The sequence below is a fragment of the Paucilactobacillus kaifaensis genome (assembly GCF_005405145.1).
Lineage (GTDB): Bacteria > Bacillota > Bacilli > Lactobacillales > Lactobacillaceae > Paucilactobacillus > Paucilactobacillus kaifaensis.
In genome coordinates, this window is sequence record NZ_BJDM01000001.1 from 173,015 (window position 1) to 230,685 (window position 57,671).

A 57,671-nucleotide genomic window follows, 5' to 3' on the forward strand; every position below is an offset into this window, starting at 1 on the left:
TCACACTCTCATAGTTTAAAAAGTGTATCTCGGTTTAGAACAATATTATAAAAAAATCCGCAGTTAATATCAAAAAGACCCAACTACACCACGATTGTGGGTAATTGGGTCATATTTACTCAATCATACTAGTTCAAATTAGTCCTCTGCAACGAATGGTAGCAGACCCATAATTCGAGCACGTTTGATTGCGATTGTTAAGCGACGTTGGTTTTTAGCACTTGTTCCGCTAACACGACGTGGTAAAATCTTACCGCGTTCAGAAACAAACCGCTTCAATAAGTCAGTATCTTTATAATCGATGTATTCAATATGGTTTGCGGCAATAAAGTCAACCTTGCGGCGACGATGTCCGCCTCTTCTTTGTTGAGCCATTGAATTTCCCTCCTCTGGCAGTTACTTTAGAACGGTAAATCATCATCGGAAATGTCAATTGGTTCGCCGTTATTCGCAAATGGGTCATTGGCATTATTATTTGCATTACCACTAGCCGCATTGGCATTATTATCAGCATTTCCAAATGGATTATCATTTACTGATGATGATTGAGGAGCATTGGCTGGTTGATTATTGTCAAAGCTTGGTGCGCCATTGTTATGACTTTGACTCTGAGCTTTCGTTTCCAGCAATGAGAAGTTTTCAACTACCACTTCCGTTACATAGACACGTTGACCCTGTTGATTTTCGTAATTTCTGGTTTGAATCCGACCATCAACCCCAACCAAAGAACCCTTATGAGTGAAGTTAGCAAAATTTTCAGCAGCTTTACGCCAAATGACGCAACTGATAAAATCAGCTTCTCGTTCACCCTGTTGATTAGTGAACTGTCGATTAACAGCAACAGTAAATGTTGCTACAGCAGCTCCGCTAGTTGTGTATCGCAACTCAGGATCTCTAGTTAAGCGTCCAACAAGTATTGTACGATTAATCATAGACTAATGCTCCTTTCAATATTTATGATTATTAAGCTTCGCGCTTAACAATCATGTGACGTAAGATATCGTCACTAAACTTAGCTAAACGATCAAATTCATTTAGCGCTACATCATCGTTTGCTGTGACATTAATGATATGGTAAGTACCTTCATTGTAGTCACCAATTTCGTAAGCAAATCGACGAGTAGACCAGTCTTTTGAATCAACGATTGTAGCACCATTGTCTGATACGATCTTGTCGAAACGTTCAACAAGCGCTGTCTTAGCAGCTTCGTCGATATCAGGACGAATAATGTACGTAATTTCATAACGTGTTGGTTCCATGAACTGTTACACCTCCTTATGGACTTTGGCCCTTTTCCATTTAAAAAGAGCAAGGAAAGCAGACGTTTTCACGTGTACTCACAAGCAAAAATTATAACACGATAGCACTGATAAAACAAGGACACAAAATAAAAATCCTAAATTGCGATACATATAATACATACGCTCGCCATTAGGATTTTCATTTATTTATTCATGTGTTTCATTTTGATCTGTACTTACTTGTGCTGTATCAGAATTATCATCAGAAGCTGATTTTTCATCTTCTGAATCCTCTTCCTTATCAACCTTAGTCATTGTAGCAACATGCGTTTCATCATCCATTTTAATTAAATGAACACCCAATGTTGCTCGTCCAGTTTGCGAAACAGTTTCAATTCCGAAGCGAATAATCACACCTTTATCGGTTACCAACATGATGTCCTCATCGCCAGTAACAGTAGCCAAGCCAACTAATGGACCATTCTTCTCAGTCACATTAGCAGTTTTAATTCCTTTACCACCACGTCCCTTAATTGGGTATTCGGTGGCAGGCGTTTGCTTACCAAAGCCTCGTTCACTAATCACAAAGACATTGCTGTCATCGGTTAATAAATCAACACCAATAACGAAATCGTTGTCTCGTAATCTAATTCCACGAACTCCGCTAGCTGAGCGACCCATTGATCGAACATCGGCACCTTTAAAACTGACTGCATAGCCTAAATGAGTTCCAATAATCATTTTTTGAGATTCTTCAATAATTGAAACACCCATTAATTGATCATTTTCTTTTAAAGTAATAGCTTTTAAACCATTACTCCGGATGTTCTCAAATGCTGCTACCGGTGTCCGTTTAACCGTGCCGTGCAAAGTTGTGAAGAAAAGAAATTTATCGTGGTCATTTGTTTCATGTGAAACATTGATAACAGCAGAAATCTTTTCGTCTGCTTCAATTCCGAGTAAGTTAATAACCGGAATTCCCTTCGCCGAACGACCATACTCTGGTACTTCATACCCCTTCATCGAGTAAACTTTACCTGCACTCGTAAAGAATAGCAATCGATCATGGGTAGATGTTGATATTAGTTGCTCGATGAAATCATCATCATGCACACCCATTCCTTGGACACCACGACCACCACGATGTTGCGCTTTAAACTCATCAACAGCGAGTCGTTTAATGTAGCCGTTATGGGTTAATGACACAATCACATTTTCTTCTTCAATCAGATCTTCATCTTCTAAGTTGGTAACATCGCCGACTTGAAGTTCCGTGCGACGTTTGTCACCAAATTTCGATTGAATTTCCAATAATTCATCATAGATAATCTGATGAATTCTTTCTGTATGCTGCAAAATATCTTTGAAATCAGCAATCGATTCCATCAATTTTTGATACTCATCTTCAACCTTTTCGCGTTCCAAACCAGTTAATCGAACTAATCGCATATCTAAAATAGCCTGAGCCTGACGGTCAGATAGACTATAGTTTTCCATCAACTGGCTCTTAGCAATTTCACTAGTTTGTGAACTGCGAATTGTATTAATGATCGCATCGATATGATCAAGTGCAATTCGTAATCCTTCTAAAATATGAGCTCGGGCTTGCGCCTTTTTCAACTCAAATTCTGTCCGACGACGAACCACTTCTTCTTGGTGTTCCAAGTAGTACTGCAAAATCTGTTTCAAGCCCAGTACTTTAGGAGTGCCCTTAACGATAGCTAACATATTGAAACTAAATGACGTTTGAAGCAAAGTCATTTTATAAAGATTATTTAAAATAACTTCGGCACTAGCATCTCGTCGAACATCAATAACAATTCGCATTCCTTCACGGTCAGACTCATCATTAACATCTGTAATTCCTTCGATCCGCTTATCACGAGCCAAATCAGCAATTCGTTCAATTAATTTTGCTTTGTTAACCATATAAGGAATTTCGGTAGCAACAATCCGCTGTTTACCGTTTTTTTGTTCTTCAATATCAACTTTAGCTCGGACAATAATTGTCCCACGGCCGGTTTCGTATGCTTTTCGAATACCAGATTTACCCAACACGATTCCACCTGTTGGAAAATCAGGACCTGGAACTGCCTCCATTAAATCAGCAGTCGTTGCTTCTGGATTATCCATCAAAATATGAATTGCACTGATTACTTCAGCTAAATTATGCGTCGGAATGTTTGTGGCCATTCCCACTGCAATCCCAGATGCACCATTAACTAGCAAGTTAGGAAAACGAGCTGGTAATACACTTGGTTCTTTTTCAGTCCCATCATAATTTTCGGTAAAATTAACCGTATCTTTATTGATATCCCGTAACATTTCAACGGCAATCTTACTCATTCGAGCTTCTGTATACCGCATTGCGGCAGCGCCGTCACCATCAACAGAACCGAAGTTACCATGGCCATCAACTAACATATACCGATAGCTAAAATCTTGCGCCATTCGAACCATTGATTCATAAATTGCAGAATCACCATGCGGATGAAACTTCCCCATGACGTCTCCAACAATTCTGGCCGATTTTTTATACGGCTTATCAGGTGTCACACCTAATTCACTCATCCCATATAAAATTCGACGATGAACGGGTTTCAATCCATCACGAACATCTGGCAATGCTCGTGACACAATTACACTCATTGCGTAGTCTAAAAACGACGTCCGCATTTCGCCAGACAAATTGACATTAGTAATTCGACTTGGTAAATCTTGTTCAGCCACAGTTTTTCCCCCTTTTTAATTCATCGTTTCGTTTATAGGTCTAAGTTTTGGACATAAACTGCATTTTCTTCAATAAATTCGCGTCGTGGTAATACTTTATCACCCATCAACATTGAAAATACTTTATCAGCTTCAATTGCATCTTCTGATTCAACCCGCAACAATCGGCGCTTATCTGGATCCATGGTTGTTTCCCACAGTTGTTCTGCATCCATTTCACCAAGTCCTTTGTATCGTTGAATAACAGGCTTAGGAGAGGGTTGTAATGAACCCATCACTTGCTCTAGTTCTTCATCAGAGTCAATGTATCGCATATATTTACCTTGACGTACTTGATACAGTGGTGGTTGCGCGATATACACGTATCCAGCATCAACAATTGGACGCATGAATCGATAGAACAGGGTTAACAGCAATGTTCTAATATGAGCTCCATCGACGTCGGCATCTGTCATAATGATCAACTTATGATAATTAGCCTTAGAAATATCAAATTCATTCCCAAAACCAGTTCCCATTGCGGTAAATAATGACCTAATTTCTTCATTAGCCAGAATCTTATCTAAACTGGCTTTTTCGACGTTCAAAATTTTACCACGAATTGGTAAGATTGCTTGTGTAAGTCGTGAGCGACCTTGTTTGGCCGAACCACCGGCAGAATCACCCTCGACAATAAATAGTTCTGAGATTTCAGGATCTTTACTAGTATTATCAGCCAACTTACCGGGCAAATTACTAATTTCAAGCCCACTCTTTTTACGGGTCACTTCACGTGCCCGTTTAGCGGCAACTCGAGCTTTTGAAGCTAAAATTCCTTTGTCGACAATCTTGTGGGCAACGTCTGGATTTTCCATCATAAACCGATTAAACGTTTCTGAAAATAGATGGTCAGTCGCTGTTCTCGCATCTGAGTTGCCTAACTTAGTTTTAGTTTGACCTTCAAACTGTGGATCGGGATGTTTAATTGAAACGACAGCCGTTAATCCTTCACGCACGTCATCACCTGATAGTGCGTCTTCGTTTTGTTTTAGGAAGCCATTTTTACGACCATAATCGTTAATGACCCGGGTTAAAGCTGTTTTAAACCCAGTTTCATGCGTTCCACCCTCATATGTGTGGATGTTGTTAGTAAAGGTCATCAAATTACTGTGGTAATCATCGGTATACTGCAATGATACTTCTACCGTGATCCCTTTTTCTTCACCCTCAACATATACTGGTGGATCAAATAAAACATCTTTATTTTCATTCAAATATTCAACATAATGACGGATTCCACCTTCATAATGGAAAGTCTCACTAGTTGGTGTCTCTGGTCGCTTATCGGTAATTGTGATCTTAAGTCCCTTATTTAGGAAAGCCAATTCGCGAATCCGAGTTGTTAAAATTTTAATATCATACGTGGTTGTTTCTTGAAAAATATCTGGATCTGGCAAGAAATGTACGATCGTTCCATGATCCAATTCATGTTTTTCATCGATAACTTTCATTGGTGTTTTAACATGGCCACGTTCAAAGTCAATGTAATATACTTTTCCATTTCGAATAACACGGGCATCTAATTCGGTTGACAGTGCATTAACAACTGAAGCACCAACCCCATGTAACCCACCAGAAACTTTATATCCACCGCCGCCAAACTTACCACCGGCATGTAAAATCGTAAAAACAGTTTCCAGCGCTGGCTTACCTGTTTTAGCTTGAATGTCAACTGGAATCCCACGACCATTATCAGTAACTGTAATGCTGTTATCCTTTTCAACAGTAACCGTAATCTCGTCACTGAACCCTGTTAAAGCTTCGTCAATTCCATTATCGACAATTTCCCATACCAAATGGTGTAGTCCTTGAGATGCAGTCGTTCCAATATACATTCCGGGACGTTTTCTAACAGCTTCTAGTCCTTCAAGTACCTGGATTTGGCTAGCATCATATTCCCTTGCACGTTCTGCTTTAGTTTCTTTTTGATCGCTCACTATGGCTCCTCCTTTAATAATGTTCCATGGTCAATATTAAAAATAGTTGGCGTATGAATTAGTTGTTGTGCAATTCCACTTAGACTGGTCGTCGTCAGAAAAGTCTGAACCTTATCTTGAATTGCCGTTAATAAGTGCGTTTGGCGCTCATCATCTAATTCTGATAACACATCGTCCAATAAAAGAATTGGATATTCGCCGGTTTGCTCTTTCATTAAATCAATCTCAGCCAACTTAACCGATAGAGCAGTTGTTCGTTGTTGTCCTTGTGAACCATATGTTTGAACATTTTTGTTATTAATTAGAAATTTTAAATCGTCACGCTGAGGACCATACAAAGTACTCCCCTGTTCGATTTCTTTAGTTTCATTTGTTAAATATAAATCTAATAGTTGGTGATAAATGTCATCAACGCTGATATTCTCATCAAGTTTAACCTGATTAACATATTGAAATGTTAATTCTTCTTTTTTTTGTGAAACAGTCTCATGGACAGCTTGCGCCCATTTTTCTAGCTTTTTTAAAAAAGTCGCTCGCGCTACAATGATTTCTGCCCCATATGCTGCCAACTGATCTGATAGCACTTGGAGTAGTACCCGATCGTGTTGTTGCTTTGTTTGCAACTGCTTTAGATACTGATTTCGTTGCTTCAAAATTGCGCGATACTGGCCCGAATCATACAAGTATTTATTACTCATCTGACCAAATTCCAAATCCATAAAATGTCGTCGCATTGCCGGGGCACCTTTAACAATAGCTAGGTCTTCTGGCGCAAATAAGATAACGTTTAGTTGTCCCACATATTGGGATAACCGAGCCTGTTCCAAATGATTTACTTTAGCCTTTTTTCCCTTAGCGCTAAAAACTAATTCTAAGGGAACCGTGCCACCCTGTTTTTCGATTCGACCACTAAGCGATGCTTCATGGGCTTGCCAATTAATCAGTTCTCGATCATTAGCTGTGCGATGACTTCTAGTTAATGCTAGTACATAAACGGCTTCAAGCAAGTTAGTTTTTCCCTGTGCATTTTCACCAATTAAAATATTGACACCCGGGGAAAATGTCACCCTTAAATCATCATAATTACGAAAATTATGTAGCTGAAGTTCTTTTAAAATCATTTAAACTGCCTACTCATTTTGAATGACAAACGTTCCAATATCGGTAATTTGAACTCGATCACCGGCATATAATTTTCTACCACGCCGTTGATCAATCTCACCATTAATGATTACTTCGTTTTCACTTAAGAACCATTTAGCTGCACCACCAGAGGCAATAATTGATTGCTCTTTTAGTAATTGTCCTAGCGTAATAAATGGACGGTCGATTTTAACAATTTGGGGTTCCTGCACTTCATCACCTACTTTATATTTACCTATCCATTATACCGTTATAACAGGTGAAAAACAAATAAATATCGCTTATTTTAACGATTTTAGGCCATTTAATGTTTCTTGGTATCTTTTACCAAAATAAAGAAAAATCGCTAAAATTAAATTTTAACGTGGTTACTGTTAATTTATACATTTAAAAACACCCTCAAAAAAGTGAAAAAAAAGAGCGCCCTTTTTTAAATGCAAAAGGCGTTCATTATTTTGGCTCTTAATATGTTCTAACTGGCGTAATTAATTGAATAAAGTTCTCAGCATTTTCTGTTGGCACCAAGGTAAATGGACGTAATGCAGTTGTAAATGAAAGCTTGATTTCACTTTGACCAAATGAACGCAATGCATCTTTCATGTAGTCAGGGTTAAATGAAATTTCTAAATCCGCCCCAGTCATTTCACTAGTTGTGATCGCTTCTTCAACATTTCCCACATCTGGAGAATTCCCAGTAATCTTAGCCAATTTATCGGCAGAAGTAACCGATAATTTAACAACATTATTGCGACTCTCATGTGATAACAATGATGCTCGATCAATTGCGGCCAAAAAATTAGCTGCATTTAATTCAATTGCAGTATCTTCAGTTTCAGGAATTAAACGACTCGTTTCAGGGTAATTACCTTCTAGTAATCGCGAATAAAACATTGTATCACCTAAGACAAATAGAACTTGGTTTTCTGCAATTCTTAGTTCAACAGCATCTTGATTATCACTAATCATGCGAGATAATTCGGTTAAACTTTTTCCCGGAATGATAATGTCATAGTTTTGTTGTACGGGCTGTGGTAATCCGATTTTTCGTTGTGCTAATCGATGACTATCAGTAGCAACTGCCGTTAATTGACTTTCAGCTAAAACTAGGTGAATTCCAGTTAAAATTGGCCGACTTTCCTGCGTTGAAACAGCTAAAACAGTTTGACTAATAATTTCGCGTAAAACGTCTCCTGCTAATTGAACACCATCCGTGGTCTCTATTTCTGGTAAGTGCGGATAATTATTGGCATCTTGTCCATTAATTGTAAATGCAGCAGATCCTGATGTGATTTGAGTTTGAAAACCATCACTAACTTCAATCGTGACCGACTTATCTGGCAACTTTTTGATAATTTCGCTAAAAAAGCGTGCTGGTAACACAATTGAGCCAGTTTGTTCAATTGTTAAATTAAAACTTTCGTTGCTAACTGGTAAAACAGTTTGAATTGTAATATCAGCATCGCTACCGGCCAGTGTTACTTCAGCATCACTAACGTCAATCTTTAATCCTGTCAAAATAGGAATTGTTGTTTTAGATGAGATTGCTCGTAAGACATCGTTTAACTTAGCGGTGAAGGTTGCTCGATTAATCGTAAATTTCATGTTCGTTGCTCCTTGAAGGTTGAATTTGGTTTTAATTTAATTAATAAATAATAAAGTCGTAGTAGTAGGGCCTGTTAATACTGTTGATAATAACGGGCCGCCCGAGTAAGACACAAATCTACCCTGTGCATTACCTGTGGATAACTATCTAGTTATTTTTAAAGTTTTCCACAGCTATGGCTTTAGTTCCATTTTAAGGTTTTGGACATCCTCTTGCAAATTATGATCGGATTGGAGCATTTCTTCAATTTTATCAATTGAATGTAAAACGGTTGTATGATCCTTGCCACCGAACTCAGCACCAATTTTTGGTAGTGAGTTATCGGTTAGCTCGCGAGACAGGTACATCGCGATTTGGCGGGGAACAACAATTTGTTTGACTCTTTTTTTGCCCTTCAAATCTGTTTGAGAGATGTGGTAATAACCAGCAACTTTTTCCTGGATTAATGGAATTGTTAGAGCACTGGTGCCAGATAACTTCAAACCTTTAAGTGCGTCCGAAGCAAGGCTGGTAGTAATGATTGCTTTATTTAAGTGTGAATAAGCCTGTACCCGTGACAGTGCACCTTCGAGTTCACGGACGTTTGAGTCAATTTGGCCTGCGATATAGGTTAGTGTGTCATTTGGTATATCAATCTGGTCGGCCTGAGCTTTACTACGCAAAATTGCAATTCGAGTCTCTAGGTCGGGAGGGGTGATATCAACTGACAATCCCCATTTAAACCGGGAAACAAGGCGATCTTGCAGTTTAGGGATTTCATTAGGCAAACGATCAGAGGTTAATACGATCTGTTTGTTTTCCTCATATAGCGCATTAAAAGTATGGAAGAATTCTTCTTGAGTTCCCTCCTTATCAGCGAAAAATTGAATGTCATCAACTAATAACAAATCTAAGTTTCGGTATTCTTGCCGAAACTGTTCTTGGGTTCCAGTTTGAATTGCATTGATAAAATCATTGGTAAAGGCTTCGCTGGTTACATATTTAACGCGTGTTTCACTATTGGTTAGTGTCATTTTGTTACCGATCGCATGCATCAAATGGGTTTTACCCAAGCCAACACCACCATAAAAGAAGAGTGGATTGTACATTTTACCGGGTTCTTCTGAAACAACTAGGGCAGCTGCATGGGCCATTTGGTTACCCTTGCCAATCACAAATGTATCGAAAGTATAGCGAGGATTAAGCGCCGTATTAACCTTAAAAGAAGGTTTGTTTTCAGGTGTGGAGGGGGCCGTTGATTCTTGTGCTTCGATGATGAAGCGCGGTTCGATTTTTGATGATGTTGCTTCAAAGGCGTAAAGGCGGAATTTATCAGTTAATGAATCGCGCCAATAATCTTTATGAAATGGTGTTGGTAACTCAATGGTTAATTGATCATTAGCTAATGAAATTGCTTTAGCTGGTTCAATTAAATTTTCATAGGTTACGCTGGAAACATCATTCTTAAACGATTCTTTAATTGTATCCCAGAGTGTTTCTAAATCAGTCACAATAACTCCTCCTAAATAAAACTACGTAAAATAGTTTAGCATGTCGTTAAAAAGTTTTCCACAGGGTTGTTGAAATTTAATTGTAATATTGCACAACGCTGTGTGGAAATTATCCACCAATGTGTGGATAAGCTGTTACTGACGTGATTTTGCTTGGTTATCCACAATTTTTTGTGGAAATAAAAGTCGGTGATACCAAGGGCCTTATTAGTTATCCACTGTTTTATACATAGTTGTGGATAACTTCTTCGACAGGGTGTTTATTTGTGATTAATCTAGGGAAAAAGCAGTGGATAACTCAAAATTAATTTACGAAAAGAAACAACGCTGTGGATTATTTCAAAGTAATTGTGGATAACTCAAAATTTATTTATTTATTTTAGGTGTTTATTATCACTTTTAAATGTGCTAAGATTGGTGGGTATTCTTTGGAAAGATCACCTTTTCGATTAATAAAAATCAAACTAATTGTTTTAGGAGGTGCTAAAATATGAAGCGCACATTTCAACCAAAAAAGCGGCATCGCGCACGTGTTCACGGTTTCCGTAAACGCATGAGTACAAGTAACGGCCGTAGTGTATTAGCACGGAGACGTCAAAAAGGCAGAAAAGTATTATCTGCATAGGGGTCGTGACAAACTAGATTTGTCGCAATCCCTTTTTTCATATCTATAGGGCTAATTTTGGAGATTGTAACTATGAGAAAGTCATATCGGGTTAAAAAAGAAAGCGAGTTTCAGCGAGTCTTTGAGACCCACAACTCGGTGGCTAACCGTAAATTCATTGTGTATACAATGGAAAAACCAGGTCAAAAGCATTTTCGAATTGGGATTTCGGTTGGAAAAAAAATTGGAAATGCTGTTCATCGTAACTGGGTTAAACGGCGAATTCGCCAAACAGTGTTAGAGCTAAAAGAACAGATTAAGCCAAATTATGATTTTTTGGTAATTGCCAGACCGTCAGCTGATCAGATGACCATGGCGGAAACAAAACAACATTTAATGCATGTATTGAAGTTAGCTCATCTAATCGAAGATGAGCATTAAAGTGAGGAACGAAGCGTGAAAAAGCACTTAAAAAAATATTTGACCATTGCTAGTATTTTGTCTTTAGGATTGTTTTTAGCTGCCTGTTCCAATAAACCAATTAATAGCCAAAGTACTGGTTTATGGGATAAAGGCATCGTTTATAATTTCTCGCGAGCTATTATTTGGTTGGCACATACCTTTGGTGGGTATGGAATGGGAATTATTATCTTTACCATTATTGTTCGAATCGTGATTTTACCATTGATGATCTACCAAACACGGGCAATGCGTAAGACACAGGAATTACAACCTAAGTTAAAGGCACTGCAGAAAAAGTATTCATCTAAGGATATGGAAACAGTCCGCAAACTGCAAGAAGAGCAACGGAAGCTTTATTCTGATGCCGGGGTTAATCCGTTTGCGTCAATGCTACCGTTGATTGTGCAATTGCCAGTTATCTATGCTCTGTACCAAGCTATTTGGCGGACAGATGTGCTGCGGGGCGGATCATTTTTATGGTTAGAGTTAGGTCATCGCGATCCGTACTTTATTTTACCTATTTTAGCTGCCGTCTTTACCTTCTTTAGTTCATGGTTATCAATGGCGTCTCAGCCAGAAAAAAATAGTATGACCACAGCAATGACATGGATTATGCCAATTATGATTTTCTTCATGGCAATGAACATTTCATCAGCGATCTCACTATATTGGGTGGTTACGAATGCCTTTCAAGTGGGCCAAACATTTGTGATTCAAAATCCATTTAAAATTAATCGTGAGCGGGCTGAAAAAGAAGCAGCTGAAAAAGCACGTCGTAAAGCAATTGAAAAGGCGAAACGAAATGCACGTAAAAGTAGACGAAGATAAATAAAGTCTTCTTAAGTTAAATGTTCATTAAAAAATGCTAGCCTCCGATGAGAGTTTAGCATTTTTTAATTTAACTGTAGGTTAAACTGAATGATAAATGATATAATCAGCGATGAAATTATTATTGATTAAATAAATTAGTAAAAATGATGGTACTTAGTTTTAGGAGGAGCCACAATGGCTATTTTCACAGGAGAAACGGCAGCACAAGCAATTGAAAATGGATTAAAAACACTTCATTTAACTCGTAACGAAGCTAACATCACAATTGTTAAAGATGCCAAAAAGGGGTTCTTGGGAATTAACAAACAAGAAGCCGAGGTGGAAGTTAAATCGATTTTACCACAGCATACAGGTGGTGCTTTTTTGCATCCAGAGTTATCTAATGAAATTGCCAAAGAGAGTAAATTCGATAACTTAGGTGGTGTGGATGAACACCAAGAGGCAATAGATGATGACGTTGAACTTGACCTGAGCCCGGCTGAGATTAAGCAACGCCAAGCAAAGAATCAACTTAAGTTAGAACAGGCAGCACAACGTTTGGTTGATTACTTAACTGATATTTTAAATGTGATGCAAATTGAAATTGAACCTAAATTAACGATTGAACATCAATTAATTAAAATTAATCTGACAACTGAAAAACAAGGGTTATTAATTGGTCATCACGGGTTAACCATCAATTCGTTGCAAACGATGGCTGTTGTTTTTTTGAATCAACATGGTGTGCAACATACGAACGTGATTTTAGATACTGACAACTATCGTAAGCGCCGTGAGGAAGTATTGGTTGGTGTGGCCAAGCAAGCGGCGACTGAAGCCGTGGCAACCGGAAAAGCGGTTTATTTAGACCCCATGCCAGCATTAGAGCGAAAACAAGTCCACCAAGCGTTAAGTGAAAACAAGTTTGTCCGGACCTATTCGCAAGGAGATGAACCGCGTCGTAGTTTGGTAGTCGCTCCAGCTAGCGAGATGTAATGATTGACAATCTAAGCGATCCATTTTAGAATAGTCACGATTATAATAAATTAATATTGGTAAAGTAGTGAAAGTGCTTTGACCGCGACCCAAATTGTGGGCGTGGAGTGGCGCTTTTTTTATTGCTATTAATTATTAGCAGTGAAATTCAGATTGAAGGGAGTTTAACTCGTGGAACAGACAGAGTTTGATACAATTGCAGCTATTTCAACTCCAGTTGGTGAAGGTGGTATTTCGATTATTCGAATTAGTGGTGACCAGGCCTTGACAGTTGCTGCGCGTGTTTATCACGGTCGTGACTTAGCAAAAGTTGCTAGCCACACTATTAATTATGGTCGGATTATTGATCCTGAGACAGATAAAGAGGTCGATGAAGTCATGGTGTCCGTCATGTTAGCGCCAAAGACCTATACACGTGAAGATGTAATCGAGATTAACTGCCATGGTGGGCTAGTAGCGACCAATAAAATTTTGCAGCTAGTTTTGAGTAATGGTGCAAGGATGGCCGAACCAGGTGAATTTACTAAGCGAGCCTTTTTGAATGGTCGCATTGATTTATCACAAGCGGAAGCCGTGATGGATTTAATTCGTGCTAAAACGGATCGTTCCATGAAAGTAGCGTTAAACCAATTAGATGGTGACTTGTCACGTTTGATCAAAAGCTTACGGCAAGATATTTTGGATGTGTTGGCACAAGTTGAGGTTAATATCGATTATCCGGAATATGATGCTGTAGAAACGATGACTACGAAACTATTGCAGGAAAAAGCAACAGAGCTACAGCAGCAGATCAAGCAATTATTGAGTACTGCTAAGCAAGGAAAAGTATTACGAGAAGGTTTAGCGACTGCAATTATTGGTCGACCAAACGTAGGAAAGTCCAGTTTGCTTAACCGCCTGTTGCACGAAGATAAAGCTATTGTCACCAACATTGCTGGTACGACTCGTGATGTAATTGAAGAATACGTTAATGTAAATGGTGTCCCCCTCAAATTAATTGATACGGCCGGTATTCGCCAGACAACGGACCAAATTGAAAAAATTGGAGTTCAACGTAGTCGTAAAGCAATTGGAACGGCTGATTTAGTTTTATTATTATTGGACAGTAGTGAAGCTTTAACCAAAGAAGATCGTGAGTTATTGGCTGATACGGCTGATACAAAACGAATTATTATTTTGAATAAAACAGATTTACCTAAAAAATTAAGTCGGGATGAATTGACCGAGTTTGTGAACGCCGATGAAATTATCGAAACTTCAATTTTACAAAATGCTGGGATGGACGAATTAGCTAAAAAAATTAGTCATCTATTTTTCAATGAAGGTATTGAAAGTAATCAAGGTAGTGTAATGGTAACTAATGCTCGTCATATTGGTTTGCTACACCAAGCGAGTGATGCGCTCAAGGATGTTCAAACGGGAATTGCGGCAGGGATGCCTGTTGATTTAGTTCAAATTGACATGACTCGTTGTTGGGATTTACTGGGAGAGATTACCGGCGATAGCTACCAAGATGAGTTACTAGATCAACTATTTAGTCAGTTTTGTTTAGGAAAGTAAACTAGTTAACGTTAGAGGAGAATGAAAATGGATCAAGCTTTACCTTACAAAGGAAATGATTATGATGTCATCGTTGTCGGTGCTGGTCATGCGGGTAGTGAAGCGGCGCTAGCAGCTGCTAGAATGGGCAATAAAACGTTATTAGTGACTATCAGTTTGGATATGGTTGCTTTTATGCCCTGTAATCCATCAGTTGGTGGACCGGCTAAGGGAATTGTGGTTCGGGAAATTGATGCCTTAGGTGGTGAAATGGGTCGCAATATTGATAAAACTTACGTTCAAATGCGGATGCTTAATACTGGTAAGGGTCCTGCTGTCCGCGCACTAAGAGCGCAGGCAGATAAATATGCTTATCATACTGAAATGAAGCGGACGCTTGAACGTGAACCCAATCTAACACTACGGCAAGCAACAGTTGATTCACTAATTGTTGAAGATGGGGTTTGTAAAGGTGTCATTACAAACACTGGGGCTCATTATTCCGCCAAAAGTGTTGTTTTAACAGTAGGAACTGCCGCACGCGGTAAAATTATTATCGGTGAACTCCAGTATTCTTCTGGTCCTAATAACTCTAAACCGGCCATGAAGTTATCTGAAAATTTGGAACAATTAGGATTCGAATTGGAACGCTTTAAGACGGGAACACCACCTCGTGTTGATGGAACAACAATCAATTACGATGAAACAGAGGAACAACCCGGGGATGAAGAGCCCAATCATTTTAGTTTTGAAACTCCTGACAGCAATTACTTACTGTTAAAGGATCAGTTATCTTGTTGGTTGACTTACACCAATGAGACTACTCATGAATTGATTCGTGCTAATTTAGATCGGGCACCAATGTTTTCAGGTACGATTGAAGGCGTAGGCCCACGATACTGTCCATCTATTGAAGATAAGGTTGTCCGCTTTGCGGATAAGCCACGACATCAATTGTTCTTAGAGCCAGAAGGCCGAGATACGGAAGAATGGTACCTACAAGGGCTCTCAACATCATTACCAGAGGAAATCCAACAGAAGATTATTCACTCAATTAAAGGCCTCGAAAACGCCGAAATGATGCGTCCAGGATATGCAATTGAGTACGATGTCGTAGCACCATATCAATTACGACCAACCCTAGAAACTAAGCTAGTTAAAAATCTTTATACTGCGGGGCAAACAAACGGAACATCAGGCTATGAGGAAGCCGCTGGTCAGGGAATTATTGCTGGAATCAATGCAGGTTTGCGGGCGCTAGATCGGGGTCAATTTACGCTGAAACGTTCAGATGCTTACATTGGTGTCATGATTGATGATTTGGTTACCAAGGGTACCAATGAACCATATCGATTATTAACCAGCCGGGCCGAGTATCGTTTGATTTTGCGTCATGACAATGCCGATTTACGTTTAACTGAAAAAGGCCATGAGCTTGGTTTAATTAGCGACGAACGATTAGCTCGATTTGAAGCTAAAAAAGAAGCGATTGCAAACGAAGAGAACCGGCTGGCCAATGTGCGCATTAAGCCAACTGATGATGTAAACGCGTTTGTTGCAGCACGAGGAGAAAAACCCCTGCAAGATGGTATTTTAGCAATTGAATTTTTGCGACGACCACAAGTTACTTATGCAGATCTATTGAAGTTTATCCCAGCACCAGAAGTTTCCTTAGATCATCGAATTATCGAACAAATTGAGGTTCAGGTTAAGTACGAGGGGTACATTAAAAAAGCTGAACAAAAAGTGGAACGATTAAAGAAGATGGAAGCAAAAAAAATTCCTGACCAAATTGATTATGATGCCATTGATGGTTTAGCAACCGAAGCACACCAAAAGTTGAAGAAGATTCAACCGGAAACAATTGCACAGGCTTCACGAATTAGTGGTGTTAATCCAGCTGACATTGCGATTTTAAGTGTTTATATTCAACAAGGACGAATCGCTAAAATTAGTTAGAGTGTGAACAGCCGCGATTAGAAGTCTGAATGTAACAATAAAATCCCGCATATCCTTAGTTTTTTGAAGGATATGCGGGATTTTATTGTTAGTTACATGGAAACTTCTGTGGCTGTGAGCATTGTTAATCAATAAGACTAGCTCATATCGTGATTTAGATAAGATTAAAATTGAATATTACATGAAAACATCAAAGAGTGAGAAGCAACGCCTAATCTTTGATAACTAAAATATCGTCTAGCTTAGAACGTTGCGACCGGTATTGATTTAAAAGCGAATCTGATTGATACCCTAGAGCAATTCCAATAAAGATTGTTTCATCTTCAGGAATGTCCAAGGCGGCGCGTTCTAATTCTGGATATTTTACTAGTGCATAAGATGGAATTGAATCGATTTCTTTTGCCGAAGCGCTCAGCATCAGAGTAGATGCAAACATTCCTAAATCAAATTTTGACCAATCTGGTGAATTTTTCGCAATTGTTAAATAGATAACTGCAGGGGCATTGTAAAGATATTTTTGGTAATGATCGTAGTCATCATTGTGCTCTGTTGCCCAATCAGCTTTTCGTTTCGAATTGATAGCCATATTTTCACGCGGCATTTGAGCCCAATCTTTACGATGACGTGTTGGAATTTCTGAATGACTGGCAACTCCTTGATTCTCAAGATCCGCTTGTTGTTGTGCTAACTTTTTAACTGTTTTACCGGTGGCAATGTAGACCTTCCACGGTTGTGAATCAACCCACGACGGACTCTTTTGGGCCTGAGCAACAATGGCTTTGAGGTCTTTGATTGAGACGGGCTGATCAGTATATGATCTAATCGCGTGGCGGCGCATTAATGCTTCGTTAAATTCCATTTTTCAAGCCTTCTTTTGGGTTCATTTCGATAAGTATATCACTTAGCTTAAATTCGATTGCTAAAACGTGTCTAATTATTTACGTAGCGTAAAAAAGAACAACGGTCGATCACTCAAATTATGAGCAAGCAACTATTGTTCCCTATAATATCACTAATGACTAAACTCATGGTTAGACACTCTATTTTCTACCATTCATACTTAACAACAGGTTCAAAGTACTGCTGATAAATATCTTTGCAGATTCCCATCTGTTCATTGCTCAAAGCTGGTAATTCGGCTGCACCAGTATTTGATGCGATTTGTTTAGCATTACTTGCTCCAGGGATGATTGTTGATACTTCACTAAACATTAGAATCCAACGGAGTGCTGTCTGCGCTAAATTATCAGAGCCAAGTTTTTCTTTTAATTGGTTAGCTGCCTTGACGCCTGTTTCGTAATCGACGCCAGCAAAGGTCTCACCTTTGTCAAATGCTTCACCATGACGATTAAAGGTGCGGTGATCATTTTTTCCAAACTTTGTGTTTAGCGTATATTTACCAGTCAATAAACCACTAGCAAGCGGAACGCGAATAATTGTACCAATATTATGTTGCTTGGCTAATTTAAAGAATAGATCGGCTGGTTTTTGCCGAAAAATATTGAAAATAATTTCGACAGCCGAGATATCATAATCTAAAGCCTTAATCGCTTCTTCGATCCGTTCAACGCTAACACCATAATGTTTAATCTTTCCTGCAGCTTTGAGGGCATCCAAAGTATCAAAAACTTCTTTTTTATAATAGACATCAGTTGGTGGGCAGTGTAATAAAATTAAATCTAAACTTTCTGTACCTAAGTTTTTGAGTGAATGATTAACAAAGGCTTCAATGTTTTCTTTAGAATAATTGCTGACGGCGTGTGGTTCCAATCCTCGGCCACATTTGGTGGAGACATAAATATGACGATCGGGATGGGTAGCTAGAAACTTGCCAATTGCCTGTTCACTATTACCATCTTGATAAATATCAGCTGTATCAAAGAAATTAACACCAGCTTGATACGCTTCTTCCAAAGTTTGCATTGCATCTTGTTCATCAAACGGATCGCCCCATTTAGAACCTAACTGCCACGTGCCTAATGAAACTTCACTAACCTGATAATTGGTTTTGCCTAAAGTACGATATTTCATTTTATTATCTCCTTTTTTCCGGAAATCATTAATGAGCTGTTAAATAATTATTTAGCCAATTTTTACCCTCTACAAACCGGGTAACTAACATCCCAGCAGTTGTGTTACTTGATGAATTGAGCAAGGTAGCTGGAATATCAATGATTTCACTGATAATCAAAATTAATGGCAAAGCAGTCATAGGAAAACCAAAGACTGTAATAATAACAGTTTCAGCCACAAAACCACCGCCCGGAATGGCGCTCATTACTACCCCAACTAAGAAACCAACAGCGATAATTAGTAGTGCATTTTCAGGGGTTGTAATATTACGACCAAATAAAACAAACAAAAAGGTAGCTTTTAAAATTCCGCCCACAACGGATCCGTCTTTATGGGTATTAGCTCCTAGTGGAATTACAGTTTCTGCAATATCAGGTGTCACACCCATTTTTTTGGTATATTCAAGGTTAACAGGAATTGAAGCGGCAGAAGAACTGGTAGCAATTGCAGTAATTGCAGGAGCACCGATGTTTTTCCAAAAAATCCTGAATCCATTGCGACCACCGGCAACAAATGCATAGCCACTCATTACGATAAAGAAATAGAAAGCAGCAAAGCCCAAGTAAACAATCCAAGTTCGCAAGTAAGTGGTTACCATTTCAGATCCTAAATTACCAATGACGGTGGCAAAAAAGCAGCCTAATCCAATCGGGGCATAGTACATGATATATTCAACAATTTTCATTGTAACAACATTACCAGCTGCCAAAACTTTGGCAAACGGTTCAGCTGCTTTTCCTGACGTTGATGTTGCGATACCTGTAAAAATAGCCACTACGATTAACGATAGCATATTATTTTTGGATAATATTTTATTAAAATCGTCAACTGTAAAAGTTTGAACCAGTCGTTCCAATCCCGAGGTATTGCTGGCACCGTCACCTTTAACATGACCCATCATGTGTTGAATACTAGCCATATCGACACTATTGATTGGGCGAAAAATCACGACGGCTAAATAACCTAAAATCGCAGCAATTAATGCAGTACATAAAAAAACGATCAGGGTTGTGACCAAAATTTTACCTAGCCGTTTCATTTCTGTCATGTTAGCAATCGCTGAGGAGATACTAAAAAATACTAATGGGATCAAAATCATATACATTAGATTTAAAAATAGGTCTCCAAATGGTTTAACAACATTAACTTTTGTGCCCCAAATAACTCCAGCTAAGCCGCCCAAGATAAGTCCAATCAACAATAAAATAGTTCCGCGGTAGTTTTTCCAAAAGTTTGTCATCTATAGTTTGCTCCTAAATTTAAAAAACTATTTTTGTTCATTAAAAAAGTCATTAACGACTTCAACGTCATCAAAATGGTGTTTAGTAGTACCGATGATTTGATAATCTTCGTGACCTTTACCAGCAATCAAGACAACATCTCCTGGCTGTGCCTGAGTTAATGCGAAATAAATTGCCTCGCGACGGTCTGAATTACGTGTGTAATCCTTAGTAGATAGATCAGCAACCATTTCATCAAGAATTGATTCAGGATCTTCTGTTCGTGGATTATCAGATGTAAAGACGGCATCTGTTGCGTTATTAACCGCAATTTTAGCCATTATAGGACGTTTTTCGGTTTCACGGTCGCCACCACAACCAACAACGCAGAAGACGCGTTTATCTGCGAATGCATTAATTGTATTGAGGACATTTTTTAAACCATCTGGTGTATGTGCATAATCTACAATAACCGTCACATCTTGGTCGTTTGGAACGACTTGGAACCGACCACGGACCCCTTTTACTGTTTCAAGTGATTTAATGATTTCTTCAGGTGTTAAGCCGTGTTCGTAAGTTGCTCCAAATGCAGCTAAGGCGTTGTAAACGTTAAAATCACCCATTAACTGTAAATGAACCGGATAAGTTTGACCATAAATTTGTAAATCAAATTTAGTTCCATGACTGGTAACTTTAATATTTTTAGCTTGTAAAATACCCTGGCCATGAGTGCCGTAAGTTAGAACGTTGGCAGCTGTTTTTTCAATTAAACGACGACCATATGGATCATCAATATTAATCACAGCTGTTTTTGGCTTTTGATTTCTATGATAGCTATTGCCTAGCTGTGAGAACAAAAGTGCTTTAGCATCAAAATAGTTTTCAACTGTTTTGTGATAGTCTAGGTGATCTTCAGTTAGGTTAGTAAAAACAGCGGTATCAAAATCAACGCCCCAAGCGCGACCTTGAACCAATGCGATTGAAGAAACCTCCATGGCACATTCCATAACTCCTTGGTCAGCCATCTCACGTAGCAATTTTTGAGTGGTATGTGGATCTGGCGTGGTATTAATAGTTGGTAGTTTTTGTTTACCAATTTTATTGTACATGGTACCGATAATACCAGTAGTACTACCATGGTCATCTAAAATTTTACTGATTAAATGAGTAATTGTAGTTTTACCATTGGTTCCAGTAACGCCAAACATAGTCATAGCAGCGCTAGGATCGTCAAAAAAACGAGCACTAATTTGTGCTAGTGCTTTATAAGTATCGGGAACAGTAATGACAGTCACTGTACCGGTAACCTCAACCGGGCGCTGTACAATGATTAACTTTGCACCTGCATCGGCCGCTTCTTGGACGTGTTCGTGGCCGTCAAAATTTAATCCTTTGATGGCAACAAAACAACATCCGGGCGTGATCTTACGAGTGTCTTGAGTTAAATCTGTAAATTCAAGTCCTTGCAGTTTTTGTTTATCCTCGTGATTTGTTTGAAGGATTTCTGCTAATTCAGTGGCCTTCATATTTTCATCTCCAGTTAGAATGTTGTCAGGTAAATTTTATACCTGACGATTAAGCTTCATTTTATCATTGTTAGATTAGGGAATAAAGGGCTACTCCTCTCATTTATCTTTCATGACAAATTGATGAAAAAATATTATAATACGTGTTTGTAAATTATTCGTTTAAGTTAACGGCATTCGGGAGAACGTTAACTTTTGTAGGTTGGTTTTGTATTTGGGAGGAAATTTAATGTGTGGATTTGTTGGTGCAATTCATCAAACAAACAATGAAGGAGCATCATTACAAGATATTAAGACAATGAATCAAGTGATTACTCATCGTGGACCAGATGATGAAGGTTACTTTGAAAACGACGATATTACGGCTGGTTTTAGACGCCTAAGTATCATTGATTTGGCTCATGGGAGTCAACCATTGTCTTATGATCAGGAACGGTATTGGATTGTTTTTAATGGTGAAATTTATAATTACCTAGAATTACGGCAAGAATTGCGGACTGACGGCTATCAATTTAAAACTGATAGTGATACCGAAGTCATTTTAGGGATGTATAAAAAATATGGTGAGGCAAGCGCCAAGTTTTTAAGGGGAATGTTTGCCTTTGTTGTCTGGGATACACAAACACACGAAGTTTATGGTGCCCGTGATCACTTTGGTATTAAGCCACTGCACTACGCAATTCAAGATGATAACATCTATTTTGCGTCAGAGAAAAAATCAATTGTTAAAATTTTAAATGATCAAAAAATTAGTGATCAAGCATTGCAAGATTACATGACATTTCAATATGTGCCAGATCCGCATACAATGAGTCCAGATATTAATCGGCTTCGTGCTGGCCATTATTTTATTAAGAAACCGGGGCAAGAAATGCAAATTAAGCGTTACTTTGAACCGAGCTTTACGCCCCACAAAGTTACGAATGAACGGTTACTAGCAGATAAAGTTGCAGATGCGTTACGCGATAGTGTTGAAAAACATATGCGAGCAGATGTAACGGTGGGATCTTTTCTTTCAGGTGGAGTCGATTCATCAATTATTGTGGCGTTAGCACGTCAACTGAGTCCTAAAATTAAAACATTTTCAGTTGGATTTGAACGAACTGGTTATAGTGAAATTGACGTTGCGAAGGAAACAGCCCAGCGCTTAGATGTTGAAAATATTAGTAAGATAATTACACCAGAGGAATTTAGTCAACAATTCCCCCGATTTATGTATCATATGGACGATCCGTTGGCAGATCCGGCCGCTGTGCCACAGTTTTTCTTGGCGCAGCTAGCGCGTAAAGACTGTAAGGTAGCATTAACCGGTGAAGGGGCTGACGAGTTGTTTGGTGGTTATAATATTTATAACGAACCTAATTCATTAAAAATGTTTAGCAGCTTCCCGCGTCCGGTAAATGGTGCGTTGCATCACTTAGCTTTGCACTTACCAACTGGTATGAAAGGTAAGAGTTTTCTTGAGCGCGGAACGACCCCCCTTGAACAACGGTTTGTTGGAAACGCGAAGATATTTAATGAAACAGAAAAGCAACAATTATTAAAACATTTCGATCCAAACCACCCGTACACTACAATAACGAAGCCATATTATTTAGCTAACCGTGGACTTGATCCTATTAGTCGAATGGAAGATATTGATGTGCATACTTGGTTAGTCGGAGATTTATTATTAAATGCTGACAGAACGACAATGGCTGCTAGTTTGGAATTACGGACACCATTTATTGATAAAGAGGTTTTCCGAGTTGCACGTGAAATTCCTGCCAGTCTCAAAGTGGCTAATAAAACTACCAAGTATATTCTTCGGAAGGCAGCGGAAAGTTTTACGCCAGCTAATGTGCTGTATCGTCGTAAATTAGGATTTCCAGTGCCAATTAAATATTGGCTAAAAAATGAGCTCTACGATTGGGCCGTTAATATCATTAATGAGGCGCAAGTAGACGAATATATTAATAAAGATTATGTACGGCGATTGTTGCAAGATCACCGAGCAAACAAACAAAATAATGCTCGTAAAATTTGGACGGTGTTAACCTTTATGGTTTGGCATCAAGTTTATGTTGAATGGCGATATCCTGAACTAATGGGATAAACAAACAGGTTTTGTTTATGCTAGTGTGCTGTTTACTATTTTTGATGAGGGCACTGAGATTTTTAATTTGCTTATCTGACAAGATGTATTACAATTACATTTAAGAAATTAAGTGCGTAAATCAAATTAAGTGGGGATTTATTGAATGAAAGCATTAAAAGAGATTTTTAGCTGGATTGTGCCGATCGTTATCGGCCTTCTGGTAGCACTACTAATTAAGGATTTTGTGTTCCAATTGGTACGTGTTGATGGTCCATCAATGCAACCTAATCTAGAAAATAATGAACGTGTTTTGGTATTTAAACAGTCTAAAATTCGCCGTGGTAGCGTGGTAGTGTTTGATGCAAATGGAGTTGATCCGCAAGCTGCTGTTAAGACTGATTACGTGAAGCGGGTAATTGGTAAACCAGGTGATACGGTTTCTGCAAATAATGGCAACCTGTATGTTAATGGTAAGAAGGTTAATCAAGACTATATTAGTAGTTCTGAGCGTTCAACTGGTACTGGTAACTGGACGATGGCTAGCATTTCACAGACGAACCGATGGCCAAAACATCTTGGAGCAACGAAGGTTCCTAAGGGAGAGTATTTTGTTCTTGGTGATCACCGGAGTGTTTCTAATGATGGGCGCTACTGGGGATTCGTGCCAAAAAAGAAGATTCTCGGTGTGGTTAAGGTACCGTTCTGGAATACCAATAAGACCAAGCGAGATAATGTAAATAAGCAATGGAATGAGTTCTTTGATTAAGAGTGTGAACCGCCGTGCATAGAAGTTGTAGTGTAACAATAAAATAAGCCGCATCTTTCGTTTCTTGAAGGATGTGGCTTATTTTATTGTTACACGGAAACTTCTGCGGCTGCGAACACATTTCAGCCACAAAAAAGCAACATAATAAAAACACTCAAATTTCTCAACAAGGATAATTAAGTCTATGAAATCCTAACATTTTTCCCCGCACCTTTTTGCAATTTCAATCCAAGTGACACTGTTTTATCGGCTAAAATTGATTGGGCATCAATTACATGATAGGGATGGTCGGGCGCTTTTTCCTGGGCTAATGATAATTCAGTACAGCCAAGAATGATAACATCACAATTTAACTCAGTTTGCATTTGGGCTAATAAAGCATGAAAATGTGCGGCATTTACGTGTCCGTTTTGTTTAATATCGGTAAAAATCAATTTTTCTGTTGCAGCTAAAATTGATGGCGTCGGCTTAACTGGTTCATAACCATTATTAGTTAGGAGACCGTCATAAATTCCATTGTTAATCGATCCAGGAGTTCCTAAAATACCAACACGGTGAGCGGTAGGCGCAATTACCTTAATTTGCTCCACAGCTAATTTGGGCATATGCAACATTGGGATAGATGTTGCATTCTGCATTTGTGGATAAAAATAATGCGCGGAATTACAGGTTAGGACAAAAAAAGAGGGATTTAACTTACTTTGCTGTTTAATATCGGCTAGCAAGGATGGTAATGGATTTGTTTGGCTGTGGTCCATTATATAAGAAGAGCGATCGGGAATGGTCGCATGATTAACCACTAAATAATCTAAATAGTCTTGATCACTGCTACTTGGTGTCCGCTCATTGAGTAAACGAACGAAACTTTCGGTTGCTAATGAGCCCATGCCACCTAAGATGGTAAAAAAGTTATCCATTGTTTAGGCCTCCAGTAATATTGGTATTATCATAGCAGATTAATGATTGAAAAGTGATAAAAATTGAAAAGTTTCGTTTGTTTCACGTGAAACAATTACTAATAAAAACACCTCTATCTAAAATTAGATAGAGGTCATTTTAGTTATTGAGTAGGAGTGACAGAAGATGGTTGCGTATTACTTGAACTTGGTGAATTATTATTTTCTGGTGCTGAATACGATGAACTCGAGGATACAGATGAAGATGAACTTTGCGGAACTGTTGAGGAACTTGATGGTGCTGTATAGCTATATGAAGAACTACTGTACTGTTCTTGATAGTTCGTTGTACTTTCTGATGAAGAGCTTGATGAGGACTTGTGTTTCTTCTTATGAGAACTACTGCTAGTAGTTGAAACTGTAGTATCAGTATCTTGTGTGTTGACCGGGTTACGTTGCTTAATTGCAAAAACAATAATCATAACTAGTAAAAGGCCCAGTAAAGCAAATAAAATAATCCGAAACCACCGTCGTTTTTTACGGGGTTTTTTAGGTTTATTAGGTTTCTTTTGGTTTCGATTACGTTTTTGAAAAAGACGGTTGCTTTTTTTGCTAGGTTCTTTCTCATCATAACGAGCCATCCGTGTATTTGGTTCTTGATCGTTCAAAAAATCACCTCAAAATAGATAAGTATGGCAAAAGCGTTAGCTGACATGCAGCTACAATAATATCAAAGCAAGTGAAAGGAAAAGACATTTTACATTATTTTTACGAAATTATTAAACTACAATTGTATTATACACTCCAAATGAGATAGACAAAAGCCGATTAGCTTTTCAACTAGTCGGCTTTTGAAGGAGTAGGATTATGTTAGCTGTCGGGAAACAGCTATTCTTTACATTACTTTGGAGGAGTAAATGAAAGAGGTTTAATTGGTATGTTTTTATAATACCGTGGCCGTGTGAAAAATATGTGAAGTAAAAGCAATAAATTTGCGAATCTATTTATAAAAACAATTAGAAACTATTAATATTACCTAAACGTCATAATTTTATTTTAAATTAAATTAATTGAAACCATTGACAAGTAGGTAAAATGATATTATGATTACAACATAATTAAATTTGAATGAGAAAAATGAAACACGTTGAGAGGAAAAAGTAACTTAGTTGTTTTCGCAAGAGAGCTCCAGTATGGTGAGATGGAGTCGACAACAGTTAGGTAAATATCATCCTTGAGTGATTACTTGAAAGCAGTTGTTAGTAAAGTAAATTGGATGCATCCATTACAGTGCCTGCGTATATTTGTACGTTTTGAGGTTTAATTAGTGATAATTAAACGAATTTAGGTGGTAACACGGTGTTTCCCGTCCTATCAAGTATTTTCCGCTAGGAAGTATTTGGTAGGGCGTTTTTTTGTTCAAATAATAAAGAGAGGTGGTGGCGATGAAATCGGACATTTCTGACATTAGTCAGATTAAAATTTTAAATTTGTGGGCATTAACCAAACACATAGTTTCAATTTCTCACCACACACATAAAACACATAGTTTTAATGAAGTACAATTTCTACACATAGCAACATCCCATAGTATCAAATAATTAAGTTAAGCTTCGCGGTAGTAACCAGCTATCAAAACGAAGCTTTTTTTGTTGTCTTTTTTAGAACAACAGTTCGCATTAATCTGGTACAATAGTTACACTGCTTTAATCGATGGGGGTAAATAAAAGTGGCAAAACGCCGAAGGAAGAGAAAACAAAAAATTTCGCTGATTAGTACTTTGATTGCGGTGATGATTGTTGCAGTGGGTGGGTATCTGCAGATTAATACACCAACCAATAATCATACGACAACTGATAACACGAGTAGTCAGAGCGTTTCTACTAAACAATTAGCAAACTTAAAGTATTCTGGTCATCAAATTATTAAAGTTAATCAGAATAAACCGACATTTAGTCAAAGTGATTTAAGCATTGCTCATGGGAGTTGGCAAAAATATCATGATTTAGATCAGCTAAATCGTGTCGGGGCAGCCAACGCAATGTTAGGGCAAGACTTAATGCCAAAGGCGGAGCGTGATCCGCTATATGTAGATCCAACCGGATGGCATAATAAACAGGTTCATTCAGATGGACAAACCGTTTGGTTATATAATCGCAGTCATTTGATTGGTTACCAGTTGACAGGGCAAAATAATAACATGAAAAATTTAATGACAGGAACGGCTAGCCTGAACTCACCTGGGATGGAAAATTATGAAAATGAAATTGCTGACTATATCAAGGATACGAATCATCATGTTCGGTATCAGGTTGAACCAATTTTTCGAAATCAGGAATTGCTGGCGCGGGGAGTTCATATGATGGCCGAGTCTGTGGAGGATAAACGAATTAGTTTTAATATTTATATTTTTAATATTGAAGATGATGTCACCCTCAACTATGCGGATGGAACTAGTACCAACTAGCGACGACTATTCAAATAATATGCTAATGCGATCAGCAGAAGCAAAATAATGATGGCCAAGCCTGGATTTTCACGCAATAACACACGAAAAGCATGAATTTGGCCAATTCCAATGGGTAGATAAAAGGGCATTTTTATTCACCAATCCTTTGTTTGAAGTTGCATTGATTATACACTCAATTAAGCACAGACCAAAAGATATGCTAAAATCAGTGGTGTAGGGATTTAATAGAAACTAAATTGAGGAGTACGATATGTTAATTAGCTGGGAACTAATTCGAACTATTTCTTACTGGATCATCGTCGTCAACGCAATTGGGGCTGTGTTTACCGTCTTTCGTGAAAAAAGAGATATTGCCGCAACGTGGGCGTGGCTATTAGTGTTGGTATTGGTTCCGGTAGTTGGGTTTATCGCGTATGCCTTTTTGGGACGAAAGCTACCGCATAAACGGTTAGATCTAATTCAAGCACAAACTGAATTGGAACTAAGTGAGGCATTAGAAGCACAAAAACGTGAAATTGGTAATATGAATAGCACATATGCTGACCAAATTACGACCACTGCTAAGGCGATGGTGACATTATTTCAAAATTCAGATAACGCCTTTTTGACTCGTAAGAACCGGTTAAAAATTTTTACGAGTGGCAATGAGTTATTTCATGACATGCTACAAGATATTGAACGGGCAACGCACAGTATTCACATTGAATTTTATACATTTTATGCCGATAAGATCGGTAATGAAGTACTCCATTTACTGGAAAGAAAAGCTAAATCTGGCATTGAAGTTCGGGTAATTTACGATTCATGGGGTTCAATGGGAACTAAGCGTAAGTTTTTTGACCAGCTTCGTGCTAATGGCGGTTCAGCAGAACCATTCCTAAGAACCCATTCAAACCTATTTGATTTTCGTCTTAACTTTCGTGACCACCGTAAAATTGTTGTCATCGATGGTCGAATTGGGTATGTTGGTGGATTTAATATTGGCGATCAGTATTTGGGTCGAGATCCTAAATTTGGTAATTGGCGGGATACACATCTGCGGATTGTGGGTGGCGGGGTATTTTCACTGCAACAACGATTTATTCGTGATTGGAATGCTACCGATAAAAATAAAATTACAGCATATAAACCGTATTTTCCAGTCAACCATGTTAAGGGTGAGACTAGTTTGCAAATTGTTTCAAGTGGACCTGATTCCGACTTACAGCAAATTAAATTGGGCTACCTGAAATTAATTAATTCAGCTCGTGACAGAATTTGGATCCAATCACCGTACTTGATTCCAGATGATAGTGTTTTGGATGCTCTGCGGGTGGCCGCAATGTCAGGAGTCGATGTTAGAATTATGATTCCTAATATGCCGGACCATGCATTTGTCTACCGGGCCTCTCAGTATTATGCTCGTCAATTGGCTGATGAGGGAATTACAATTTATTTCTATCGAAACGGTTTTATGCATGCCAAAACCATGGTTGTAGATGGCAAAATGTCATCGGTTGGTTCGGCTAATATGGATTTTCGGAGTTTCAAATTAAATTTTGAAATTAACACGTTTGTTTATGATCATAAGGTGGCCGATCAATTAGAACAAATTTATATGCAAGATGTTCGTTTAAGCAAGGTAATGACACCGGAAAGATTTGCCCAGCAGTCGTTGTGGTTACGCTTTAAACAAACCTTCTCACGGTTATTATCACCAATTTTGTGATTAGGTGCGGGCTGAACTCTAAAGCGGTGGGAGGTGCAACATGATTAAAATTAGGGATGTGGCCAAAAAAGCCGGGGTGTCGGTTTCAACCGCCTCACGGGCTTTAAATAATAATACGCGGATTAGTGCGGCCACTAAAGTTAAAATTAAGAAAATTGCTGATGAACTCGGTTATTTGCCTAACTATAACGCCAAAAATTTAACGTTGGGCAAGGCGAATGTGGTCGGGGTGATTTTTCCGCCAGCTGCCGAAGATTCGCAGGATAATCCATTTTATATTGATATGCTCCGCGGCATTAATGATGAATTATTGTTACACAACTTCGTTTTGTCGGTGGCAATGGGGGCTACCGATAAAAAATTATTACAAAATGTGAAATCAATGGTGCAGCAGGCCAAAATAAAATCATTTGTAGTCCTGTATACTGATAGTAATGACCTAGTTACCAAGTATTTACGCCAACAGCAGTTAAATTTTGTGGTAATTGGTCAGCCGGAAAGCGGATCTGCAGATCGGTTTGTTGATAATAATAATGTAGCTGCCGGGCAGGCCGCTACTGATTATTTGATTCAAAATTTTGCGGTTAAAGATCCGCTATTTGTTCAATCTGAGTATGGCTGGCAATATGAAGTTAATCGCCGGCAGGGTTATGAAACCAGTATGCGGCAAAATGGCTTTACCCCCATTATTTTTGAACTGCCTAAAGTCAACCTGTCACAGTCGTTGGCTCGTTTTTTAGCTGCCAACCAGCAAATTGATGCAGTAATTAGTACTGATGATTTAGGGTTTATTAGTTTTTATCGGGCCTGGCAAACCATTCGGCCGCAAAATGAAGTCCCGGCAATTTGTTTTAACCGCAGTTCGTTGATCAATTTATTAGGGCGGAAAATTGCGACAGTTGACATGTTACCAAAAAAATTAGGATCAGGTGCCGCAGAGTTATTGTTTGAACAACAGTCACAGAAAATAATTGAATACAAAATTAATTAAAAACGACGGATGGCTTAACGATAGCTGTTACGTCGTTTTTAATGGCTAAAATTGAAAATAAATTTGTGCAACCGGTTGCACAAATTGTGGAAGCGCTTTATAATATCCCTATTCAGTTAACCGAATGTTGCAAACAGTTGTTGCTTTGTACTTAGTGAGAGGTGTGAATAAGGATGGAAATGGAACAAACACAAAATAGGGACAAGGCGCATACACTGCCCAGACTATCAATGTCCACCATTTGGATGATGAACTTTGGGTTTTTCGGTGTTCAAATGGCTTTTTCGCTACAAAGTTCAAACATGGGTCGTATTTTTCAAACGTTAGGGGCCGATCCGAACAAATTAGGTTTTTTCTTTATTTTGCCACCGTTGGCAGGTCTCGTAGTTCAACCATTAGTCGGTTATTATTCGGACCGAACTTGGCTGCCCAAAATCGGACGTCGATTACCGTATCTGATTGTGGGTTCAGTGGTTGCGGTAATTGTGATGGCATTATTGCCTAATGCCGGTAGCTTTGGCTTTGGTTTTGGTTCAGTTACGGCACTGGTTTTTGGCGCAGTCACGATTTTATTTATGGATTTATCTTCTAATGTCGCCATGCAGCCCTTCAAAATGATGGTCGGGGACATGGTTAACGAAGAGCAAAAAGGATTTGCCTATTCAATTCAAAGTTTATTATCAAATAGTGGTTCCGTGTTAGCTTGTATCTTTCCGTATCTCTTAACGATTCTGGGAATTGCCAATACTGCGCCTAAAGGAACAGTACCACCATCGGTAGTGGTTTCATTTTATGCCGGGGCGGTTATTTTAATTGTTTGCAGTTTGTTTACGGTCTTCAAAGTTGATGAGTATGATCCAGCTCAATACGCTGCCTATCATGGCATCAAGGAAGAAAGTGTACATGATAAAGTCAATATTTTCACATTATTAAAGGATGCGCCAAAGGTTTTTTGGACCATTACGATTGTGCAGTTTTTTTGCTGGATGGGTTTTCAGTACTTATGGACTTACGGTGCGGGCGCCATTGCCAAAAACGTCTGGCAAACAATTGATGCCTCCAGCGCGGCTTATCAAGAGGCTGGTAACTGGTTCGGAATTTTGTCCGGGTTGTATGCTTTAGCCGCAGTGGCATGGTCATATGTACTTTCACGAGTTCCTAATGATAAGCATAAACCAGCCTATACCATCAGTTTAGTACTGGGGGCGCTTGGATTTATTTCAGTGTTCTTTGTGCATAACCAATGGTGGTTGTTAGTTTCATTTATTTTGATTGGAATTTCGTGGGCGGCCATGATGACGTTCCCATTTACAATCTTAACGAATGCTTTGTCAGGATCTAATATTGGAACTTATCTAGGTTTGTTTAACGGGAGTATCTGTCTCCCACAAATTGTTGCATCCGTCGCTAGCTTTGCCCTATTCCCATTAATGGGTTCTTCCATGCCAGGAATGATTTTATTGGCCGGGATTTTGATGGCAATTGGGGCCATAGCAGTTAATGGAATTACAGAAACTTACGGTGAATAAGGAGTTTAAGCTAATGAAAAGAATATTTGATGTTCGGCCATGGCATGTTACGACGACTGACTGGAATCCAGCCAATAAACGGCTGCAAGAATCAATGACTAGTTTAGGTAATGGTAATTTAGGGATGCGCGGGTTCTTTGAAGAACAATATACTGGTGATACACTGCCGGGGATTTATTTAGGCGGTGTCTGGTTTCCAGATAAAACTAGAGTTGGTTGGTGGAAGAATGGTTATCCAAAATACTTTGGTAAGGTAATTAATGCAATCAATTTTATGGCCACCGATATTAAAATTAACGGTGAATCGGTTGATCTGGCGCACGATCAAATCAGTGACTTTAAGCTCGATTTAGACATGCAACAATCCGTCCTGACTAGAACAGTGACCGTGCATAAAAATGATGCTACCGTCCAACTGGTCTTTGAACGGTTTATCAGTGCGGCCCAAAAAGAGCTTGTCGTCCAGCGTATTACGGCTAACAACATTGGCGATACAGCGGCCACGATTGAAATAGCCTCGGCAGTTGATGCTAACGTAGTTAATGAAGATGCTAATTATGATGAAACGTTTTGGAATGTTTTAACCACAAACGCGGATCAACAGCAAGCGACAGTAGTGGCAATTACCAAGGAAAACAATTTCGGAACCCCTCGATTCACTGTGGGCACACAAGCAACCGTTAAGACGGACCTTGATGCAGTGCAGCATGAACAAACTGATACCAAAGCAGTCAATGATTTCAAAGGCCAATTAGCTGCTGGGGCTCATACGGTATTTGAAAAACGAACGATCATTGTTACTTCGCGTGACTATGCTAGTCAGGCTGAGCTAGAACAACAAATGGTTAAGCTCAGTCAACAAGTTGCCCAAGAATCCTATGACCAACTGTTTGCAGCCCATCGGAATGTGTGGGCCGCACGGTGGGAAAAGTCGGATGTGCAAATTAACGGTGATGATGCGGCACAACAGGGTATTCGGTTTAATTTATTTCAACTATTCTCTACTTATTATGGCGAAGATTCTCGTCTAAATATTGGACCCAAAGGCTTTACAGGTGAGAAATACGGCGGAGCCACTTACTGGGATACTGAGGCCTTTGCGGTACCAGTTTATTTAGGTATCACAGATCCATCAGTGACCCGAAATTTGTTAATGTATCGCTATCAACAGTTGGACGGGGCTTTTCATAATGCACGGGAACAAGGATTGAAGGGTGCGCTTTACCCGATGGTGACTTTTGATGGGATTGAATCGCATAATGAATGGGAGATCACGTTTGAAGAAATCCATCGCAATGGTGATATTGCTTTTGCTATTTATAATTACACTCGCTATACCGGAGATGAATCCTATGTGCTAAATGAAGGTAGTCGGGTCTTAACAGAAATGTCTCGTTTTTGGGCTGATCGGGTTCATTTTTCCAAACGAAATCATAAATATATGATTCATGGTGTTACAGGACCAGATGAATATGAAAACAATGTGGATAATAATTGGTACACAAACTATTTGGCTCAATGGACACTCAAATATACTTTGGCCACCGTGGCCAAAGTAACGCCAGCTGTTGCAGCCAAGTTACAAGTTACTGAGCAGGAAAAACAACAATGGCAAGATATTGTTGATCGGATGTATTTGCCGGAAGATAAAGAACTAGGTATTTTTGTCCAACACGATGGCTTTTTGGATAAAGATATTGAGCCAGTCAGCTCAATTCCGGCAGATGAACTACCGATCAATCAACATTGGTCATGGGATAAGATTTTACGCTCACCATATATTAAGCAGGGCGATGTGTTACAAGGCGTTTGGGATTTTATTGATGACTTTACACCAGAGCAAAAGAAGCGCAACTTTGATTTTTATGAACCATTAACTGTTCACGAATCCAGCCTTTCGGCAGCAATTCATTCTGTGTTGGCGGCCGATTTAAAATATGAAAAACAAGCCGTTGAAATGTATGAACGCACTTCACGGTTAGATTTAGACAACTACAACAACGACACTGATGATGGGCTCCACATTACTTCAATGACTGGTGGTTGGTTGGCGATTGTGCAAGGATTTGCCGGGATGCGGGTTCGTGATGGTCAGCTGCATTTTGCACCATTTTTACCGCAGAAATGGGATTCATATCAATTCAGACAACTATTTAGAGGTCGCATCATTAAAGTTAAAGTTGATCAAAATGGCACCCAAATTAGTCTTTTGTCAGGAGAACCCTTAACAATTGATTTGGCGGGTGATCAAGTTAAACTAACCAAATAAAAATGAAAGTGGGCAAAAAGCAGTTAGCTTACATGGGAAACTGGCTTTTTGAGCACATTTTGGTCACTATATTTGATTAGTCAAAAAAGGAGACTGCGGCAAGATAGTTTTTGCCAGTCTCTAATTACCCTGTGATTTTGGGATTAAGGGAGATTAAAAAATGCAATTTAACGATATTAAGGGGTTTGCTTTTGATTTAGATGGCGTGATTGCAGATACGGCCAAATTTCACGGGCAGGCCTGGCACCAAACGGCAGATAAGGTCGGTTCACCATGGACAGCGCAACTAGCCGACAATTTAAAGGGTGTTAGCCGAATGGATTCACTGGAAATGATCCTAAAAGCTGGCGGTCATGAGCATGAGTACTCACTGGCACAAAAGGAGCAATTGGCGGCGGCTAAAAATGAAAATTATCTGCAGTTAATTAAAACCTTAACACCGCATGATATTTTGCCGGGCATTGCTGTTTTTTTAAATGAACTAAAGACAGATGGGTACCTGATGTCAGTGGCCTCGGCCTCCAAAAATGCTCCTACGATTTTGAAACAATTACAATTGACGGATTATTTTGTGGGCACGGTCGATCCGGAGACACTAACTGCTGGCAAGCCTGACCCGGAAATATTTATCAAAGCGGCTGAAATAATGCATTTAAGCCCCAAAAATGTCGCCGGCTTGGAAGATTCGAGTGCCGGGATTACGGCTATTAATGCTGCGGGTGAATTATCAATTGGAATTGGCACGGGCTTACCCGCGGCGCAGATTAAGTTTGATGACACTAGTATGGTAACGATTAATAACATTAAAAAACAATTGAAGTAGATAAATTTAGAGACTAGGCAAAGGCTATTTTGCTTCAGTCTTTTTTTGACTAATCGAATGGTCAAAACGTGCGCAAAAAGCTCCCAGGCATGTAAAGTCCCACAAATAAATATTCAAATCTAAAATATCCATTTGTGGGGGTTACATAGCTGGGAGCTAACCGGCTTTTTTCCCACTCGCTAATTTTCGAGCCGAACTAAGACACCAGTTTCAGCGGCCTGTTTAATGGCCATCAAAGCTTTCAGTGTTTTAACGTTATCAGCTGGTGTAACAATTGGGGCTGCTTCACCACGGATTACTTTAATGAAGTGTTTTAATTGCATTTTGTGAGGTAGGGTCGGATCAACCGCTGGAACATCTAACTGGAGCGGCTTATGCCAAGACGGATCACCGCTATAACTAAATTTATGCAAACGAGGAAGCGATAACGAGCCCTTAGTACCGCCAATATAATAGGCATCGGCATCAAAAGGTCGATATTGAGGATCTTCGCGGGCAGTGGCCTCCCAGTTCCACGGTGCCACAGTCGCATCAGAAATGGTCATGGAAGCTAAGGCACCGGATTTAAAGCACACATTGACAACCGCCGAATCTTCAGTTTCAAATCCGCGAGCAGTTGATGATTGCATGCCTTGAACTGAATCAATTTCACCAATCAAATAGCGCAATAAATCAACATCATGGACCAGGTTGACCAGAATAGGGCCGGCCCCTTTTTTTCGCCGCCAAGCAACATCGAAATAACTGTCATTTTTGTAAATCATATAGTGAAATGATGCCACGGTTAACTGGCCTTATTTACAAATGGATTATAGCGCCGATGCTGACCAACCAAAACTGGTACTTTGGTGGCGGCAATTTCTTGAACAAACTTTTCAGCATCTGCTAAGTCATCCGAAATTGGTTTTTCAACTAAGGTGGGAATGCCACGCTTGACTACTTCGCGTGCAATCGGAAGATGCAGATTATTGGGAGTAACAATAATGACCCCATCCGGTTTAATCTCGTCCATCATTTGGTGATAATCTTGATAAAATGGGACCTGTACTTTAGTGGCAATTGCTTTCGCACCGGTATAGGCATTTTGAAATTTGCACCACTTGAGAAGTTAGACTATCAAACATGGCAACAAGTATTAAACATCAACTTGAATGGCTACTTTTTAATGGCTCAAAAATTTGGCCAAGTGATGATGAAACAAAAGAGTGGTACGATGATTCATATTTCAACAGTGGCGTCACAGTCACCGGAAACGTATAGTGGTGCATACAGTACCAGTAAGGCCGGCGTTAATATGTTATCAAAACAGCTCGCTGCTGAATGGGGTGAATTTGGGATTCGCAGTAACGTGATTATGCCGTGTTTAGTTAAAACACCAATGTCAATGAGCTTTTACTCTGACCCGCAAGTTGAAAATGGACGTAAAAAATTAACTGCCAACAAGCGAATCGGAAGTGTCCAAGACATTGCAAACACGGTATTATTTCTTGCTAGTGATCGGTCAGACTACATCAACGGAGCTCAGATTCCAGTCGATGGCGGGTTTAATATTATGATGGGTGACCAAATTCCGAAGCCGGGAGGCCGCAAGGAATATGCGCTTGAACATTTGAATTAATAAATTAAGCAGCAATGAATTACCATCATTTTGATTGAGTAAGCGTGTCCGCAAGTACAGGATTTTTCGTATAACCACAAAAAGATGCTGCGTGCATAGGCTAAAAATACCTATGCACGCAGCATCTTTTGGGGTTACACTACAATGCTTCAACGTACTTGCGAACACGCTACTTTCGTAGGTCAACCGCTTTATTCAAAAAGTATACTAAAATTGCACCGACGGTCATGGATAGTAATTCACCAATACCAGTTGATAGCCAGGCAGCCCAAAAAGTAGGCCAAAAAGCGGCGTTGCCAACCCAAGCGAGTTCTAATGCAATCATCCACATCATAAATGTAGTAACTAGAATTGCAATGATCATTTTGATGATCAGATTAGACACGTGCTTAGTTAAAAAACGAATCAACATTAACATTACTAATGTTTGAAAACTACCCCAAACAATATCAATAATGCCTAGTGGTGAGGTGATATTAGCAATGGCCACGCCTAGCGTTACGGATAAAACATATCGTTTGTTAAATAACGCCAGATGATTGAACGTTTCTGACAATCGCAATTGATATGCGCCGAAGCTAAAGGGTGCCAAGACTATCGTAACAACGACGTAGAGTGCAGCAACAACCGCTACCTTTGCCAAATCGGCAATGCTTTGGATGCCAAAAAAACTAGTCTTAGAATTCATAACAAATTCCTTCCTTTGCTCAATATTCAATTTTTCGTGCTTTCTTAGCCTACCGCAACCAAATTAAAACGTCAAAATTATTATGTGGTACGGGTGGCTAATTGGTGGGCTGGTTCGTGATATAATTTGAGTATTGGGTTATTATTTGAAATGTGCTCACCCAGGCAGATGTCTAGGGCTAAGCCGCTAATGACGCTCAATAAATCAAAGAACGATTTATTAAACGTCATTAGCGGCTTAGCCTACGACATCTAGGCGCCTTGGCTCGCACTCTATTTTTGGAGGTCCGTAATGAGTTTAGGATTTATTTTAGGAACGGCTGCGAAGGATCATCAAATTAACTTATTGGATCAGTTGGCTGCTGATATGGCGAAATATCCTGATGATCAATTTTATTATTTAGTTCCCAACCATATTAAGTTTGAATCTGAAATTAACGTCTTGGATGAACTTGCTAAACGTCAAAATGGCGATACACAAACTAGTTATGCACAGACTAAGTTGCAGGTCTTTTCGTTTAGTCGGCTAGCTTGGTATTTATTGAAAAATACGGCAGCATATCAAGCTCCGCGTCTATCGGCCACAGGATTAAACATGCTGGTATTTCAAATTATCAGTGACCACCAGGGTGAATTACGATTATTTGCCGGCGAATATAACCAACCGGGATTTATTAATGAATTAACGAATCAATTAGAGGAATTGAAACAAGCTCGAATTAGTGCAACTGATCTAGCTAATTTAGCGCAACAAATGAGGCAAACGAGCAGTGACTTGAACGCTAAATTACATGATTTAGTGTTAGTGTACACTGCCTATGAACAAGCAGTTAATGGTCAATACTTAGGAAATTCAGAAATTTATGCGCAACTTGCCCAATATTTAGAAGAACAGGATTTTAGTCACGCCCACTTTTATTTGGATCGATTTTCGCAATTTACGGCCAGTGAGCAGCAAATCGTGTCGGCTCTAATTTGTAATGCAAACTCAGTGTTGATTGCACTGACGCTGGATAAGCCATACCCTAAGCAAACCCCAGATCCTAGTGATTTATTTTATGAGGCTGGGAATTTGTATCACCGGCTATATCAACAGGCTAAACAGCATCAAGTTAATATCATGCTCGATCAATATGCTAAGCAGAGTCGCGTGGCTTCCGAGTTAGAACAATTGGATCGTTTTTTAATTGCGGATGCTAAAATGGCCCAAATTGAGGTCCCTAAATTGTCCCACCCTGCTAATTTACAATTGTTTACCGCCGATAATCGGTTAACGGAATTACAACAAACAGCGCGACAAATTAGGCAGCTTGTATCTACTGGTAAATATCGGTACCGTGATTTTTTGGTATTGACTAGACACCTAGACGGTTATGCTACGGCATTAGAACCTGTTTTTAGACAATATAATATTCCGGTCTTTAATGATCATGAACGTGCCATGGATGACCACCCATTGGTGGAGTTACTAAATGCATTATTTGCAGTTAAACAGCATTATTATCGATACTCTGATTTGATGCGCTTGTTAAAAACAGAGTTATTAATTCCACAAGTAGACGGCATGGCTTCCTCGATTGCGCAGTTTAGGCAGGCTCTTGCAATAACCGAAAATTGGTTATTAAAGACAGGATTACATGGTGATGATTGGTTGCAGTCATCTGATTGGCAGTATTATCGGTTTAAAGAATCGGATTTAGGACTTCAAACTGATAAAATTACAGAAGATACTCGGCAAATAAATATAATTCGGCATTACATCAAAGAAACTTTGCCTCCTTTTTTTGCTGCATTAGATAATGCGCAAACTGGGCAAGATGCAGCGACGATTTTGTATCAATTTTTGGTTCAACAAGGAGTCGAACAGCAATTAATCGCTTGGCGAGATCGGCAAATTGAACGAGGGGATTTGGACCAGGCGGCGCAACCCGAGCAGGTTTGGCAGACCTTTTGTGATCTACTAGATGAGTATGTTGCAATATTGGGCGCCCGTCCGTTTAATCCAGACGATTTTCAAACGATTTTACAAGCTGGGTTTAGTGCAGCCACTTATTCGCAAATTCCGTCGACACTTGATCAGGTAATGGTTTCTGAAACGGGAATTGTGCAAAGTAATCAACGAAAAGTTACATTTATGATTGGCGCCACGGACCTGGTGATGCCAGATGTTCCTAGTGAACGGGGATTATTATCTGATCAAGATAAGCTTAGTCTGCAAGGCTATTTAAATGATGAACAGTATTTGTCGGCCGATAGCATGGAACAGCTTGCAAATGAACCATTTATTAATTACTTAGGTTTCATGAGCAGCTGTCAGCGACTGTATTTATCGTACCCGCAATTAAATGATCAAGGGCAAGAAATTCAGATATCACCATATATTGCGGCGATTAAAAACTTTTTTACCTTGCAGGCGCAAAATTATCAGCAGATACCAAGTATTGATGATGACAAGGTAGCTCCATTTGTGAGCGCACCAAATGCAACGATTGGTTCATTAGTTCAAATTGGTCGACAGGCAATGGATCAACATCGTAAATTACCGTTAATCTGGCGTTTCATTTACCAACAATTAGTCCAGTTACCAGAAAGCAGTGCTAAGTTAGCAGTAGTGTTGCGAAGCTTGGATTATCATAATGTTCCGGTTAAATTGAAGCCAGAAATTGTCACTGGTTTGTATGGCGATACAATTAATACTTCCGTGTCTAAGTTAGAAGAATTCTATGAAAATGAATATGCTTACTTTCTAAAATTCGGACTTCAACTGAAGGAACGTGATATGTTCGAATTGTCACCAGCTAATACAGGGGAGTTCTTTCATGCTACGCTCGACGCACTGGTTAAACGCGTTCGTCAATTAGATATATCGATGAAAGATTTAAGCCAAAATCAGCTGGATGATTTGATTAATCAAGTCGTTGAAAACGTCAGTCAAGCGCCCCAGTTCATGATTTTATCTAGCTCTGCCAGAATGAAATATATTGGAAAACAGCTCAGTGCTACTGTTCGCCAAATGGGCGAAGCTTTGTACCAGCAAAGTCAGTATACGCCGATGCAACCAACTAAAACGGAGGTTCTGTTCGGTCAAATACAAGATCAAACAGGGTTGGCAGCGCTCGAGTTTAAATTACCACATAATAAACAAGTTCGTGTTCGTGGAAAGATTGATCGGATTGATCAACTAGCAACGGATAAGGGTAATTATTTAGGAGTGGTGGACTATAAATCCGGTCAGCGTGATTTTAGCTTTGCGGATGCTTATTATGGATTGGCCATGCAAATGCTAACGTATTTAAACGCAGTTGAATTAAATATTGATCGATTGGGGGTTGACCCTAATAGTAAATTGGCTGGCGCTTTGTACATGCATATCCAAAACCCTAAGCTAAAACAGCAAGATGTTGCTAAGGGATTAGAGCAAGCCAAGTTAAAGCAAAATAAATATAAGGGTCTGTTGCTAAGCGACTCCAATTTGTTAGATCAATTAGATAATCAACTAGCAGATAAGATCGGTAACTCCGATATTTACCCGTTTCGGAAAAAGAGCGATGCTAGTTTTTCAGGACCAGAATTGGTAACGCCTGATCAAATGAAGTTATTATTAGCTCGTAATCAAGAACGGATTCAATATGCTGCTGAACAAATTTTTGCGGGGGCTAATGATTTAAATCCTGTTAAATGGGCTAATCAGAAAACGGCACTTCAGTATTCACCGTATAAAGATGTGTTCCAGTTTGATGCGATGTTACCAGAAAATAATTATCGGCAATTGGATAAATTGGATGCTAAAGCCGTGTTTAAGTTATTACAGGAGGAAGATAAATGAGTGCAACCAAATTTACGCCCCATCAACAGCAAGCCATTGTTGATCAAGGTCAAAATATTTTAGTATCTGCTTCCGCTGGATCTGGTAAAACATCTGTTTTAGTTGAGCGAGTGATTCAAAAAATTTTACATGGCGATAGTGTAGCTAATTTACTGGTTGTCACTTTTACGGATGCGGCAGCTAAAGGAATGCGCGATCGGATACAGCGGGCGTTACGACAGGCGATGGATCAAACCAATGACTATGACTTACGACAACGACTACGGACAGAAATTAATCAGTTGGGAATTGCTGATATCAGTACGCTACATGCTTTTTGTTTACATTTAATTAAACGCTATTACTATTTGATTGATTTAGACCCACAGTTTCGACTATTGACAGATACAACAGAACTAATTTTGTTAACTGAATCTGTTTGGGATGACGTTCGCGAAACCTTGTATGCCAATGAAGATGAAAAATTTGAACAACTAACGCAAAATTTTTCTAACGATCGAGGCGATGAAGGCTTAACCAATGTGGTTAGTCAACTGGATTCGTTTGCTAATGCGACACCTACACCGTATGAATGGTTACAACAGTTACCCGCACTGTATGAAGTTGAAGGAACTAACCTAACTGAAACTGATTTTTATCAGACACAAGTAAAACCAATTTTGATGGATATTTTACAACAGTTGTCGATTGATATGGCACAAGGTATTGAATTAGCGCTTGAGGATGTTTTCAGTAAGGTTAAGGGTTTGTTAGAAGATGAGTTGATGCAAATCGATGAAGTACTTGAGTTGGTGCAACATGGATCATGGAATGAAATTCGAGCAAAATTATTCAACCTCAACTTTAATACAATGCGTGGCCCTAAAGATGACGAAGCAAAAGCTACTTTTGAGCGTATTAAGGTCACTCGTAGTGAATGTAAAAAACAGCTCAATGAGTTAGGGCCAGCTTACTTTGCATTAGATGAACAGCAAACGATCGATACAATGAAAGCTGCACAAAAAATTGTTACGGAGTTGGCAGATGTAACCTGGCAGTATCGCGAAGCTTATCAAGCAGAAAAAAAGCAACGTCACGTGTTGGATTTTAGTGATTTGGAACACTACGCATTGGCAATTTTAACTAGTAACTCTGTTGATGGTCAAAGCGTGGTTAAACAGTTAAGAGATCACTACGGTGAAATCATGGTGGATGAATATCAGGATACCAACCAATTACAAGAGAGCATCTTACAAACGCTGACGACCGAGCACCCAGGGAATCTGTTCATGGTTGGGGATGTGAAACAATCGATTTATCAGTTTCGACTCGCCGATCCAGGTCTATTTTTGCGCAAGTACGAACAGTATCGTCAGCCACAATCAGATGATGGTGAAGCAATTATTTTAGCTGAAAATTTTCGATCAGTGAAAAATGTAACCGACTTTACCAATTTAATTTTCAAACAGTTAATGGATAAAAAAGTGGGCGAAATGGACTATGATGAGGCCGCCCAATTACAGTATGGCGCCATTGATTACCCTAAAGAACCAACAGCAACTGAAGTTTTACTATATGAATCTGAAAATTCTACTAGTCAAGATGAGTTGGAACTGGTCCCCGATGATAAAATGACGGGCGAGGTTCAAATGGTGGGGCAACGAATCAAGCAGATGATTCAAAATAATGAACAACTTTATGACCGAAAAGAACAAAAAATGCGCCCGATTACGTATGGTGATATTACATTGCTAGTGCCGACGCGTAAAAATAACAATTTGATTGTGGAACAATTTAGTCAGTTAGAAATTCCAGTTACCGTTAATGATGCCCAGAACTATTTTCAGGCCACAGAAGTCCGAATTATGATGTCATTGCTCCGAGTGGTTGATAATCCCTATCAGGATATTCCGTTAGCAGCTGTTTTACGTTCCCCGATTGTGGGATTGGATGAAAATGAATTGGCCTATTTGCGAATTCAAAATAAAACGGATGAATATTTTGCGGCAGTAAAGACGTTTCATGATGAGTTTGATGCTAATTTAGCCTCGGAGTTTGCTCAACATATTTATGACAAGATTGATCGCTTTTTGCATCAATTAGTTGAATTTAGATTGATTGCTAATCAAAATCGGTTGGTCAAATTGATTTGGGAAATTTACGAAACGACAGGTTTTTTAGATTATGTTGGTGGAATGCCAGGTGGTCGGCAACGTCAAGCTAATTTACATGCTTTATATGAGCGTGCACATGTATATGAAGAAAGTAGTTTCAAAGGGCTATTTCAATTTGTCCGATTCATTGAACAAATGCAACAACAAAATCAAGATTTAGGTGAAGCACCTGCTCAAGCCTCAAATGATACTGTTTCTGTGATGACAATCCATGCTAGCAAGGGATTAGAGTTTCCAGTAGTTTTCTTAATGGATGCCACTCATCAATTCAATAAGGATCGAATGCGACAAGATTACTTAATGGATGCTCAGGGTGGAATTGGCATTACTTATTTGACCGCAGATCGTGTCAAAGTTGAGACGCTGCAAAAACAAATTTTAAAAGATGCGGTTAATCGCAAGGACCAAGCTGAACAAATGCGATTACTTTATGTCGCATTGACACGAGCTGAGCAACGTTTGCTGATTGTTGGAACATATTCAAATGTTGAAAAGGCGATCACGAACTGGCAACGGGCATTTCAAAGCGAACGGATGCAGCTGCCGGATCAAATTCGGGCGCAAACGAATAATTTTATGGACTGGATTGGGATGGGTTTGGTGAGGCATCCCCAATTTGATGCGAGCCTATTAACTACTGATGATGTATGGTCAGGATTGACTGGGGATGCAACTAAATTCGAAATTAAAATTTGGCATGCGTCAGATTTAAATCAATCGATAGAAACTGGTCAAGATGAAGTTGAAAGTTCAATTCAAGAGCAACTAAATGAAGCGAATAAATTAACAGACCAAATTTCAGATATTAGTCGTGCAGCGATTAAACAGGTTTTACATTTCAATTATCAGCACACTGCCGCAACGATGACCACTGCTTATCAATCAGTGTCTGAAATTAAACGATTATTTGAAGATCCAGATAACTTTCAGTTAGGACAGTTAGAGTTTGATCCGCAAGCCCGGCAAAAGGGACGTTATGTCAGCGATGATTTTGGTCAACCAAAATTTATGCAAACAACAGTTACTCCAAGTGCAGCTGAAGTTGGTACCGCAACGCATTTGGTATTACAAACTTTGGACTTGCGACAATCACCGACCCTTGCTGCAGTAGATCAAGTAATTACTCGGCTAACTGCTGGTAACATTATTACTGAAGAAATTGCTACGCGGATTAATCGAGAGCAAATTCTGCAATTTTTTGAAACAGATTTGGGTAAACTTATTTTGGCACGACCTGATCACTTAAAGCGTGAAGTGCCATTTTCAATGTTGTTAAACGGTAATCAGTTGTTTGCTCAGCTTGCTGATCCAACAGAACGAATCTTAATTCATGGAATTATCGATGGATACTTGGAATTAGAGGATGGTGTTTGTTTATTTGACTATAAAACCGATCAAATTCATCCAGATGGTGAGCAGCAAGCTGAGGTGGATAAGATAGTGCAAAGATATCGTGGTCAGGTAAATTTATATGCTCAGGCACTGCAGCAAATGACTGCTAAACCAGTTGTGCATAAATATTTATATTTATTATCAGTCAACCAATTAGTAGAAATTTAAGCATTTAGTTAACTTGCATATCATTTCACTTGTCTAGTGATAAATTATTTTGCTTGAAATGGCCTGTTTTCATTGTCTATTTTCTTTTTGTCGTGTAAAATGTACTTTGAGTAAGCGGATACAAATTCAAAAAAGGGAGTTTGACGAATATGGCAAAAGTAGTTGTATTGGGTGGCGGATACGCTGGTATGCGTGCGATTAAAGTGCTTATTGATAAAGCACCTAAGGACACCCAGTTAGTATTGATTAGCAACACACGAGTGCATACTGAAAAAACTAATATTCATGAAGTAGCGGCAGGCACAACGACGCCGAAAGAAATTTCATTTGATGTCGCCGAGGTCGCAAAACCACAGCGGGTTAAATTTATTCAGGATACAGTTACTGGAATTGACCTTGATAGCAAAGAAGTTAAGTTGCAGGACAGTGACGAACCAGTTAGCTATGATTATGTCATTATTGCACTAGGGTTTCGCTCTGAAACATTTGGTATTAAAGGAGCAGAAGAAAATGCACTGCCGTTGACGACTTTGGATGAAGCATCAGCAGTTGCTGAACATATTGAAAATCAAATTAAGCATTATCAAGATTCCCAAGATCCTAACGATTTAAAAGTGGTTGTTTGTGGAGCTGGTTTTACTGGTATTGAATTATTAGGGGAATTAATTCATTCAACCAAGAAATGGGCTCAAAAATACAACACACCTAACGTAGAATTGTATTGTGTGGAAGCAGCAACCAGTATTTTACCAATGTTTGATCATGGTCTAGCAGACTTTGCCGTTGATTACCTTAAACGCAATGGCGTTCAATTTGTGTTGGGTGCTAAGATTTCAGGCGTTGAGCCTGGTAAAGTAGTCTATGAAAAAGATGACGAAACTCAAGAAGTGGCCTCAAACAGCATTGTTTGGACTGTGGGTGTTAGTGGTAGTCATGTGATGGATGATCCAGCATTTAGTTCTAAACGTGGTCGGGTTATCACAAAAGATGATCTCAGCTTGAATGATGACCATCCAGAGGTGTTTGTGGTTGGTGATGTTGCTGCAATTATGAATCCAGCTAACAATCGACCTTGGCCGACAACTGCGCAAGTGGCCTTGAAGTCGGCTGCTCATGCAGCAGAAAATGTGGCCAATTTAGTCAGTGGTGGTTCTGCGACACCATTTGAGTTCCACTCACTAGGGACTGTGGCCTCACTCGGACGAACGCAAGCGATTGGTGAAGTGGCAATGGGTGGTAAACAAGTTAAATTAAAGGGCTATCCAGCTTCAGCCTTAAAAAAAGTCATTGTTGATCGGTCATTATTTTATGACAATGGTGTGAGTGGTATTTTGAAGCACGGTAGATTTGATATTTGGCATTAAAAAGAAAAAAGAGTGTGAACGATCACGGATTGAAGTCGTGATATAAGGAGCTAAAGCCCTTGATGAACTTTATACTTTGAAGTTCATTAAGGGCTTTAGCTCTTTATACAATATGGTTAAGTGATCAGTGAACACATTTACGCAATAAAAATAAAAATCTACCAATAAAATCAAACCGCAAGTCCCGAAAAAAGTTACTGCAATCATCCCTAGTTAGAAAGGTCATTTTTTATTTGATAACTTTGTGTTCCACGTGTAACATAAAACATTATTAGATAACAATTTAAGGAGTAAACATAATGGCTAAACAAGGGAATGCCAAAATTGTAGAAGTTATTAATTCAAAAGTATTTCAAACGGTGATTTTATCTTTGCTAGTACTGATTGAAGTGGTCGTTTTTTTTCGGGTTACAACAATAACATTAGGAATTGTTCAAATTATGATGATGGCAACTACAGGAGTAACCACAGGTTATTTACTTGTATTTTTAGCGTTTGTGGCCCTTCAAATTACCTTTTTGATTTGGTCAATTCGACAGTTGGTTTTGTTTATTAAACGGAAAAATTAAAAGGGCAGGAAACGCTGACTAATAGTCACAAGCAATGTTATAATATTCACAATCTTAGAAATGGAGTGATATTATGGCTAAGTATTCATTTTTAGAACCATTTAAGTTTTTCAATAAAGATGTTGTCTTAAAAAATAGAGTAATCATTCCGCCAATGACAGAATGTATGGCATTTCATGATGGAACAGTTACAGAAGATGAAGTTGATTATTATAAGAAACATAGCGGCGGTGTAGGAATGTATATCACTGCAGTCGCAAATGTAAATAATGAAGGTAAAGGTTTCGAGGGCGAATTAAGTATTGCTGATGATAAATTTATACCTGGATTACATAAACTAGCATCTGCTATTCAGCGAAATGGGACGAAAGCAATTGTTCAGATTTTTAGTGCTGGTCGAATGTCTAGTACTGCAATTTTACGTGGGAAAAAACCAGTTAGTGCTAGTGCTATCGCGGCTGTTAGAGCCGGATCTGAAGAACCAAGATCCTTGAGTGAAACAGAAATTGAACAGACGATTAAAGATTTTGGTCAGGCTGCTAGACGAGCTATTGAAGCTGGATTTGATGGAGTTGAAATTTATGGTGCAAACACTTATTTGATTCAGCAATTCTTTTCACCACATTCTAACCAACGAGCTGACAAATGGGGCGGATCAGTTGAAAATAGAATGCAATTTCCATTAGCTGTAATTAGTGAAGTTCAACGAGTAGTTACTGAATATGCAACTAAGCCGTTTATTATTGGCTATCGGATCTCACCAGAAGAAATCGAAAAACCTGGGATTACGTTTGATCAGACGTTAGCGTTCGTTGATGTGTTGAAGGATCAGCCAATTGATTATTTGCATGTTTCTATGGGAAACGTATGGCGTAAGTCATTAACGGATGAGAGCATTACAACGCCTTTAAATGAAACCATTAAAGAACACTTACAAGGTAAGGTCCCAATGATTGTCGTAGGGGATGTCCAAACCCCTGAAGATGCTGCCAAGGCAACTGATGCTGGTTTTGATTTAGTTGGAATTGGTCGCCAGAGTATCAGAGAACCCCAGTGGGTCCAAAAAATTGAACATAATGATGAGAGCTCGATAAGATATAAAATATCTCCAGACGATTTAGACGAACTTGGTGTAAAAAAACCGTTTTTAGATATTTTGATGGCATTAAGCGGGCCGACAGGAATACCGTTAACGACTTCAGTAAAAACAGATCGACAAAACGCAAATGCAGTGTTGGATTATGTTTTAAGTGGAGGAAAATAAGCTAATAATAAAGAAGCTGAGCAAAGAGTTTTTTACTCAGCTTCTTTATTATTTACGAATTATGATGGTGGCAATTACAGGATACGTAAATTCATTTTTAATACTTGTAGATCTTCAAGAATTACTTTTGATTTGTAAGATAGGTTAAAAATGAAGGTACAAAAAAACGGCCATTAGCCGTCTTTTTGACTATCTTGTTTCGTTTGGTAAAAAACTATGCTTTCTGATCCAAGGGATAATCCAGTGATCGAGACCGATACGGCCTGCATTGTAGCCAGCAAATAAAATAATGAATTCAACAATAATATAAATTGGATTGATTGAAACTGTGCCGGCCAATAAGTAGCTAAAGTTCATTAATAAGCCAAAGAATACAGCCGCAGTAGTAAACGCACCAACCACTAAACCGAGACCAACTAACAATTCACCCCATGAAACTAGGAAGTTAAATGTATTTACATTTGGTAATACGAAATGTTTTAAGAAATTTCCATAAGCTCCATATTGGACCTTACCCTCGGGACTTAAAACTGGTTTAGCAATGGCACCCATAATAAATCCTTTAGCATCAAATCCTTTAAACACTTTATCATAACCGTCTATTAGCCAATAATATCCTAAAATAACACGACAAACAGTCAAAAGCCAACGACTAATAACGTTATGTCTTAACCAATAACTCATCTCAAAAGCCTCCTAAATAATAGCTATACATTTGTAAGTGTGTTGCAAATTTAGTATAGCAGTTATTGAAGATAATGAAATAACTTAGTTAAAAAAATCACAAATTTTAATTCGATCAAAAAATAGCCCCATCAAAAAAATTTCTTGATGAGGTTATTTAGATTAATAAAATTAGTCACCGTTCATAATGGAATTTTTGACAATTACGTAGTCAACTTTGCGAATGGCTTCGAGATCGTTACCACCTGCATATGAAATTGATGATTGTAAGTCTTCGTGCATTTCAGTCAGGGTAGCTTCGATTGAACCGCGATACGGGACTAACATTTGTTTACCTTCGACATTTCGGTAAGCCTGTTTTTGGGTTTCAGATGCTGAACCCCAGTATTGTTTGTAACTTTTACCGTCGATTTTAATTAAATTACCAGGCGATTCTTGATGACCGGCCAGCATTGAACCAATCATTACCATAGAAGCACCAAAACGGACTGATTTTGTAATGTCACCATTGTTGCGGATCCCACCATCAGCAATTAGTGGTTTGCGGGCCGCTTTACTACACCATTTCAAAGCAGCGAGCTGCCAGCCGCCAGTACCAAAACCGGTTTTTAGTTTAGTAATGCAGGCTTTACCAGGGCCAACACCAACTTTAGTAGCATCAGCACCGGCATTTTCTAATTCACGTACGGCTTCTGGAGTCGCAACATTACCAGCGATGACAAATGCGTCTGGTAATTTATTTTTAATGAATTTAATCATTTTGATAACATAATCAGAGTGACCATGGGCAACGTCAATTGTAATGTACTCAGGGGTTAAATTGGCAGCTGCTAAATCATTGATAAATTGAAACTCGCTATCTTTGATTCCAACTGAAATGGAGGCGAAAAGGCTTTTTGCCTGTAAATCCCGAACGAAAGCTAATCGTTTTTCTGGTTGAAATCGATGCATAACATAGAAGTAGTCATTTTGGGCTAGCCAAATTGCTAATGGTTCATCAATCACGCTTTCCATGTTGGCAGGAACTACTGGAATTTTAAATCGATGAGGACCAAATTGAACACTTGAATCGGCGTCACTGCGACTTTTAATAATACATTTGCTGGGGATGAGTTGAATATCATCGTAATCGAAAGTTTCCATTTGAGGCACTCCTTACAAAAAGTTCGTCTTTTTTACTCACCCAGTTAATATAAATGGAATCGGTGGTAATGTCAATATAAAAGTCGTACATTATATTCTTGTTCACAAATAAAGTTCGTGTTTTTCGTTGACGAAGCTTAACTTACTTGTTAAACTGGTTAGATGAGTGATAATAATGATAATGGGGTGACATGATGACAGCAGTTGTAGTGGTTGGGAGTCAATGGGGTGACGAGGGTAAAGGTAAGATGACTGATTACCTGAGTCAAGCAGCAGATATGATTGTTCGGTATCAAGGTGGTAACAATGCAGGCCATACAATTGTATTTAACGGCCAAACTTATAAATTACATTTGATTCCTTCAGGGATTTTCTTTGCTGATAAGTTGAGTATCATTGGTAATGGTGTTGTTGTTAATCCTAAAGCCGCAATTGAGGAGTTATCTTACTTAAAAGAGAAGGGCATTGACCCAGCGGGGTTACGTATTTCAAGCCGTGCGCACGTTATTTTGCCTTATCATATTTTGCTTGATCAATATCAAGAAGCATCTAAGGGCGATCAAAAGGTTGGTACAACTAACAAAGGGATTGGACCAGCATACATGGACAAAGCTTCCCGTGTGGGAATTCGAATGGCTGATCTACTTGAGCGGGATACATTTGAAACTAAGCTACGCCAAAATCTAGCTGAGAAAAATGAACTATTTACAAAGTTGTACGCTAAAGAACCGTTGGGCTTTGACTCGATTTTTGAGGAATATTATGAATATGGTCAACAACTGAAACAGTATGTAACAGATACTTCGGTGATTGTTAATAATGCATTGGATCAAGGACAACATGTGTTATTCGAAGGGGCACAGGGAGTGATGTTGGACGTTGATCATGGTACTTATCCATATGTCACCTCTTCTAATCCGATCGCCGGTGGTGTAACGACTGGTGTAGGCATTGGCCCGAATAAAATTGATACAATTGTAGGGATCTGTAAGGCATACTCGACACGAGTGGGGGACGGCCCATTTCCGACTGAACTAAATGATGCGACTGGTGATTATATCCGTGAAACTGGTCATGAATATGGTACGGTCACAAAACGACCTCGGCGAATTGGTTGGTTTGATACAGTAGCAATGCGTCATGCTAAACGGGTATCTGGATTGAGTTGTTTGAGTCTGAATTTATTAGATGTGCTAACTGGGATCGAAACTTTAAAAATTTGTACAGCGTATGAAATTAATGGTAAGCAAATTGACTATTATCCAGCTAGCCTGCATGAATTATCAGCATGTAAGCCAGTTTATGAAGAACTACCTGGTTGGAATGAAGATATCACGCAAATTACTAATTTTGCAGAGCTACCAATCAACGCTCAAAAATATTTACAACGCTTAAGCGAAGTGGTTGAATTACCGCTAGCCACGGTTTCTGTGGGACCAGATCGCTTACAAACATTAATTTTAGATGATCCATGGGGACAAAAGGAGGCTGTTAGCCAATGATTGACCGTTATACAAGACCAGCGATGGGGCAGATTTGGTCGCTGGAAAATCGATATCAAGCCTGGTTGCAAGTGGAAATTGCTGCCACTAATGCCTGGTCACGACAAGGCGAGGTACCAGGAGAAGATGCAAAAAAAATTCGAGAAAATGCTTCATTTACTGTCGACCGAGTAGCAGAAATAGAGGAACAAACGCATCACGACGTGGTTGCATTTACGCGCACAGTTTCAGAATCATTAGGTGCAGAAAAAAAGTGGGTGCATTACGGCCTGACTAGTACCGATGTTGTTGATACTGCTAATGGGGTCATTTTGAAACAAGCCAATGAAATTATTAAGGCAGATTTATTGGCGTTAAAAGATGTGCTTGAATCCCAAGCTAAAAAATATAAAAACACAGTTATGATGGGTCGGACACATGGAGTACATGCTGAACCAACAACATTTGGTCTCAAAATTGCGCGATGGTATGCTGAAATTGAACGTGATATTGAACGATTCGACCATGCCGCTCGAGGGGCTGCATCTGGTAAGATTAGTGGCGCAGTTGGCACATATGCGAATGTGCCCCCTGAAATTGAACAGTCTGTCATGCAGGAACTAGGATTGACTAGGCAACCGATCACAAGCCAAATTTTGCCCCGTGATCTTCACGCTGAATATATAGCGACATTAGGGTTAATCGCTACTAGTCTGGAAGAGTTTGCAACTGAAATTCGTTCGTTGCAACGCTCTGAGATTCGAGAAGTCGAAGAACATTTTAGTGCTGGTCAAAAGGGTTCATCTGCCATGCCTCATAAACGAAATCCAATTGGTTCAGAAAACATCTGCGGATTGGCTCGTGTTGTTCGCGGTCACGTACAAACAGCATATGAGAATATTCCACTCTGGCATGAACGTGATATTTCACATTCATCGGCTGAACGAATCATTTTGCCGGATACTACTATTTTGTTGGATTACATGCTACACCGTTTTACTAATATTTTGGGAGATTTAACAGTTTTTCCAGAAACGATGAAGAAAAATATGGAACGGACGTACGGTTTGATCTACAGTCAAAGAGTGTTGTTAAAGTTAATTGAGACTGGATTATCCCGGGAAGAAGCATACGATTTGGTTCAAACGTTAACTGCTAAATCATGGGACGAACAAATTTCTTTCAAACAGTTGGTTCGTGATAATGCAGCAATTAATGCACGTTTGAGCAGTGAAGAAATTGAAGATGCATTTGATTACCGCTACCATCTTAGGTATGTTGATCAAATTTTTGAACAAGTTTTTGCAAAACAAAAAATATAAAAATATTTATGAAAACGATTCATTTAGTTATTATAAATATTTTTATATTTAATAAAATGAATCAATGAAATCCGTTGTTAATCAACAGGTTTCATTGATTTTATTTTGTATAAATTTAATTGCGGTGTAATTGACCCTTGCTCAAGGACGACAATGTTGTTAGTTTAAGTCCATTGATTTAGTGAAAAGTCAAAATTTTGCCGAGAAGGTAGGGGATTTATATGCAACAACCAGAAGCTGAATTAAAGCGGTCGTTAGGACTTTGGTCAGCACTTGCACTTGTAGTTGGAACTGTGATTGGTTCAGGAATCTTTTTCAAGCAATCATCAGTATTGGATAGTGCTGGTTCCTCTACCATGGCATTAATGGCGTGGGTCGTTGGTGGAATTATTACATTAACTGCTGGGTTAACAATTGCTGAGATTGGTGCTCAGTTACCTTACACGGGTGGCTTGTACGTTTATATGGAAAAAATATATGGTCGAGTGTGGGGCTTTTTATCGGGCTGGATGCAGATTATTGTCTATGGTCCAGCAATCATTGCTTCGCTAGCCGGGTATTTAGCAGTGCTATTGGTTAACTTCTTTGGGTTAAGTGATAACTGGCATGTTCCACTGGCATTAGGAGCGATGGCTTTGATTGGCGGACTAAATATGTTTGAAAATCGTTATGGTGCCGCTTTTGCCATCGTGACAACTTTAGGTAAGTTGTTGCCAATTGCCGCCATCATTATTTTTGGTTTGTTTTATGGTCATCAAGGGGCGCTTGGCCAAACGGTTGCCGGAATCCATGCTAGTGCAGGTAACTTTGGCGTAGCTGTTTTAGCAACGTTATTTGGTTATGATGGCTGGATTTTAATTGCCAATTTAGGTGGAGAAATCAAAAATCCGCAAAAGGTATTACCAAGAGCGATCGTTATTGGATTGTTGTTTGTGTTAGTTGTTTATACGGCTGTAACTTTTGGTGTGTTTAACGGTATGTCATCAGCGATGATTCATAAATTAGGTGATAATACGACACCATATTTAGCTACTTTGGCGTTTGGCTCTATTGGTGGGAAGCTGTTGAACATTGGTGTCATTATTTCAATTGTTGGTTGTATGAATGGGAAGATCATGACTTTCCCACGCATTATGTATGCAATGGCTAAACGCAATGACTTACCGTTTTCAAAAAAATTATCATATGTTAATCGTAAGACACACGAGCCAATGATTGCTACGATTGCTATTCTAGTGTTGGCTGGTTTGATGGTTTCGTTCTTTAATCCAGATTATCTGTCAGATTTGTGCATCTTTACGGTTTATTGTTTCTATGTTGCTGCGTTTATTGGTGTGTTCTTGTTGCGTAAACGAAATCAAGGTCAAGTACGCCCATTTTCGACACCATTATTTCCAATTACACCGATTGTGGCTATTTTAGGAGCTGTTTTTGTGATCGTTAGTGAGTTATTTGCTGATCCGGTTGGTGCCCTGGTTTCGCTAGGAATTGTGGCAGTTGGATTACCAATCTTTTATGTGGTAAAAAAAGTTGAACAGGTCCGTAAAACGGCGATTACTAAAATGGCTGAACATGAATAGATCAATCACTAATATTAGAAAATAATTAAAATCAAGTGTTGACATTCTCATTTTTTTGAACAATAATGTTATAAATTAATCCTACAAAGTAATGCAAAGATGAGTAGATTAGAGAATCATTTTAAGAGAGTCATCGAAATGGTGCAAGATGACAATGATGCATAATCGAATATGGTCTTAAATGCAGTTCGCTGTTGAGCATCAGTTAAACAGTGACGGGAACTCCCGTTATAGAGTCAGGGTATGCACAAACAGTAAGTACTTGATGAACTGTATTTAAGTACCCGAAGAGGAATAACTCGTGAGGGTTATTTAAATTAAGGTGGTAACGCGAAACGCACTTTCGTCCTTGTCTAGAGATAGACGTGGATGGGAGTGCGTTTTTTTTGTAAAGAGGGAGAAAAAATGACTACTAAAGTTGATAAGTATGAATTGTTGAAACAACAAGCTGAAAGTTTACTGACCGGTGAGTTTGATTTAATTGCAAATATGAGTAATTTGGCTTCTCTAATTTTTAGTGAATTAAATGATTTAAACGGGACTTCATTTTATCGATTCAAAAACGATGAATTGATATTAGGTCCATTTCAAGGGAAACCGGCATGTATGCATATTAAAGTCGGCGCAGGTGTTTGTGGAACAGTTGCCAAAAATTTAACAGCTGAGATTGTACCTGATGTGCATAAATTTTCAGGACATATTGCATGCGATAGTGCATCAAAATCAGAAATTGTCGTGCCAATCTTCAAGGGCAGTCGATTTTGGGGTGTTTTAGATTTAGATAGTCCAAAATACAATACATTTGACGAAATTGATGAAAAGTATCTTTCTCAAATTGCACCACTTATTTTTGGTGTTCGGAGTAAAAAGTACGAGGGAGCTTATTAGAATGGCAGTCAGTCTAAACAACATAATTGAGTTAAAAGATATTTCTGTAACTTTCAAAAATGATGGAAATGTCGTAAAAGCAGTGAAAAACGTTAATTTGAAAATAGAACGTGGCGATATTTATGGAATTATTGGCTATTCAGGGGCCGGAAAGAGTACTTTAGTTCGTGTCATCAATTTGCTTCAAGCACCTACAAGTGGAACCGTCAGTGTAGCAGAACAACGATTACAAGAACTTAAGCCACAAGAACTAAGGCAGGCAAGAAAACGAGTCGGAATGATATTCCAGCATTTTAACTTGATGAAATCAAGGACCGTCTTAGGCAATGTGGAATATCCACTGCTAAGTAAAAAAATAAGTAAAAAAGAACGTAGAGAAAAAGCGACTAATTTGTTGAATTTAGTGGGGTTAGCAAAATATGCTGACGAATATCCGAGCAGATTATCAGGTGGACAAAAGCAACGCGTAGCCATCGCAAGGGCATTGGCAAACGATCCAGATGTATTAATATCCGACGAAGCAACAAGTGCGTTAGATCCGAAGACCACAATTTCAATTCTGCAATTACTGAAAAAATTAAATGTAGAGTTGGGATTAACAATTGTCCTAATTACGCATGAAATGCAAGTAATTAAATCCATTTGTCACAATGTAGCTGTAATGGAGGATGGAGAAATAATTGAACGGGGCCGCGTTGCAAAGGTATTTACCGCTCCCCAGCAGAAATTAACAAATGACTTTATTGAAACATCAACGAATGTTCAAGCAGCAATTAAACGAATTACAGCAGAAATCGACCTGCAGCTAGCAGCTAATCAACGATTGGTTTATTTAAACTTTGTTGGAAATACTGCTAAGGAAGGAATCATTTCTGGGCTAGCACAGAAGTATCAAATTGACATTAATATTTTATTTGCCAATATAGACCAGATCGATGGAGAAAATGTTGGTTATATGATCTCTATTTTCAGTGGACAACCAGAGTTAATCAATGGCGCAATTAAAAGTTTGATATCTGCTGACGTCAAAGTAAGAATCTTAGAGGTTGGTGGATCGAAAGGAGATGAAGCAGCCAATGGCGTCGATTATTCCGAACGTAATTGAAATGAAAGCTGAATTTGTTCAAGCAATTTTTGAAACCCTGTATATGACATTTTTTTCGGCAATTGTTTCAGGTGTCCTAGGCTTAATTTTTGGGGTGTTACTAGTTGTGACTAAACCAGGTGGGATCTTAGCGGATTCAGTCAGTTATTCGGTGTTGGATAAGGTAATTAATTTGTTAAGGTCAATTCCATTTATCATTTTATTGGCTGTAATTTCACCGTTAACGCAATTTTTAATTGGTACCACAGTTGGAACTACCGCTGCACTAGTTCCGTTAATCTTTGGTATTTTTCCTTTTTATGCACGGCAAGTTCAAAATGCATTGTTGGATGTTGCCCATGGTGTGATTGAGGCTGCTCAGTCAATGGGATCTAGCCCAATGGAAATCATATTTCGGGTATATCTCAAGGAAGGCCTAGCAGACATTTTGCGAGTTTCAATTGCCACAGTTATCAGTTTGATTGGATTGACAACGATGGCTGGAGCAATTGGTTCTGGTGGATTGGGGGATATTGCGATTAGCATTGGGTACGCCAGATTTGAAAATGATATTACATTTGTGGCGATGTTAATTATTCTAGCGATGGTGTTTATCGTCCAATTTGTTGGTGATTTGATTGTTAAGAGAGTCGAACGATATTAATTTTTTGCAACTTAAATTATATGAGGAGAGTGGATTTGATGAAAAAAAGTATCTGGTGGTTAATTGGAATTTTAGTGGTCATTGTGGCGGTGTTCTTTGGTGTTCATAGCTATACCAGCACTCACGGTGCAAGTAAGTCTTCAACAATCACGGTTGGGTCACAAGGCTCTGATTATGATATTTGGCAATATATTGCTAAAAGCGATGATGCCAAAAAATTGGGCCTTAAAATTAAAGTAAAACAAATTACTGATGGAGTGCAGCTAAATAAAGCGGTTGCTGATGGCAGCGTTGACGTAAATGCATTTCAATCGTATTCATATTATCTAGCATACAATAAACAAAATGAGAATAATAAATTAGCTGCGTTAGGCACTACATACCTAGAACCAATGGGAATTTACTCAAAAAAATACCAAAAAATTGATGATATTCCTACCGGTGCAACAATAGCAATTGCGGATAATCCATCACAAGCAGCACGAGGATTATTACTGCTGCAGAAAGCAGGATTAATAACATTAAAGAAAGATTTTGGTATGTTAGGAACTATTAAGGATATTCAAGACAATCCGAAAAATATTCAATTTAAACAAATTGATGATACAACTGGTCCACGAATTATCAAAAATGTTGATGCTGTCTTAATTTCTAATACAGTTGCACTTGAAGGTGGATTACATGTGTTAACAGACTCGATTTACCATGAAAAAGTAGACCAGAGTACTAAAGACAATATTAATATTCTTGCCACTTCAGCAAAAAATAAAAATAATACAAATTACAAAAAACTAGTGAAGTTGTACCACAAAAAAGATATTCAAAAGCATATTAAAGATAAATATTATGGAACTAAGATTGAGGTTTCTAAACCACTGTCAT

Annotated in this window: 46 protein-coding genes, 1 pseudogene and 2 other annotated features (1 of these 49 cut by a window edge); of the genes and pseudogenes, 27 read left to right on the forward strand and 20 right to left on the reverse strand. The window is 38.8% G+C overall.

Features of this window, described 5'->3' with window-relative positions; genetic code table 11:
* Nucleotides 1-138: 138 nt before the first annotated feature.
* From rpsR to dnaA, 9 genes are all read right to left on the reverse strand, one after another.
* Nucleotides 139-375, reverse strand: coding sequence for a 30S ribosomal protein S18 (gene rpsR, locus FFM51_RS00770; protein ID WP_137596759.1), 237 nt, complete (start codon nt 373-375; stop codon nt 139-141).
* Nucleotides 376-401: 26 nt separating this feature from the next.
* Nucleotides 402-932, reverse strand: coding sequence for a single-stranded DNA-binding protein (ssb, locus tag FFM51_RS00775; RefSeq protein WP_137596760.1), 531 nt, complete (start codon nt 930-932; stop codon nt 402-404).
* A 31-nt stretch (nt 933-963) separates the two neighbouring features.
* Nucleotides 964-1,260, reverse strand: a complete 297-nt coding sequence (rpsF, locus tag FFM51_RS00780; protein ID WP_137596761.1) for a 30S ribosomal protein S6 — start codon at nt 1,258-1,260, stop codon at nt 964-966.
* Nucleotides 1,261-1,449: 189 nt separating this feature from the next.
* Nucleotides 1,450-3,972 carry a DNA gyrase subunit A gene (gyrA, locus tag FFM51_RS00785; RefSeq protein ID WP_137596762.1) on the reverse strand — a complete coding sequence of 841 codons (2,523 nt, stop codon included), beginning with the start codon at nt 3,970-3,972 and terminating at the stop codon, nt 1,450-1,452.
* Between the two features lie 32 nt (nt 3,973-4,004).
* Nucleotides 4,005-5,948, reverse strand: coding sequence for a DNA topoisomerase (ATP-hydrolyzing) subunit B (gene gyrB, locus FFM51_RS00790; RefSeq protein ID WP_170999530.1), 1,944 nt, complete (start codon nt 5,946-5,948; stop codon nt 4,005-4,007).
* Entirely contained in the window at nt 5,948-7,069 is a 1,122-nt protein-coding gene (recF, locus tag FFM51_RS00795) for a DNA replication/repair protein RecF (RefSeq protein WP_137596764.1), read from the reverse strand. The genes gyrB and recF overlap by 1 nt, the downstream gene beginning before the upstream one ends.
* A 9-nt stretch (nt 7,070-7,078) precedes the next feature.
* Nucleotides 7,079-7,303 (reverse strand): S4 domain-containing protein YaaA, encoded by a 225-nt coding sequence (gene yaaA / locus FFM51_RS00800; RefSeq protein ID WP_137596765.1) that lies wholly within the window; start codon nt 7,301-7,303, stop codon nt 7,079-7,081.
* Nucleotides 7,304-7,553: 250 nt separating this feature from the next.
* Entirely contained in the window at nt 7,554-8,693 is a 1,140-nt protein-coding gene (gene dnaN, locus FFM51_RS00805) for a DNA polymerase III subunit beta (protein WP_137596766.1), read from the reverse strand.
* Nucleotides 8,694-8,867: 174 nt separating this feature from the next.
* On the reverse strand, nt 8,868-10,184 hold the full coding sequence (gene dnaA / locus FFM51_RS00810) for a chromosomal replication initiator protein DnaA (protein ID WP_137596767.1): 1,317 nt from the start codon (nt 10,182-10,184) through the stop codon (nt 8,868-8,870).
* 490 nt (nt 10,185-10,674) lie between these two features.
* Between dnaA and rpmH the strand changes: the two genes are divergently transcribed.
* From rpmH to mnmG, 6 genes are all read left to right on the forward strand, one after another.
* On the forward strand, nt 10,675-10,809 hold the full coding sequence (gene rpmH / locus FFM51_RS00815) for a 50S ribosomal protein L34 (RefSeq protein ID WP_044010743.1): 135 nt from the start codon (nt 10,675-10,677) through the stop codon (nt 10,807-10,809).
* A gap of 72 nt (nt 10,810-10,881) precedes the next feature.
* Nucleotides 10,882-11,229 carry a ribonuclease P protein component gene (gene rnpA, locus FFM51_RS00820; RefSeq protein ID WP_137596768.1) on the forward strand — a complete coding sequence of 116 codons (348 nt, stop codon included), beginning with the start codon at nt 10,882-10,884 and terminating at the stop codon, nt 11,227-11,229.
* A 15-nt stretch (nt 11,230-11,244) separates the two neighbouring features.
* Complete coding sequence (yidC, locus tag FFM51_RS00825) at nt 11,245-12,078, forward strand: membrane protein insertase YidC (protein WP_137596769.1); 834 nt, start codon at nt 11,245-11,247, stop codon at nt 12,076-12,078.
* 177 nt (nt 12,079-12,255) lie between these two features.
* The gene (gene jag, locus FFM51_RS00830; protein WP_137596770.1) at nt 12,256-13,056 is read left to right on the forward strand and encodes an RNA-binding cell elongation regulator Jag/EloR; all 801 of its coding nucleotides are present in this window, start codon (nt 12,256-12,258) and stop codon (nt 13,054-13,056) included.
* Nucleotides 13,057-13,227: 171 nt separating this feature from the next.
* On the forward strand, nt 13,228-14,616 hold the full coding sequence (gene mnmE / locus FFM51_RS00835) for a tRNA uridine-5-carboxymethylaminomethyl(34) synthesis GTPase MnmE (RefSeq protein WP_137596771.1): 1,389 nt from the start codon (nt 13,228-13,230) through the stop codon (nt 14,614-14,616).
* A gap of 27 nt (nt 14,617-14,643) precedes the next feature.
* The gene (mnmG, locus tag FFM51_RS00840) at nt 14,644-16,554 is read left to right on the forward strand and encodes a tRNA uridine-5-carboxymethylaminomethyl(34) synthesis enzyme MnmG (protein WP_137596772.1); all 1,911 of its coding nucleotides are present in this window, start codon (nt 14,644-14,646) and stop codon (nt 16,552-16,554) included.
* A gap of 211 nt (nt 16,555-16,765) precedes the next feature.
* Here mnmG and FFM51_RS00845 read toward each other — a convergent pair whose 3' ends face one another.
* The 4 genes from FFM51_RS00845 to FFM51_RS00860 all read right to left on the reverse strand — a co-directional run bounded on the left by FFM51_RS00845 (nt 16,766) and on the right by FFM51_RS00860 (nt 21,373).
* Nucleotides 16,766-17,413 carry a nitroreductase gene (locus tag FFM51_RS00845; protein WP_137596773.1) on the reverse strand — a complete coding sequence of 216 codons (648 nt, stop codon included), beginning with the start codon at nt 17,411-17,413 and terminating at the stop codon, nt 16,766-16,768.
* A gap of 188 nt (nt 17,414-17,601) precedes the next feature.
* Nucleotides 17,602-18,585, reverse strand: a complete 984-nt coding sequence (locus tag FFM51_RS00850; protein WP_137596774.1) for an aldo/keto reductase — start codon at nt 18,583-18,585, stop codon at nt 17,602-17,604.
* A 28-nt stretch (nt 18,586-18,613) separates the two neighbouring features.
* Nucleotides 18,614-19,867: a dicarboxylate/amino acid:cation symporter gene (locus tag FFM51_RS00855; protein WP_137596775.1), complete on the reverse strand. Its 1,254-nt coding sequence runs from the start codon at nt 19,865-19,867 to the stop codon at nt 18,614-18,616.
* Between the two features lie 27 nt (nt 19,868-19,894).
* Nucleotides 19,895-21,373: a UDP-N-acetylmuramoyl-L-alanyl-D-glutamate--2,6-diaminopimelate ligase gene (locus FFM51_RS00860; RefSeq protein WP_137596776.1), complete on the reverse strand. Its 1,479-nt coding sequence runs from the start codon at nt 21,371-21,373 to the stop codon at nt 19,895-19,897.
* A gap of 229 nt (nt 21,374-21,602) precedes the next feature.
* On the opposite strand from FFM51_RS00860, the gene asnB reads away from it, so the two are divergent.
* Together asnB and lepB are read left to right on the forward strand one after the other, a co-directional pair.
* Entirely contained in the window at nt 21,603-23,468 is a 1,866-nt protein-coding gene (asnB, locus tag FFM51_RS00865; RefSeq protein ID WP_137596777.1) for an asparagine synthase (glutamine-hydrolyzing), read from the forward strand.
* A 145-nt stretch (nt 23,469-23,613) separates the two neighbouring features.
* Complete coding sequence (gene lepB, locus FFM51_RS00870) at nt 23,614-24,216, forward strand: signal peptidase I (RefSeq protein ID WP_137596778.1); 603 nt, start codon at nt 23,614-23,616, stop codon at nt 24,214-24,216.
* A 182-nt stretch (nt 24,217-24,398) separates the two neighbouring features.
* Here the strand turns inward: lepB and FFM51_RS00875 are convergent, their stop codons facing one another.
* Entirely contained in the window at nt 24,399-25,133 is a 735-nt protein-coding gene (locus FFM51_RS00875) for an aspartate/glutamate racemase family protein (RefSeq protein ID WP_137596779.1), read from the reverse strand.
* A 143-nt stretch (nt 25,134-25,276) separates the two neighbouring features.
* Nucleotides 25,277-25,780: a hypothetical protein gene (locus FFM51_RS00880; protein ID WP_137596780.1), complete on the reverse strand. Its 504-nt coding sequence runs from the start codon at nt 25,778-25,780 to the stop codon at nt 25,277-25,279.
* Between the two features lie 470 nt (nt 25,781-26,250).
* Nucleotides 26,251-26,489: a binding site (T-box leader), on the forward strand.
* A 352-nt stretch (nt 26,490-26,841) separates the two neighbouring features.
* Between FFM51_RS00880 and FFM51_RS00885 the strand changes: the two genes are divergently transcribed.
* From FFM51_RS00885 to pgmB, 6 genes are all read left to right on the forward strand, one after another.
* On the forward strand, nt 26,842-27,579 hold the full coding sequence (locus FFM51_RS00885; protein WP_223875868.1) for a DNA/RNA non-specific endonuclease: 738 nt from the start codon (nt 26,842-26,844) through the stop codon (nt 27,577-27,579).
* Between the two features lie 253 nt (nt 27,580-27,832).
* Entirely contained in the window at nt 27,833-29,290 is a 1,458-nt protein-coding gene (gene cls, locus FFM51_RS00890) for a cardiolipin synthase (protein ID WP_137596781.1), read from the forward strand.
* 40 nt (nt 29,291-29,330) lie between these two features.
* On the forward strand, nt 29,331-30,281 hold the full coding sequence (locus tag FFM51_RS00895) for a LacI family DNA-binding transcriptional regulator (RefSeq protein WP_137596782.1): 951 nt from the start codon (nt 29,331-29,333) through the stop codon (nt 30,279-30,281).
* Between the two features lie 173 nt (nt 30,282-30,454).
* Nucleotides 30,455-31,810 (forward strand): SLC45 family MFS transporter, encoded by a 1,356-nt coding sequence (locus FFM51_RS00900; protein ID WP_137596783.1) that lies wholly within the window; start codon nt 30,455-30,457, stop codon nt 31,808-31,810.
* A 13-nt stretch (nt 31,811-31,823) separates the two neighbouring features.
* Nucleotides 31,824-34,079, forward strand: a complete 2,256-nt coding sequence (locus FFM51_RS00905) for a glycoside hydrolase family 65 protein (protein ID WP_137596784.1) — start codon at nt 31,824-31,826, stop codon at nt 34,077-34,079.
* A 160-nt stretch (nt 34,080-34,239) separates the two neighbouring features.
* The gene (gene pgmB, locus FFM51_RS00910; protein WP_137596785.1) at nt 34,240-34,902 is read left to right on the forward strand and encodes a beta-phosphoglucomutase; all 663 of its coding nucleotides are present in this window, start codon (nt 34,240-34,242) and stop codon (nt 34,900-34,902) included.
* Between the two features lie 179 nt (nt 34,903-35,081).
* Here pgmB and FFM51_RS00915 read toward each other — a convergent pair whose 3' ends face one another.
* Nucleotides 35,082-35,684 carry a Gfo/Idh/MocA family oxidoreductase gene (locus FFM51_RS00915; RefSeq protein ID WP_223875869.1) on the reverse strand — a complete coding sequence of 201 codons (603 nt, stop codon included), beginning with the start codon at nt 35,682-35,684 and terminating at the stop codon, nt 35,082-35,084.
* A 2-nt stretch (nt 35,685-35,686) separates the two neighbouring features.
* Nucleotides 35,687-35,962, reverse strand: a complete 276-nt coding sequence (locus tag FFM51_RS08880) for a Gfo/Idh/MocA family protein (RefSeq protein WP_223875873.1) — start codon at nt 35,960-35,962, stop codon at nt 35,687-35,689.
* Between the two features lie 21 nt (nt 35,963-35,983).
* Between FFM51_RS08880 and FFM51_RS00920 the strand changes: the two are divergent.
* A pseudogene (locus FFM51_RS00920) lies at nt 35,984-36,520 on the forward strand (SDR family NAD(P)-dependent oxidoreductase); the annotation flags it as partial.
* A gap of 169 nt (nt 36,521-36,689) precedes the next feature.
* Here the strand turns inward: FFM51_RS00920 and FFM51_RS00925 are convergent.
* On the reverse strand, nt 36,690-37,208 hold the full coding sequence (locus tag FFM51_RS00925; RefSeq protein WP_137596786.1) for a QueT transporter family protein: 519 nt from the start codon (nt 37,206-37,208) through the stop codon (nt 36,690-36,692).
* Nucleotides 37,209-37,499: 291 nt separating this feature from the next.
* Between FFM51_RS00925 and FFM51_RS00930 the strand changes: the two genes are divergently transcribed.
* The 5 genes from FFM51_RS00930 to FFM51_RS00950 all read left to right on the forward strand — a co-directional run bounded on the left by FFM51_RS00930 (nt 37,500) and on the right by FFM51_RS00950 (nt 47,943).
* Complete coding sequence (locus FFM51_RS00930) at nt 37,500-41,033, forward strand: PD-(D/E)XK nuclease family protein (protein WP_137596787.1); 3,534 nt, start codon at nt 37,500-37,502, stop codon at nt 41,031-41,033.
* Complete coding sequence (gene addA, locus FFM51_RS00935) at nt 41,030-44,746, forward strand: helicase-exonuclease AddAB subunit AddA (RefSeq protein ID WP_137596788.1); 3,717 nt, start codon at nt 41,030-41,032, stop codon at nt 44,744-44,746. The genes FFM51_RS00930 and addA overlap by 4 nt, the downstream gene beginning before the upstream one ends.
* 149 nt (nt 44,747-44,895) lie before the next feature.
* Nucleotides 44,896-46,110, forward strand: coding sequence for an NAD(P)/FAD-dependent oxidoreductase (locus FFM51_RS00940; RefSeq protein WP_137596789.1), 1,215 nt, complete (start codon nt 44,896-44,898; stop codon nt 46,108-46,110).
* A gap of 299 nt (nt 46,111-46,409) precedes the next feature.
* Nucleotides 46,410-46,679 (forward strand): hypothetical protein, encoded by a 270-nt coding sequence (locus FFM51_RS00945; RefSeq protein WP_137596790.1) that lies wholly within the window; start codon nt 46,410-46,412, stop codon nt 46,677-46,679.
* A 73-nt stretch (nt 46,680-46,752) separates the two neighbouring features.
* On the forward strand, nt 46,753-47,943 hold the full coding sequence (locus FFM51_RS00950) for an NADH-dependent flavin oxidoreductase (protein ID WP_137596791.1): 1,191 nt from the start codon (nt 46,753-46,755) through the stop codon (nt 47,941-47,943).
* A 189-nt stretch (nt 47,944-48,132) separates the two neighbouring features.
* On the opposite strand, the gene FFM51_RS00955 is transcribed toward FFM51_RS00950, so the two are convergent.
* Nucleotides 48,133-48,627, reverse strand: coding sequence for a DoxX family membrane protein (locus tag FFM51_RS00955; protein ID WP_137596792.1), 495 nt, complete (start codon nt 48,625-48,627; stop codon nt 48,133-48,135).
* Between the two features lie 171 nt (nt 48,628-48,798).
* The gene (locus FFM51_RS00960; protein ID WP_137596793.1) at nt 48,799-49,770 is read right to left on the reverse strand and encodes a GMP reductase; all 972 of its coding nucleotides are present in this window, start codon (nt 49,768-49,770) and stop codon (nt 48,799-48,801) included.
* Nucleotides 49,771-49,964: 194 nt separating this feature from the next.
* Between FFM51_RS00960 and FFM51_RS00965 the strand changes: the two genes are divergently transcribed.
* The 7 genes from FFM51_RS00965 to FFM51_RS00995 all read left to right on the forward strand — a co-directional run.
* Nucleotides 49,965-51,272 carry an adenylosuccinate synthase gene (locus FFM51_RS00965; protein ID WP_137596794.1) on the forward strand — a complete coding sequence of 436 codons (1,308 nt, stop codon included), beginning with the start codon at nt 49,965-49,967 and terminating at the stop codon, nt 51,270-51,272.
* On the forward strand, nt 51,269-52,573 hold the full coding sequence (gene purB / locus FFM51_RS00970; RefSeq protein WP_137596795.1) for an adenylosuccinate lyase: 1,305 nt from the start codon (nt 51,269-51,271) through the stop codon (nt 52,571-52,573). Before FFM51_RS00965 ends, purB begins: the two co-directional genes overlap by 4 nt.
* 221 nt (nt 52,574-52,794) lie before the next feature.
* Nucleotides 52,795-54,153, forward strand: a complete 1,359-nt coding sequence (locus tag FFM51_RS00975) for an APC family permease (protein WP_137596796.1) — start codon at nt 52,795-52,797, stop codon at nt 54,151-54,153.
* Between the two features lie 82 nt (nt 54,154-54,235).
* Nucleotides 54,236-54,507, forward strand: a binding site (T-box leader).
* A gap of 15 nt (nt 54,508-54,522) precedes the next feature.
* Nucleotides 54,523-55,041: a GAF domain-containing protein gene (locus FFM51_RS00980; RefSeq protein WP_414691945.1), complete on the forward strand. Its 519-nt coding sequence runs from the start codon at nt 54,523-54,525 to the stop codon at nt 55,039-55,041.
* Between the two features lies 1 nt (nt 55,042).
* Nucleotides 55,043-56,146, forward strand: a complete 1,104-nt coding sequence (locus tag FFM51_RS00985; protein ID WP_137596798.1) for a methionine ABC transporter ATP-binding protein — start codon at nt 55,043-55,045, stop codon at nt 56,144-56,146.
* The gene (locus FFM51_RS00990) at nt 56,118-56,789 is read left to right on the forward strand and encodes a methionine ABC transporter permease (protein ID WP_137596799.1); all 672 of its coding nucleotides are present in this window, start codon (nt 56,118-56,120) and stop codon (nt 56,787-56,789) included. Before FFM51_RS00985 ends, FFM51_RS00990 begins: the two co-directional genes overlap by 29 nt.
* Nucleotides 56,790-56,827: 38 nt before the next feature.
* A protein-coding gene (locus tag FFM51_RS00995) for a MetQ/NlpA family ABC transporter substrate-binding protein (RefSeq protein ID WP_170999531.1) crosses the window boundary here: on the forward strand, nt 56,828-57,671 show its 5' portion. 11 nt of this gene lie beyond the right edge of the window; the window shows 844 of its 855 coding nt (coding positions 1-844); the start codon lies at nt 56,828-56,830; its stop codon lies beyond the right edge, outside the window.

Bases quoted from the DNA above. Each gene is read 5' to 3' on its own strand.
- rpsR (WP_137596759.1), bottom strand. From the start codon at position 375: ATGGCTCAACAAAGAAGAGGCGGACATCGTCGCCGCAAGGTTGACTTT.
- ssb (WP_137596760.1), bottom strand. From the start codon at position 932: ATGATTAATCGTACAATACTTGTTGGACGCTTAACTAGAGATCCTGAG.
- rpsF (WP_137596761.1), bottom strand. From the start codon at position 1,260: ATGGAACCAACACGTTATGAAATTACGTACATTATTCGTCCTGATATC.
- recF (WP_137596764.1), bottom strand. From the start codon at position 7,069: ATGATTTTAAAAGAACTTCAGCTACATAATTTTCGTAATTATGATGAT.
- dnaN (WP_137596766.1), bottom strand. From the start codon at position 8,693: ATGAAATTTACGATTAATCGAGCAACCTTCACCGCTAAGTTAAACGAT.
- rpmH (WP_044010743.1), top strand. From the start codon at position 10,675: ATGAAGCGCACATTTCAACCAAAAAAGCGGCATCGCGCACGTGTTCAC.
- rnpA (WP_137596768.1), top strand. From the start codon at position 10,882: ATGAGAAAGTCATATCGGGTTAAAAAAGAAAGCGAGTTTCAGCGAGTC.
- jag (WP_137596770.1), top strand. From the start codon at position 12,256: ATGGCTATTTTCACAGGAGAAACGGCAGCACAAGCAATTGAAAATGGA.
- mnmG (WP_137596772.1), top strand. From the start codon at position 14,644: ATGGATCAAGCTTTACCTTACAAAGGAAATGATTATGATGTCATCGTT.
- FFM51_RS00845 (WP_137596773.1), bottom strand. From the start codon at position 17,413: ATGGAATTTAACGAAGCATTAATGCGCCGCCACGCGATTAGATCATAT.
- FFM51_RS00850 (WP_137596774.1), bottom strand. From the start codon at position 18,585: ATGAAATATCGTACTTTAGGCAAAACCAATTATCAGGTTAGTGAAGTT.
- FFM51_RS00855 (WP_137596775.1), bottom strand. From the start codon at position 19,867: ATGACAAACTTTTGGAAAAACTACCGCGGAACTATTTTATTGTTGATT.
- FFM51_RS00860 (WP_137596776.1), bottom strand. From the start codon at position 21,373: ATGAAGGCCACTGAATTAGCAGAAATCCTTCAAACAAATCACGAGGAT.
- asnB (WP_137596777.1), top strand. From the start codon at position 21,603: ATGTGTGGATTTGTTGGTGCAATTCATCAAACAAACAATGAAGGAGCA.
- lepB (WP_137596778.1), top strand. From the start codon at position 23,614: ATGAAAGCATTAAAAGAGATTTTTAGCTGGATTGTGCCGATCGTTATC.
- FFM51_RS00875 (WP_137596779.1), bottom strand. From the start codon at position 25,133: ATGGATAACTTTTTTACCATCTTAGGTGGCATGGGCTCATTAGCAACC.
- cls (WP_137596781.1), top strand. From the start codon at position 27,833: ATGTTAATTAGCTGGGAACTAATTCGAACTATTTCTTACTGGATCATC.
- FFM51_RS00895 (WP_137596782.1), top strand. From the start codon at position 29,331: ATGATTAAAATTAGGGATGTGGCCAAAAAAGCCGGGGTGTCGGTTTCA.
- FFM51_RS00900 (WP_137596783.1), top strand. From the start codon at position 30,455: ATGGAAATGGAACAAACACAAAATAGGGACAAGGCGCATACACTGCCC.
- FFM51_RS00905 (WP_137596784.1), top strand. From the start codon at position 31,824: ATGAAAAGAATATTTGATGTTCGGCCATGGCATGTTACGACGACTGAC.
- pgmB (WP_137596785.1), top strand. From the start codon at position 34,240: ATGCAATTTAACGATATTAAGGGGTTTGCTTTTGATTTAGATGGCGTG.
- FFM51_RS00925 (WP_137596786.1), bottom strand. From the start codon at position 37,208: ATGAATTCTAAGACTAGTTTTTTTGGCATCCAAAGCATTGCCGATTTG.
- FFM51_RS00930 (WP_137596787.1), top strand. From the start codon at position 37,500: ATGAGTTTAGGATTTATTTTAGGAACGGCTGCGAAGGATCATCAAATT.
- addA (WP_137596788.1), top strand. From the start codon at position 41,030: ATGAGTGCAACCAAATTTACGCCCCATCAACAGCAAGCCATTGTTGAT.
- FFM51_RS00940 (WP_137596789.1), top strand. From the start codon at position 44,896: ATGGCAAAAGTAGTTGTATTGGGTGGCGGATACGCTGGTATGCGTGCG.
- FFM51_RS00945 (WP_137596790.1), top strand. From the start codon at position 46,410: ATGGCTAAACAAGGGAATGCCAAAATTGTAGAAGTTATTAATTCAAAA.
- FFM51_RS00950 (WP_137596791.1), top strand. From the start codon at position 46,753: ATGGCTAAGTATTCATTTTTAGAACCATTTAAGTTTTTCAATAAAGAT.
- FFM51_RS00955 (WP_137596792.1), bottom strand. From the start codon at position 48,627: ATGAGTTATTGGTTAAGACATAACGTTATTAGTCGTTGGCTTTTGACT.
- FFM51_RS00960 (WP_137596793.1), bottom strand. From the start codon at position 49,770: ATGGAAACTTTCGATTACGATGATATTCAACTCATCCCCAGCAAATGT.
- FFM51_RS00965 (WP_137596794.1), top strand. From the start codon at position 49,965: ATGACAGCAGTTGTAGTGGTTGGGAGTCAATGGGGTGACGAGGGTAAA.
- purB (WP_137596795.1), top strand. From the start codon at position 51,269: ATGATTGACCGTTATACAAGACCAGCGATGGGGCAGATTTGGTCGCTG.
- FFM51_RS00975 (WP_137596796.1), top strand. From the start codon at position 52,795: ATGCAACAACCAGAAGCTGAATTAAAGCGGTCGTTAGGACTTTGGTCA.
- FFM51_RS00980 (WP_414691945.1), top strand. From the start codon at position 54,523: ATGGGAGTGCGTTTTTTTTGTAAAGAGGGAGAAAAAATGACTACTAAA.
- FFM51_RS00985 (WP_137596798.1), top strand. From the start codon at position 55,043: ATGGCAGTCAGTCTAAACAACATAATTGAGTTAAAAGATATTTCTGTA.
- FFM51_RS00990 (WP_137596799.1), top strand. From the start codon at position 56,118: ATGGCGTCGATTATTCCGAACGTAATTGAAATGAAAGCTGAATTTGTT.